A 42,914-nucleotide genomic window follows, 5' to 3' on the forward strand; every position below is an offset into this window, starting at 1 on the left:
AATTTCTTATTTTGCGCTATGCATCACTTATTATTTATTTAGTGTGATTTGTTTTTAAAATGAAAAAATCCCTAAATCCTATATAAAAGATTTAGGGAGGAGGTGTGAAAGCGATTTTTTAAAGCTTAATCGTACTGAATTGTTACTGTTGCCATCGCACGAACAGTACCCGCAGTTACATTGGTGGCAGTTTGATAATAACGGGCAGTCAGCGGTATATTGAATTGTATGGTTTGATTGGAGTTAACCGAACCTACGTTTAATCTATCACCTTTTCCTATAATCTTTTTATCCGATAAAGGAGCTTCATTCTTATATGAGGAAAGTAATTGTACTCCCACGCCACGTGCTTTAGTCGAGTTGGGTGCTGTATTCGCCATCACTTGATTGTTATTGCCATCTTGTTGATAGTCAAAACTCAAACTAATCTGATTTTTTTCTTCGTAGCCCGTTGGATTTTGTCCACCATTACATAAAATATTTAGATCAAAAGATTGTTCACCTTGAGTAGAGCCAACACCTGTAAAACTGGCTTTAGTGACGGTTGGTAGCTGAACAACCTTATTAATATCTCCTTGAAGCTCGCAAGAGGAAGATGCGATAGTAATTGCATTGCCTAAAACTGTACTTGTAAGGAAAGGACGATTAGCATAACCCTGAACGTAATAACTACTATATTGGCCTGGCACTAAAGCACCCGAACCTGTTTGCGCAGCTATTTTAACAATTTCAACCACAAAATAGCCTGGAGCTAAATTGTATCTTGTTCCATATCTCAGTCCACCACGTGTATAAGGATAGTAACCAGAGAAATTACTTGCGTTTTCAGCCTCGCGGTACAAACGAATACCGATACCTGGAATATTGGTCGTGTAGATACTGTTACCTAATGGACTGAGTGGATAAGCCTGATTCAGCTCTGCAATAAGTCGATCACTAGAGTCACAGCGATCTGCACGAGTACCTTTGTCTGTAATGGCAAAAGTTGCTTTACGTAAAATTTTACCCACTTCATCACTGGGGCGAACTACAACTCGTCCAACTGACATTTGGACATCATTTGGACTGTAGTTGTATAAGCGACAAGCAGCATTCGCTTCACCATACGCACCAAGACCCGCTGTAAACAGAGCACTGCTTAAAAGTATTTTTTTCATTTACATACGGCCTCGGTCATGATCATGCTTTGCTGATCGTTAGAAAGTTGTGCGGTGACATCATAGCTGAAGTGGCATTGCTCATTGGCTTCATTGCCCCATTTCACATACAAATTACCTTGTGGTTCCTGAGTTCGTAAATAGACCATGCTGCCTTGTGCCACGATTCCAATCGCTTCATCTTGAGCATTGAATACTTGTGCTGCAAATGGCAGGTTTTCACCCGTTTCAGTCTTGGTGTCGATATAAATGGCATAACCTTTTTTAGTAGAGAAATCTACTTTGGCAATTGCACCTGCATAAGGCGCAATACGCTGACTGGTTTCCTCAAGCTCCACATTGGTCGACATGTTTTGCGGATCTAAGGTAATGTCATTTAGACGATAAGGTGTCACATACGGAATAACTGCATAACCAGACTGATTAATACTCAGCCCCGCTGTATTATTTACTTTAGCGCCTGCTGCATCTGGTGCATAAACCAATACCATAGTTTGGCCTTGTTCTGGGCCGAACAGCACACCTTGATCATGCGCTACGATATTACCGCTGACACTGAGCATCGTTTGTTGATAGGTATCTGCAATGCTATAAGAACCGCCCACAGTCGCAAAGTTGGTTCGATAGCGTGCATTTACGTTAAGGCTAGGGTTGTTTCGGTCTTCATGAGAAAACGATGAGCCATAGCTAAAACGATCGCCAACCATGCCACTCATACCAACAGTTCGGTTGGTTTGAGATTGGGTAGCATTGACGATAACAGAATTCTTTCTAAAATTAATCGGGAAAGAAAGCGTCATCAAATATTCAGTATCACGGGTCTGATTGTTACTGCCATATTCAATTTGACGATTGGTTGCAGAAAGCCCGTAAGTTAACCCATGATAGCTATTGCTATAGCCGACCTGATATTGACGACTGGTTTCGTTACGGTTCCAGTAATCATTCCACGAACCCACTGCATAGATATTTCCCCAACCCTCAGGTAAACCTTGGTTTAAGGTAATTTGGAATTCACTACGTTGTTTGCCAACGGCATAGGTATTGATCCCTTTATCTTCCAGATCACGTACCAGTAGGGCATCACGTAATTTATAAAAGTTTTCGGTCGAGTAGCGGTAAGCGGCCAAGGTCAGGTTGGTATTGGTCGGTGAAATGAGTTTGCTATAACTTAGACGGAAACTCTGACCTGTTTGTGAACCTTGTTTTTCAAAGTCTGCTTCTGAATGAGTAAGGTCAAACGATACCGCGCCGATTGGAGTCGCAAAGGCTGAGCCTAGTAATACAGCCGCATATTTTTCAGCTAACTGTGCACCCGCATAGCCCGTAATATAGTTATTAATACCAATCTGATATTTACCTTGTGTGACCCACGGATCAAGATCAATTTCCTTGTCGCGGAACTGACCGGCTGTCAGCGAGTAACGGCTGAGCCCGGGACGTAACATTTGTACGACCGAAGCGTAGGGAACACCAAACTTCTGTACTTCACCATTTGATTCAATGACAGAGACTTCAAGCTCACCGCCAAATCCTGTTGGATAAAGATCATTAATCTCAAAATTACCTGGTGCAACCGTCGTTTGATAAATCAGTTGGCCTTGCTGACGAATTTCAACTTTGGCATTGGTTTTTGCATTACCACGGATACGGGGCGCATAACCCAGCATACTGTTTGGCAACATACGATCATCACTGGAAAAATCCAGACCACGATAGCCAAATGAATCAAATAGTTCACCATTGGTAAAGCTATCACCAGCCGTTAATACACCACGATATGCAGGGAAGGCTCTTTGTAAGTAAGTACTGGTCGCATCATAAGTGGATTTTTTTTGTTTTTTTGAATCTAGCTGATTTTGTACGCCGTCTTGCCATTGCCACTGACCATTGTGACGCAATTGCCAACCCGCGATATTCATTCCCGCAGTGAGTGCCATGAAGGCATTGGTGGTTTCTTGATTATTGTCATTTAAACGGTTAAAGATTTTGTAGGCACTACCGCTATAAGATAAAAAGCCTGCATTCACACCACGATCCCAAATACTTGGATCAACGTATCCTTGTGCATTTTTCTGTAATGCAACTTGAGGAATGGAAATATCAATTCGCAAACGGGAGGTATCAAAATCGTAGTAGGCGTCTTCAATCCATTCTTCGATTTTATGACAGGCATTGGGACTAGCAGCGGAAATCCGACTCGCAAGAACGTCCTGTTTCACGCCATATTCAAGTAATGAGTTTGCGGTAAAACAGGTAAATGCATTCTGATTTTGTTCTGTAGCACGAAACACAATACGGCGTTTGCCAAACCATTGACCGTTAATATAAACATCGATGTTATATTCCCCTGGTAAAACAGGATTGCCATATTTAAAGCGGGATATATCAATTTTTTGTGCATCACCAATCAGGAAGCTTGAGTCAAACTCTGCTTCCACAGCAGGCGCTTTTACTGAATCTTCCGCATGAACTAACATGGGAACCGTCATGGTCACTATCCCTGACGCAAGCGTATAGCAAATATGTCGCTTCAATAAGCGATATGATGTGTGCTTTTTTAACATAAGAGGTTCGCCTATTTCACATAGGTGCTTTAAATATTGAGCTTATATTTAAGGGTTACTGTAAGTTGATAGGCTGCTCGACGCGGCCACCATAGTCATTAACATTTACAAAGCTCATTTTTGCGGTATTTGTTGTTTTTAGTTGCACTTGATCTTCAGAGAAAGGACTGAGCATGAGGCCCTGAGGTAAAAGATCAACGCGCTTGTTGCCGTCAAATTGATAGATTGCTGTCATTGTAATGTGGAATGGCGTTGGATTTTTAATGACCAACTTTTGTCCAGATTTACGCCATTGCAATTTTTCTGCAGCTGTATTCGCATCAGCTTTAATACTGGCAGGGCGATAGAAAAATTTAATACGCGAACGAATTGCAAGCTGTAAAAAGTTATCTGGAATGGTTTCCTCACCTTTAGCAGTCGGTCTTGGTGGAATGTCCAGCACATTTAACCAGAGCACAGTTTCCTGTTTTTGATTCAGCTGCTTTGCATTCGGCAGTGCTGTAATACGCAATGACTGACTTTTGGCTGCTTCTACTCGAGAAATAGGCGGTGTAATCATAAAAGGTACTTTTGATTGATCTGGTGTACTTTTAGGATCGCCCTCGTCAATCCAGGCCTGAACGAGCGCTGGTTTGTTGCCATTGTTACTGAGCTGTAATGTTACTTCACGCGCATCTGAAGGATAGATTACACGTGTACCGTGTAGCACGATCTCTGCATGAGAAAGTGGTGTTACGATTGCAGAAGAAAGCGCTAAACCAAGCAAAAAATTACGACTGTTCAATGACATTTGAGTCTTCTCAATAAGGTTCATAGGAAAAGTGCGGTAAAAAGGTTTCTGTGCGAACACAGAAACCTAAGTATCAATAGATTATTGATAAATAATTGTATATTGAACTGAAGTTGTTACTTCACCAGCAGTAGAAGCGCCAGTTGCATAGTATTCTGCATAGTAGTTAAGGTCAGCAGCACCGCCTTCAACAACGTCAACCCACTGTGAGTTTGCTTGAGCGCCATTGCTACCAGCAGCAAGTACTGGAATTACTTGGTTGTTGCTACCTAAAAGTTGAACGTCAACATTTTTTGCGCCAGAAGCAGCTTGGTTTAATAAGCGACCTGTATTGAAGTCAACAGTTGCACCTGGTTCGAAGTAAGTTGCAACTTTACCTTCTGAACAGTTTGCCAAGTTGATTTGGAATGGTGTACGGCCAGCAACATCACCAGAGTTTGCAAGTGTTTGTTTTGAAACAGTAGGAAGAGCAACTGTAAAGTCTTTGCCAGCAGGAGTGATAATGTCACAAGTTTTATCTGTAACTAAACCATTGATTGTAATTGTACCGTCTGCAGCTTGAGCTTGAGCAATACCGACAACCGAAAGTGCAGCGATTAAAGCAAGTTTTTTCATAATAATTTCTCGAATACATCAGCTTAAAAATGGAATTACATTACTTTTCCCGATGGATTCTTCCCAGAAAAGTAATGCGACGAATATATCATTTTTATTAAAAACCGCAACTTACGTCACATTTTTGATTTTATTTTAAGCGAAATTTCCGATTTAAAATAAATTATTGATATGTATTATATTTTATTGATTTATATAGTGTTTAAACCAACTTTTTTAGTTGGTTTATTTAATTTGGCTTATGATTTATTGTTTTTTTCATTAATAAAAATGACCAAACTGTTTAACTTTTTTGAATAATAGGTATGAGAGAAAGTGTGTATTTTTTAACAAATGGTAAAAAATAAATTAAGAAGTGCTTAAGTATGATAGCAGAATTTCTTGTTGTTAACAAAAACATCAAACTTTTTTTAAGAATTTTTTAAGATTGAAACCTTAGTTTTTTAGTCATGATTAGATGAAAAAAACACCGAAAGGAGCTTTCAATGAACATGCTTTATACCCACAAACCTAACTACTATTTCTTTGCACATAAGTTTGTTTTATTCCTAGAAAGCCATTTGAAGAGTCACCCATTGGAAGAGCAAACCAGCTTTAATCTACAAACAATCTATGATTTGTTTAGCCATGACCGCGCTTCAAGTACAACAAATCTGGAAGGTATTTTAAATATTGCTGATGAATATGTGCTTGAAACAGATGAAGGGCAGCAGTCATTGATTCGTTCGTATCATGTCCATTTAGACAATCACGTACTAACACTGGAATTTAATCCTAAAGCAGTTGCAAGTCTGAAATCAGGTCAGACGATTGTGAATCCAAAGGCTGCTTAAACTGAATCTTAAAAAGACCAAGGCTTATTGAGACATTTAGCGAGAATTCATATCGCTAAATGTCTTTGACTTAGCTGATTTAAAGCTGTCTATTCGCTATGATAGTGTCATGTGTTCAATGATTAGATTGGCTTAATGGGTAAAGATTTTAAATCAGAAACGTATACTGCTGATGAAAATATGGCAGATACAATGACATGGTTAATGCATCATCAAGACGCTTTCGATTCATTGCATTTTGATGTGCATACACAGGAACTTTCAGTTTCACATGCAGCAGGCGTGGATATTATTCGAGTCGGAATGTATCTAACTGCCAAGTATGGCATTCTGGTGACATCAATCTAATTTTTCATCTAAAAAAAAGCCTTGTCATTTGACAAGGCTTTTTCATTTATGCACTCATGGCATCGACCGAAAGTTCTGCAACAGTCGGTTTTGGTTTTTCTGCGGTTAAACCTAATTTAGCAAATAAGATCTGATCTTTGCCTTCACCAGCATTTGGTGTGGTTAATAATTTGTCACCAGAGAATAGCGAGTTTGCACCAGCCATAAATGCAAGCGCCTGATCAGAATCACTGAGTGACTCACGACCTGCCGAAAGGCGGATATAACTATGTGGCATGATGATACGTGCGACAGCAATAGTGCGGATCCACTCTGTGACATCCAGTTTTTCGACATCAGCAAGTGGTGTACCTTCAATAGGAACCAGCATGTTGATTGGCACTGATTCAGGATGTACAGGCATGGTTGCAAGTTCATGTAATAGGCCAATACGGTCATTACGGCTTTCACCCAGACCGACGATACCGCCACTACATACTTTCATCCCTGCTTGACGAACGTGATCTAAAGTATCCAGACGATCATCAAAAGTACGGGTGCTAATAATATGAGAATAGTATTCGCGAGAAGTATCCAGATTGTGGTTGTAATAATCGAGGCCCGCATCTTTTAAACGCTCGGCTTGCGACTGATTCAACATACCTAAAGTCATACAGGTTTCAAGACCTAACGCTTTCACTTCACGTACCATTTCAAGCACATAAGGCATGTCACGTTCATGCGGATTACGCCAAGCGGCGCCCATGCAGAAACGAGAAGAGCCAGACTCTTTTGCAGACTGTGCTTCACGAATGACTTTATCAACAGCGATACGTTTTTCAGCTTCTAGTTTTGAATCGTAATGCGCCGATTGCGAACAATATTTACAATCTTCAGGACATTTACCCGTTTTAATTGAAAGAAGGGTACTGACCTGAATCGAATTTGCTTGGAAATGTTGGCGGTGTACGCTTTGCGCTTTAAATACTAAGTCTAAAAAAGGTTGATCATATAGAGCTTGGATTTCATCACGAGTCCAGTCATTACGTAAGGTCATTGTTATATCCATGATGATTGATGACAAACATTGAGACTAATCATACAGAAATCGTGCCAAAGCCAAAGGGCAAAAAACATCATTTTTCTATTTGGAGTACATCGACCTGTTGCAATTGCTGCTGAATTGCCCAGTCAATATGTACATTGACAATCTCGTCGTGCCACATTTTTGCATCTTGCAAGTGCGTGACAATTTCAGCTGAGTATGGAGCATTTCCCAGACCGATTGCAATATTACGTTTGAAGGATTGATATCCAGTACGGCGGATCGGGCTGCCCTCAGTATTGGCAAGGAAAGTAGCTTCATCCCAGCGCCAGATATCGAGCAAGCTAATATTATCCAGACCATGTCTCGGATCAAAATCTGGAATAGATGCAGTTTTGGCAAAGCTATTCCACGGGCAAATCAGTTGACAGTCATCACAACCGAAAATACGGTTACCAATTCCTGCACGTAATTCTTCCGGAATAATTCCTTTATATTCAATGGTGAGGTAAGCGATACATTTTCTGGCATCGAGCATGTAGGGTTCTACAATCGCTTGGGTAGGACAAATGTCGATACAGGCAGTACATGAGCCACAATGTGCAGTCGCTGGTTCATCAAAAGGCAGTTCTAGTGAGGTAAATAGTTCACCTAAAACAAAGAAAGATCCTGACTTTTTATGAATCAATAAGGTATGTTTGCCTGTCCATCCCATTCCGGCACTTTCAGCAAGCGATTTTTCAAAAATAGGCGCAGAGTCAGCAAACGGACGTGATTCAAAATCACCGACTTTTTCCCTGATCCGCGTGGCTAAAGTTTTAAGTCGCCCACGCATGACTTTATGGTAATCACGTCCGCGAGCATAACGCGCAATAATGGCTGAATTTGGTTCAAAAGGGATATAACGGGGCTTCGGTGATGCCACAAGATAGTTCATACGCACACAAATAATGCTTTTTGTGCCTGGCACGAGCAGGGTCGGATCTGCACGCTTTTCCAGATTTTCCTCTAAATAGTGCATGTCTGCATGGTAACCACGTTCTAAATATTCTTTAAAACGAGGCATTTGATCTTGAGCATCTGGTTTGGCAATGACACAATCAGAAAAACCCAGATCTAAAGCTTGTTGTTTAATCCAAGCCTTAAGTGCTTGTGGATCGAGCTGCTGTAGTTCAATCTTTTGAGATTGTGTCTGAGATGAAGAGGTTGAAGCCATAAACCAAGAATGAGGGAGAGAACATGCAAGGTGTAGTTTACCATAGCCAGAGTATCCAAGCATGGGAACAGCGTTGGTTTGCTCAGCAAAATTCGTCATTAGGGCTTATGCAGCAAGCAGCTTGGGCAATCTCACAGCAGTTAATTGTGCAATTTAAGTCAAAGAAAATTCAAAAGATCGCAGTTTGGTGCGGGCAAGGCAATAACGCTGGAGACGGTTACTATATTGCTGCCTATCTAAAGCAGCAGGGAATAAAAGTGACGATCTTTGCTGCTGAACTTGGTCAATCTGACGATTTAAAACAAGCAGCAGCTTATGCACAAAAGCATCAAGTTGATATTCAAAGCGTAGATTATGTATTGTCTGAAAATGCTGTCCATCAAGAAATCCCGACCTTTGACTGTCATATTGATGCCTTATTTGGAATTGGCTTGAATCGGGAGCTCGACCAACATTGGCAAAATATCATTCAGCTCGTCAATGTACAAACGGGCTTAAAAATCTCTATCGATATTCCTAGCGGTTTGCAGGCCGATACAGGACAAGCGTTACCCGTTGCTGTACAAGCGGATCAGACTTTTACAATTTTGGGTTATAAGGCTGGGCTATTCACAGGTCAAGGCAAGCAATATGTCGGAAAATTACATCTTCTTAGTCTCATTCCAACAGATACAGAATTAGAACCGCTAGCTTATTTATCTCCTGAAAAATTCATCTTGCCAAAGCGACAAGCTTTTGGACATAAAGGCAGCTATGGACATGTGCTGGTTGTTGGTGGGCATGTGGATATGGGCGGCGCCGTCATCATGTCTGCTGAGGCGGCTTTTCATGCTGGGGCGGGCAAAGTCAGCATTGTCTGTCATGCAAAACATCATCAGGCTATTTTGGCGCGTTCGCCCAATATTATGGTGCGCGACATTAATAGCTTGGATCAAGAAAAGATTGTGCAGTTACTTAAACAGGTGGATGCTGTATGTTTTGGCATGGGCTTAGGGCGGGATCAATGGGCTGAACATATTTATCAGCAATGGTTTGAACTACTGAATCAAAATACTCATTTAGAAGTGGTGCTAGATGCAGATGGACTCTGGTTTTTGGCAAAATATCCGCAACAATTAAATAATCATGTGTATGCAACACCGCATTCAGGTGAGGCGGCGACCTTACTTGGTTGTAGCGCAAAGGCAATTGAACAAGACCGAATTGTAGCCATTCAGCAGCTGCAACAAAAGTACGACGGACAATGGGTGCTTAAAGGCGCAGGCAGTCTCATTTTAGAGAAAGAATTATTTATCTGTACCCAAGGCAATGCTGGCATGGGCACAGGTGGGATGGGGGATGTACTGGCAGGCATGATTGCCAGTTTAAAAGCACAGTTTCATCAGCAAATTGCTTTGCACGAGATCGTGACCTTACATGCACAGGCAGGTGATTTGCTGGCTGAAAATGGTATGCGAGGTTTACAGGCGCATGACATGGGGAAAATGATTTATCAGGTGGTGAATCAGAACGATTAACGGCGTCTGGTGCTGGCACGGCTACGGCCTCGTGCCATGCCACCTAATGCATTGAGCACAGCCATTTTACTCATACTCCCAGAAGCATGCGCATGGCAAATGGCTGCGGCAAGGGCATCGGCTGCATCTGATTGTGGTTTGATACTCAGATTGAGTAAACGCATCACCATCATTTGGACTTGTTCTTTATCTGCTGCACCGTAACCGACCACAGACTGTTTAATTTGTCGTGCGGTATATTCAGCCACTTGTAAATCCAGATTCACCAGAGCGGCAATTGCAGCACCGCGTGCCTGTCCCAGTTTCAATGCCGAATCGGGATTTTGTGCCATAAAGACTTGTTCTACAGCCGCTTCAGTCGGGCCATGAAATTTAACAATCCGTTCAACCCCTGCAAAGATACGTTTTAAACGCTCTGGCATTTCCTGAGTTTCGGTACGAATGGTTCCTGCATCGACAAAACGTAGTTTATTGCCATCTTTTTCGATAATTCCATAACCTGTTAAGCGTGAACCAGGATCAATACCAATAATTAATGACATGTCGAACTATAAAAATGAAAGATTGTTGATATTGTTACATAGCAGGCTTTTCGATGCATAATATTTTTGTAGGATTTTGAATTATAAGAAAATAGCAGATTTATTAAACAAACTCACTTTTACCTGTGCAATTTTTTAAATTTTGGCTCATTTTTACAGATCAATCATTTAAGTAAATTGCGGGGGTATTTTGAACGATTTGTGTTTAATTTGAGCATTAGGCCGTAAATTACGTGATTTTTATAAAAAAAATTTGCATTGTGGGGGAGATGGGCGTATAAAGCATCTCATTGATCGAAGATGTTGATCAATATGTTGTTGCGGGATGGAGCAGTCTGGTAGCTCGTCGGGCTCATAACCCGAAGGTCGTTGGTTCAAATCCAGCTCCCGCTACCACTTTTAAAGTTAATCGAATATTAGCTCTGTGATTATTGAGTTGTTGTTATCTGAAAGATTAGACAGCAATTAAGTTAGCTGAAATAACCCTAAAGAAAGCTAAAAATTATTAGATTCTAGAATTGTAGTTTACCTCTCTCCATATATCTAGCGTTATAGTAAATCCAAATCGATCACTTGAGCTCAGGAATGAGTGATTTTGTGTTGAAAATTATTAATGAATGGCGTGTAGCCAAAGCCAGTAATGGCAATGAAATTTGTGTGCAAATTATCCCGATGAAACGTCAACAGAATACGTTGAATGGTTTTAAATGGGTAGAAGTTGGAAAGAAGATCCAGCTAGAATCAGGTCAGGAAATTGACTTTAATCTAGATGGTAAAAGTTTCTATACCGATGTTAATCAGCTTTATCGATTAATATAGATAGTTTACGCACTTGAAGTATCTATTTGTTAAAGATAGATTGAGTTAGATCAATATTAAAAATTTGATTTAACTCATAAATGAACAAAGTTTAAAGGTTTAAAAGTATGTCTGATACAGTTACTGGTACTGTTAAGTGGTTTAACGAAACTAAAGGTTTTGGTTTCATTCAAGCTGACTCTGGTCAAGATGTTTTTGCACATTTCAGCGAAATCCAAAGCAATGGTTTCAAAGTATTAAACGAAGGCCAACGCGTTTCGTTTGTACTTGGTCAAGGTAAAAAAGGACCACAAGCAACAACGATTAAAGTTATCTAATAAGATTGCTTGAAAATGAAGCTCACTTTATGTGGGCTTTTTTTATACCTAGAAAATTGTCATTGATTGCCACTCACACATTTTGGTCAATCTATAAATCTTTACTTAGGGGCTACTGCCGAAACAGCATAAAAATTTAGTCACTCGTTATTCTGCCTTTGAAGCAGATGAGGTGAAGGGGTTTATTTCGATAGAATGAAAGTAAGCCACATAAGTTTGCTTAAACCTGAGTGAGTTCATTTTCTGATAGGAAAATGCTTGAGTGGTTCAAGGCTAAATTTGAAATGAAAAACCATTTTTTGGGTGAAATCATCATGCAAAAAATAACTCAAATGTAAAAAATTAAGATATTTTTTCTATGCACTACATTGATCTATTTGAGCTATTCACTATTTTACAGGTAAATTTTTGATGTAATTTTTTGATTTAAAAGTAAATCCTGTTTTGGAACTATGCGATTTATTAAAATGCAATATTGCTCACTTAGCAGATAAAACTTTTTATACTTCTATTAATCTACTATCTCGTTTGGCTTAAAGTTTGGTATGCTTGCAGTATCTATCAAATAAAGATAGATTAAGTTAAATCATGATTAGAAAATTTTGATTTAATTTATAAATGAACAAATTTTAAAAGGTTTAAAAGTATGTCTGATACAGTTACCGGTACTGTTAAGTGGTTTAACGAAACTAAAGGTTTTGGTTTCATTCAAGCTGATTCTGGTGAAGATGTTTTTGCACACTTCAGCGAAATCCAAAGCAAAGGTTTTAAAGTATTACAAGAAGGCCAACGCGTTTCTTTCGTACTTGGTCAAGGTAAGAAAGGACCACAAGCAACCCTTATCACTGTTATCTAATTTTTAGACCAGTAAAAAGAAAGCTCACCTCATGTGGGCTTTTTTTGTGGCAAAAGGATTTTAGTGAACGGTTTAACATATAGATCACGTAGTGGTTACTCTTGTAATTAACCTAAAAGCCTGTGAAATAATATGTTAAAAATTTATATCATTATCTGAGCTGATGAATTTTAAATTAAACCTGAATAATAATTAATTGAAAATTATTGGAAAAATCATAAGAGTAGCAAGAGGTGATTGGAGTTGCGATCTACAAATAAGGACATCTGTATACGATCAAGAAATATTCATTGCGCCTAAAAAGTAAACTCGTGTATAGTAAATTACAACTAGAAGAATAACGCTGTTGATTCAGTAAATCTTGCATTTCATAGTTTAGATAAACCTTCCGTTTTATCAGATCTAATCTCAGAGTTTATGATTCCAAGTTACTTGCTGCTAAGCATCCCCAAATTTATTAAATAGGTTAAATATATGTCTAATACTGTGACTGGTACAGTGAAATGGTTCAACGAAACTAAAGGTTTTGGCTTCATTCATGCTGATTCTGGACAGGACGTTTTTGCTCACTTCAGTGAAATCCAAAGCAACGGGTTTAAAGTTCTCCATGAAGGCCAACGTGTAACATTTACAATTACTGATGGCAAAAAAGGACCACAGGCAACGGGTATTACCGTTGTTCCTTAGGACTAAGAAATAATTGAAAAAAGCTCACCTTAGTGGGCTTTTTTTGTATCGTTGCTTTTGCATTTCTTTAAATTAAATATTTAATTATTTTGAGTGAAGCGACTATTTTTGTCATAAATCAACTTTTTTGTGCAAAATTTGTGCTAGCCATATCTACGACTTTTTGCTAATTTTATTTTGTTAATTTGTTAGGCAAATTAATAAGTGCAGTACATTTAATGAGCGGTAAAGTTATGGAAAACTTGGAGTCATATGCTCAAGGGTTTGAGCATGAAGTTCATGTACATTGTAAAAGATCTTTAGGCACGTTGTTATTTAGTTTTGTGGTATTACTTGCAACCAGCCTATAGAGAGAAAAGCACCTTCGGGTGCTTTTTTAATGTCCAGACAAGCTGACTTGCTTAGTTTTTCCCAGCTATTTTGTCAGCCATATTTTTTATAATTTTTTCTTATGCTTCATTTCACGCCGAATAGCTAACCAGCGATAAAATTTAAGGTTTTAACGATTCACCTAAAATTATACTTATTAAATACCTATCAATATTATTGAAAGATTCTGGTTTTATTAATCATTATTTTGTGGCTAAGCTTGTCTCATTATTCAGTAAGAAAATTTATTTTTAGGTGAATTCCAAATGTCTAACGGTATAAAAAAACCAGCCCATTTAGATGATGTTGTCTTTAAAGAAAGTAAGGCATATCAAAATTCGAATGAGTGGAGTTGGGTGAATCCTAAGCATGGGAAATTTGAGCATCCAGCCAATTATTATGAAAGTGCTTTGGAAGATTGGCATACCTTTGATGCACTCAATTCGGATCAGGTGTGTGATGTCGTGGTCATTGGCGGTGGGTTACTGGGCGCTTCCGCGGCTTTGCATTTATCTGAACAGGGTGTAGATACGATTCTGGTTGAGAAAAATCGCATTGGTTCTTCTGCCTCAGGTCGAAATGGTGGACAGCTCACACCTGGGCTTGCACGTTGGGAAGCTGAGGAAATGATTAAGCGTTTTAGTTATGAAGATGCTAAAAAGCTTTGGCATTTTACCTCTACTGAAGCGATGTCCTTAATTGACCAAATCAGTGAAAAATATGATGTTGAATTGGCACGTAAGCGTGGGCACATTACCGCTGCTGTGCATGAAGGACATCTCATCGCACTGACGCAAGGCGCAGATGCGAGAAAGTATTTAGGTGAAAACAATACCAAGGTTATGGGCGAATATGAGCTTAAGGGATTAATTAAATCTGACCTTTATAAAGGTGGACTGGTTGATGATTTAGGTGGTCATATTCATCCATTGGCTTTAAATCGTGCTTTGGTACATGGCTTTTGTAAAAATGGTGGCCAAGTGTTTGAGCAGACAGAGGTATTGTCTATTTCTGAACAGGCGGATGGTATCTATGTCAAAAACAAGACAGGCACCATTAAAGCACGTAAAAGTGTCGTTATTGCCGTGCATCACAATACTTTTAAATTGCTGCCTGAAAAGAAGCAGACAGCGATTCCATTCCATACCTACATTGCGGTAACTGCACCTTTAGAAGTTCCTTTAACTGAATTATTGCCACAGGATCATCCTGTCTATGATACGCAGTTGCAGATTGACTATTATCGTGGCGTTTCGAAAAACCGTTTATTGTTCGGTGGACAAGGAACAGGTACAAGCTGGAGTGTAGGTCGTATTAACCAATATTTGCTCGGTCGGGCAAATAAAGTATTTCCACAGTTAAAAAATGTGGAAATGGATTTCTGTTGGAGCGGGGTCAGTGATCTGACCATGAACGGCGCAACGGATAACCGAAAGTTTGGAGAAAAATATCCAATATATGCGGTACATGGCTGGAGTGGTCATGGTGTGGCACAAACGGTTCGTATCGGAAAGGCGATTGCAGATGATTTTTCTGGTTTAAATACAGATTATGCAATGTTAACCAAGATCCAGCACAGTGATATTTTATTTGGTCGTCTACTGGCGCCGCTTGCGATTCCAATGTCAAAAGGTTGGTATGGTGTTACTGGTATGCTGAATCCTGGAAAAATGGTCTCTTTCTAAATATTGAGTTCTCTTGTCTCCAAAAAGTGCCTCTTATGTCGAGGCACTTTTTATATTGGGGAGATGCTGGCGAAATGGAGCATGGCTGTATAAAAATCTATTGATGAATCTGGCTATATTTTATTCTTTAGTAAAATAGGTTGAGTGTGCTAGGCTTAATAAAAAAAGAGATCAGCTCATGGATATCATACAAGTCAAAGATTTTTCCGCACTCACTGGCTATACAGAAGCAATTCTGGCAATGGACGAGTGGATTAACACGCGACCTTATTTTTATATTATCAAAGAGCATTATTTGGTCGACGAAGCGATTCGATTAGAGTATGTGATTATTCAATAGTCATGATTTAAGTATTGAATACATTTGGATCATATAAATAGAAAAATAGTCTCTTGTTTCAAATCATTGACATAAAAAGTTAAGTTATTTTGTTATCTTTGCTTTTTCACTTTATCAGAATTCAAACTATGAAAAAGATCTTACTTTTAGGTGTGGTTCTTACTTCACTTGCAGCGTGTTCAGCAACACCTAATAAAGACACAACTCCACCAAAAATTGGTATGCCTAACCCAGCAAGTAAATACTGTGTAGACCAAGGTGGACAGTTGGAAATCCGTAATGAAGCCAATGGTCAGGTCGGTTATTGTAAATTACCAAATGGTCAAGTGGTTGAAGAATGGGAACTTTTCCGTGCAAGTCAACCTAAATGTATCGCTGACGAAGCCGCTAAATTGGTTGGACAGTCTGGCTTAACAGAAGCGCAAATCAAGCAAAAAACTAAATCTGAAATTGTACGTAGTGTAGGTCCAAATCAGCCAGTGACCATGGACTATCGTGAGAATCGTGTGACTGTAACGATCGATCCTCAGTCTAAGAAGATTACTCAAGCAACTTGTGGCTAATCTTTAAAAAATATATAAGCTCCCAATTAGATTTGCTTTAGTTGGGAGTTTTTTTATACAAGCTATTCTATAAGACTTGATAAATTTTAAAATGTACCCATCATTAAGGGTATTGAGTTTATTTTATTTGTTGTGTCAGGATTGATTGTTCAATATTGCACAAGGTTTTAATTTTAGAGATTTGACATGAATCTACTTCTTATCGTGGTATTTGGCACAATTGCCGAGGTTTTAGTCTGGATTGGCGTGGGTGACCTCGTTGGAAGTATGTGGTATGTCTTTTTCTGGTTCATTATCGCATTCTTTATTGGTTTAAACCTGCTGCGTTCAAGTGCTTCAACGATTATGCCGCAATTACAGCAAATGCAGATGACAGGTCAGTTGGGTGGAGATCCAGCTGTGACCAAGAAGCTGGCGCTTGCGATGGCAGGTTTCTTACTGATGATTCCTGGTCTAATTTCGGATGTGTTGGCGGTGTTGGTGTTGATTCCATCCGTTCAAACGGCGTTCCGCAATGCCTTGATGAAGACCATGGCAAAACGTCAGCAAGCCATGATGGATAAGATGATGGGCGGTATGGGCAACATGGGCGGTGGTGCTGGAGGGCAGAACCCGTTTGCTGATCTGATGCGCCAGATGCAAGATATGCAAAATCAACAACAAGGTGGTGGTCAGTATCGTGACTCAACCATTATTGATGGTGAAGCACGTGAAGTAAAACCTGATCAGAAGAAAATCGAATTTAAAGATGTGAATTGATTAGATTCATAATTTGCAAAAAAAGCACACCTTATTGAGTGTGCTTTTTTATGTTTGATTTTTTTTGATGGAATGATCGGGGTGTGATTCGGAATTCGTGGAAGTCTCTGTTTCTTTAGGTTGTGGTTGATATTGGCTAGGTTGTAGGGTAGTGACTTCGTTTTCTGACTGTTTGTACTTGCGACTACGGTTGGCGCGTTCGCGAAATCCACCTTTATTAATCAATTGGGCCATCATCTATTCCACAATTTGCAAAACGTTATTTTAACAAATAACATGAAAGATCAAAATAATATTAAGAACTTAATGATTTTCTTAAAATTAAGATTCTAATCAAATTGTCATAAAAATTTGTTAATTTGAATGCATAGGTCAGAAAACGTGATTGAATTATGGTTTTTTTTCTCATAGGATAAAAGTGTGACATATGAGTATTTGTTGTAAAAAGAAAATAAAAAAATAAAGAGAGGAGGTATTAATGATGTTATATCAATATCATTGTGCATGTTGTGACAAGGTCGTCGCATCAACAGATAAAGAGTGCCCTTATTGCGGTTCTCAGCATATTCGCAGCCCTTATGGCTTGTGGATGTTTTGTGTTGCTGCCTGCCTAGCAGTGGTGGTGGTCATTAAACTTGCACATTTATATAGTCAGCATCATCAAGAAGATCAACCAGTTCAAAGCAATTCGCTGCTGGAGATGTTCAAACAGGATAATACCAATTCGAATAAATAATGATTATTGGGGTTATAAAAAAGCTCGCAATTGCGAGCTTTTTTATTGAAGAGCAGTGGATTAGAGTCCAGCTGCATCTTTCAGGATATCTACTTTATCTGTTTTTTCCCAAGTAAAGGCAGAGTCAGAACCTTCACGGCCAAAGTGACCATAAGCTGCTGTTTGCTTATACATTGGTTGAATCAGATTCAGCATACGGGTAATGCCGTATGGACGTAAGTCAAAGTGTTCACGTACAAGTTGAACAATTAACTCGTCTGATACTTTACCAGTGTTAAAAGTGTTGATTGAAATTGAAGTTGGTTCAGCAACACCGATTGCATAACTCACCTGAATTTCACATTTATCTGCTAAACCCGCTGCAACAATATTTTTCGCAACATAACGGCCTGCATAAGCAGCCGAACGGTCAACTTTCGATGGATCTTTACCAGAGAAAGCACCACCACCGTGACGAGCCATACCGCCGTAAGTATCTACAATAATTTTACGACCTGTTAAACCACAGTCACCTACAGGACCGCCAATGACGAACATACCTGTTGGGTTGATATGGAATTTAGTACCTGCATGGAACATTTCAGCAGGAATGATCGGTTTAACGATTTCTTCAATGACAGCTTCTTTTAACTGAATTTGAGAAATTTCAGGATCATGTTGAGTTGATAAAACAACAGCATCTAAACGAACCGGTTTGCCATTTTCATAAGCAAACGTTACCTGGCTTTTCGCATCTGGGCGTAACCACGGTAAAGCACCTGAACGGCGTAATTCTGCTTGACGCTCCATTAAACGGTGAGCGTAAGAGATTGGAGCAGGCATCAACACATCAGTTTCACGGCTTGCGTAACCGAACATGAGACCTTGGTCACCTGCACCTTGATCTTCTGGCTTTTGGCGATCAACACCTTGTGCAATCTCAGGAGACTGCTTACCGATCATGTTGATCACGGCACAAGTTGAACCATCGAAACCTAAGTCAGAATGGTGATAACCAATTCCATTTACGGTTTGACGTACAATCGCTTCAAAGTCCACATTTGCTGTCGTTGTGATTTCACCAGCAAGAACAACCACACCTGTTTTTACTAATGTTTCACAAGCGACACGCGCATACGGGTCTTCTCTTAGGATTGCATCTAAAATTGCATCGCTAACTTGGTCAGCCATTTTATCTGGATGACCTTCGCTTACAGATTCTGAAGTAAAAACAGCATACTCGCGCATGAACGTCCTATCATTGGTATTTTCAAAAAGACAGAGTATGTTACATCGACTTGGCGCATAGGACTAGCACAAGCTGACTAAAAAGCGTGAATTTATTTCATTTTCATGATGTTTTTATTGATATGAGTATCAGGGAAATTGATATTTAGGGTTTTTTATATGAATAAATCTGTAATTTGTCGCTTAAATTTTTTACTTGATATTGCTGGTACTGCCTATCGTATGAACATTTACACACTTAATGCTAAATGATTGCGTGAAAAACAAGAAATATCGTCTATTGGACTTTACCCATTGGCGTTTTTTTAAGACAATAGTGGCAGTTTTTGAAAGATGGTTTCTCATCTTCTCTCATCTTATTTGATTTAATCGGATTCTGACTTATGACAACCCCTTTAAATGAACGTCGTATTGCAAATGCAATTCGTGTCTTGGCAATGGATGCTGTGCAACAAGCAAACTCAGGGCATCCAGGTGCACCAATGGGGATGGCAGATATCGCTGACGTGGTTTGGCGTGAATTTTTAAATCATAACCCAAGCAACCCGCAATGGGCGAACCGTGACCGCTTCGTATTGTCAAATGGTCATGGCTCTATGTTGCAATATGCCTTATTGCATTTGACTGGTTATGATTTATCTATTGAAGATTTAAAACAGTTCCGTCAATTACATTCTAAAACACCAGGTCACCCTGAATATGGTTATGCACCTGGTATTGAAACAACAACTGGTCCATTAGGCCAGGGGATTGCCAATGCAGTCGGTTTCGCACTTGCTGAAAAAACTTTGGCTGCACAGTTCAACAAAGACGATTTAAACGTTGTTGATCACTTCACTTACTGCTTCCTTGGCGATGGCTGCTTAATGGAAGGTATTTCTCACGAAGTATGTTCACTTGCGGGGACTTTAGGTCTTGGTAAGTTGATCGCATACTACGATGACAACGGTATCTCGATTGATGGTGAAGTGGAAGGTTGGTTCAGTGATGATACTGAACAACGTTTCAATGCATACGGTTGGCAAGTTCTTCATGTAGATGGTCATGATGCTGCTGCAATTCGCCAAGCAACTCTTGAAGCAAAAGCTGAAACCAATAAACCAACAATCATTATCTGTAAAACGATTATTGGTTTAGGTTCACCAAACAAACAAGGTAAAGAAGATTGCCACGGCGCACCATTGGGTAAAGACGAAATCGTTTTAACCCGTGAAGCATTAGGCTGGAAAGAAGATTCATTTGTTATTCCTGAAGATGTATATGCAGCTTGGGATGCAAAAGCAAAAGGTCAAACATCTGAAGCAGCATGGAATGAATTGTTTGCTCAATACCAAGCAAAATATCCAACTGAAGCAGCAGAATTATTACGCCGTATCAATGGTGATTTGCCAGCTGAGTTTGCAGCACAAGCAGATGCTTTCATTGCTGAAACCAATGCTAAAGCTGAAACCATTGCGACACGTAAAGCAAGCCAAAATACATTACAAGCATTTGGTCCATTACTTCCTGAATTATTAGGTGGTTCTGCTGACTTGGCGGGTTCTAACTTAACACTTTGGAAAGGTTGCCAAGGCGTACAGGAAAACCCAGCGGGTAACTACGTGTATTACGGCGTTCGTGAATTCGGTATGACTGCAATTGCGAATGGTGTGGCTTTACACGGTGGTTTCGTACCTTACGTTGCAACATTCTTGATGTTTATGGAATATGCGCGTAATGCAGTACGTATGTCTGCATTGATGAAGCAACGTGTGATTCATGTTTATACGCATGATTCGATCGGTTTGGGTGAAGATGGTCCTACACATCAACCAATTGAACAAATTGCATCATTACGCGGTACGCCAAACTTAAATACATGGCGCCCATGTGACACAGTTGAAGCAGCGGTTTCTTGGAAATCTGCACTTCAACGTAAAGATGGTCCATCAGCGTTAATCTTCTCTCGTCAAAACTTGCCATTCCAAGCACGTAATGAAGCTCAAATTCAAAACGTTGCGAAAGGTGGTTATGTACTTGCTGAAGAAAAAGGTGAGTTAAAAGCAATCATCATCGCGACTGGTTCAGAAGTTTCATTGGCAATGGAAGCATATGCACAACTTGAAGGTGTGCGTGTTGTGTCTATGCCATGTGCTGAAGAGTTTATGAAGCAAGATGCTGCATATCGTGAAGCGGTATTGCCTGCACATATCCGTGCACGCGTAGCAGTTGAAGCGGCTCATGTGGATTACTGGTGGAAGTTTGTTGGTTTAGACGGCAAAGTGATCGGTATGACCACTTACGGCGAATCTGCGCCAGCAAAAGACTTGTTCCAATTCTTCGGTATTACCACTGAAGCGGTTGTTGCTGCGGTTAAAGAATTGACTGCTTAATTGAATTAAGTAGTAAAAAGCGCTCTGAATAGGGCGCTTTTTCTTTAATTTAAGAAAACTAGTTATGTATTAAAATAATATATAACAGTCACTTATAAGTAAAATAAAACTAGGTTGCAATTCTGATTGCTTGCAATTTAAAATCAAGTGCAACAAGAGTGCAACAGAATTTCAATGAGTTTATATGGCCACATACCAAAAAAGAAACGGTAGAATTACAGCTACCGTTCGGATTAAACCACATCCACCAAAATCAAAAACACATGACACTATGCGAGAGGCAAAAAAGTGGGCACAAGAATTAGAGGTGAAATTAAAGAATGAAAAAGCTGAAATTTTTGATCATGTGATCTGGAAAGATGTGTTGTTAGAGTATAGAGATACTGTTTCAATCAATAAAAAAGGCGCGGATAAGGAAATCAGAAAAATTAATTATCTGCTCAAAAACATGTATGTAGATTTACCCCTGCTAGAAGTTAATAAGGAGTTTTTAATAGATTGGCGGGAAAAAAGACTTAAGAGTGTTAAGGGGGCAACTGTTAGAAGGGACTTGATTCTGCTTTCCGCCATCTTCACATGGTGTATTGATATTAAGCGCTGGATGGGGACGAATCCTATACGTGATATAAAATTACCAAAAGAATCGCCGCATCGAGAAAGGGTAATTAGTGACGAGGAGGTTGAAATTATATTGCCTTTTCTATCCACTGAAATGAAATTTATATTTCTTATTGCTTTAGAAACAGGTATGCGGCTTTCAGAAATTTGTAATTTAAAGTGGGAGAGAATTCACCTACAAAAAAATTATCTTGTTTTAGATGCCACAAAGAATGGACGTGCTAGAGAGGTTCCATTAAGTAACAAGGCTGTGAATATATTTAAGGAAATTGGGCCATTAAAACAAGGCAACGTTTTTGAAATTAGCAATGATGATGCTACAACTGAGTTTATGAAAAGCAGGGTTGCAGCGGGGCTAACAGGATTTAAATTCCATGATAGCCGCCATACAGCAGCTACAAGGATTGCTCTTAAAATCCCATTACTGGATTTATGTAAGATGTTTGGTTGGACCAATCCCCGCCGAGCAATGATTTACTACAATCCAACATCTAGTGAGATTGCAGAGCGGCTTTCACAGCAGTAAGAGAGTAACGCCCACGGATATCTTTAAGCCTGTGCTCTTTCTCAAGCTTTTTAAATGTGTGATATGACAAACCTGGGATACGTTCACACAACTGTTTAATATTTAGCAGCTCATCACCTTGGGCTGCTAAAACCTCTGCCACAGCATCTTTGCAAGCTGCTTTCATCATTTGAGCCAGATCAGCAGCAGGCATCGAAACAAATTTAACCTCAGTCATATTTCATCCCTCCGCATCCGCTTTTGCTTCTTCATATTCTTCATCAAAAATTCTATTTAGAAATTCATTGATGAATGGTGAGCCAATCCGCTCTTGTTCTGTTTCTTCACCACAGCATAGAGTATGAAGATCATCTTCATTTAATTTTGATAGCTCAGTTTCAGCCAGCATTAACTCATTGCTATCTAAAGTCATCAGCCATTGATTTAACAATTCAACTTTTACACCGTATGGCTCATGACGGTTGACCATACCGTTGTCATGCCAAATTTCAGTAGCCGCTTTAAGAATATTTGGGAAACATTCAGCTATTCGCTGGCTAATAAACGTTTCAAGTTCATCGGGTAATACAAGCAGGTGGTCCGGATATTCTTCTGGGCTTGATCTATCAGAAAGCTCACAAATATCACGAATGATTAATACGATCTTGTCTTTTAGCTTACTCATGATTTCCACCTCTGGCTACTTCTACAACTTCATCTTTTGTTCCAGTGATAAAGATTCGCTTGCCATCTTTATATGACCAAGCTCCAAACAATTTTGTTGATGGAAGATGGATCGTGTGATGCTCATCTATTGCCATGAAGTCGCCATCTTCAATGTGATTAGCAATTAAATGAAGATCCTTTAATTGGGTAGCGAAATTTTCTGGTTCTTCAGTATCTTGCCACCAAATCTCAATTTGATCTTTAGGAACAACCACACAGTCTTTTAGCTTTTCTGCATTTGATCTACTGCTGTAAAGCCATCCTAACCAAGCGTCTGTAGTCGATTGGCGTTTAAATAAAACACCGTGGACGGAAGTTGTTTCAGAAACGTCATAGTGATTTCGAATTGCCCACTTAATAAATGATTGACGTTCTTCATAAAAATCATTTTTATCTATCTCAGTGTTCATCGTCACCACCTAATTTAATTGAGCCTTCTTCTGGATACTCAGTGTAATAAGCATAGAAGCCTGTACCACTATGTCCGTTTTCCCACCAAAGAATTGTCATTTCAGTAGATAGTTGATTTTTAATATCTTCTGTTAATTCCTCATCATCGAAGTTGTAATCTGGTGCACCATATTGAAATGCTTCAAGTAAAGCTTCACAGGTGAGGGAGATACCATGATTTGCATGAGGTTTAATTTCCCCATTAAATGCTAAGTACATTTCTCGCCAAGTATGAACAATTTTGACATCAATATGGTCCTTGCCAATTTCAGACTTGATAGCGTTTAATGCTTTCAACATCATTACTTCAGTTGGCTCCTTTGGCAAAAGGGCATAAGCAGAATCTAAAAAACTAGTAGACCACTTATGGAAAAGCATAAATGCACAATAATTTGCTACATCAATTGGATCGCCTTTATTGAGGTGACGGTATAATTCACCCCTGCATTTAGCCTCCCAATCTGAACTTTTCCAGTCGTCGTTGAAGCCATATTTTTCTTGGGCTTTGACTAACTTCACTTTCATTTGGTCAGCAAAATTATTAATTAGAGCATTTGAATCAGCACTTAAATCTGGGTTTTGATATTTCTCTAATTGAGATTTTAACTCCTCAATTTTGTGTTGCTGACATATAAAGGCGGTTAGGCCACCATTACACCCATCAGCATAATGCTCAAACTCGTTACTACCAGAGGTATTTACATATAAGCCAGCGGCATCCCATTCGCACATTTCGAGTAAATGTTTAAATTCAGGAAGCTCTTCAAACTTTTGTCTTAAATATAATTGTTGGTTTAGATTAGTCATTGTTTTTCTCCAAAAAAGTTGTGTTAAGCCACCAATTTGGATTCAATTTTATATACTCGGCGTGTTCATCCGATGTACCTTGCCATTCCTCAATTGTCACGGCATCAGCAATAGCCTGACCAACTGTTGGAAATTGTTGCTTGGCTTCTTTTTTCAGCCTAAAAGCTATTTGCTTTGCTAATTTGTGGCTTGGTACTGGATGTAAAATAGCGGCTGAATCTGGTTCTTCAGGAATATTAACGGCCCATAGTTTTGGATTTTGTTGAATTGGGTTTTCAGCAAAAAACTTAAGAACATCTTCCTCAGTTTGGGCAATAACAGACTTATCATCGACATAACACTCAACACAATCGTTAAGGGCTTTTATATATTTAATTGCCATCTCTGCATTGTCATAACGCTTCAATGGCTTCGAAAACCATTCTTCAGTGATTTTCAATTCTTCGGCATGTGCTTTCTTTGTACCATTCCAAACAGTCGGATAAATCCAATTTGCACCATCATTAAATTCTGAATGATCATTTTCAAATCTTGGATTGAAAATAAATGAGTTTCGAAGGCGGTGAGCAGCTTTGAATGCTAATTCAGCTGATGCTGCGGCCATTTGTACGGTATCCTCATCATCCTCGGGGTGAGGACCAACTACCACACAATAGAGTTCTGAATCTGGATCATTACTTCTAGGCATCAAAACGGCTTTAGCATGTCTAAAGTCACTGAACAAAAAATCAATATTTGCACCTTTATTCACGCCAGTAGGACTAATGACAGGATTGCAAATTGATCCTAATTCAGCGCAAATATCTTCCACTTTTGATAAGTACTCACTGTCAAAACGTACAAAGCCTTGATAACCGGTATTTGCTGGAATTACTTTTTCCCAGTCGGGATAAGTAACTTTTAAGAAAACTTTAAATGCCTCATATGCGTTATGGTGATGAGGAATTTCAATTAATCCAGTTTGCGACTCAGTGTCGTATGTGATTTGGCAATGCTTCAATCCCGAGCTAAAAGCAGTTTTTTTAACAAAACTCTCTGCATAAGCTTTTGGAATAATAAATAAAACATTATCTGGCACATTTTCTAATTTTGCGTAAAACAGAATACGACCATCAGTGCCTACAATATGCTGTTTTACAATTGCTACAGAGTCTAGGTTTCGTGTATCCCATTCATCTTCATCTTTTGAAGCAATACAAGCTGCACGTAGTAGGGCGATTGGAACTAAAATTTGATATTTCATGCTTTATTGCTCCAGTCGACTGATCTATTACTAAAAACTTTCCAAATTTCTTCATATGTATGACTAGCTGATTCAACATCTGCACAATCAATTCTAATTTGAAATTTCTCGTAATTAACTTGAACCGAATTCCAAGGTTTTAGCTCAACTCCATTGAGCATTATGGTGTGAGGTTTACAGCGGAAAAGAAATTTCTTTTCAAAAAAATCTAAGGTAGCCACCTTTACATTTAAATCCTCCCATTCAGGAATAGATTTAATAGGTGATATTTGAATTTTAGATCCATTACTCCATGCTTTTTTTGCTGCTTCACCATCCAAAAGAATATAATCTGCATTGATGTTTGGATTAAAACTTTGAGTACTTTCAACAGCATGTTTATTTTCAGGTTCTGGTAGCTTAATACCTTCACGGACCCAATGGATATTTGCATAGTCAGTACTAAACTGATATTCAGTTTCCATCCATTTTGTCCGTCCCATCCATGCGTACCAAATACCGTTTTCAAGTTTGTAAAACCATTCCATAAAATAAAGATGGGCACCTTCAGGAATCTCGATCCAAGTAGGCTTAATCCCAACATCTGTTGTTTTGATGTATTGATATGAATTTTCTGGATCAAGAAACTCATGGTCGGTAGTCTTCGGTTTTTGGATAGGTCTTAAATTCGCCTCAAGATACTCATCAGAGTTACCATTTTTTTGCCATGCAAAAGCATATTGTCCATATGCATCCATGCCATCATCTGTCCAATACCGCCATCCATCACTTAGCTTTACAAACTTATCACCATCATCAGGCATTACATGGGTTGCATCATTTACATCATTCCGATTTAAAATAACCATGTCCTTTAGATGATCTAGAGTTACCCATTCATATCCATCTGAACTTATGGCATTTTCGCATGAAAAAACACGACCATTGTCCTGAACAAACAGGAATTCATCACCTTCAATGATTGAAGTCGTGCTTGTGACATAGAAGCCTAATTGTGAAAAATATTTCAAAACTTCGGCTTTGCCATGAGTGCGTAGGTCTACTTTTAGGCTATGAAACCTAAAAATACCTGGTTTCTGTTTTTCGCTAATTCTTAAATCAACCATTGCTTATCCCTCACTTCATCAAGCCATGGGCTTTAAGTTTTTTGCGCAATGTACCGCGATTGAGGCCCAAAATTTCAGCCGCTTTAGTCTGGTTGCCGCGGGTATGGGTAAGGGTTAATTCAAGTAGTGGTTTTTCAACAATCTCCATTACGACGTTATACGCATTATCTTTTCCAGTTTCTAATACGTGGTTAAGATGTTCAATTGTCAGTACTGGTGACTGAAGGTTAAGTTTTGAAGACATTTATTTTTTCCAATATTTATCAATGAGTGTTTAGGAGAGGGCGCCAATTTTTAGGCTTGGCCCCAACCCTCATGAGTTTTTTTGTTCTTGCATGCGGCTACAATCGTCGACTCATAAAAAGTGCCTTTGAATCTTGTATACGCTGCATTTAAAACTGACGGATCTTTTGCATCACAAATGGCTTTTAGAGCAGCATTAAAGAGTTCTTGCTCTGTACGTTTAGGCTTTTGTTCAGTTGGGGGTTGTTGGGTTGACTGCCCAACAGTTTTCACTTCGTTTACAGGTGGTTGTTGCTCGGTCTGGCTGTTTGAAGTTTCAGTATTATTGTTACCGTAGTAATGCTCATAAGCCTTCTGCTGATAACCTTCTGCATTCCAATAGCCTGCATGAATATCGCCAGCAAAGCCTAAGAGACTTAAAGCCTTTACGGTTGCATTGGTTTTTGACTTTTTAATTGCATCTTCGTCATGAATAATGCCAGTGCTCGCCTTATACATTGCTTTAGAACCAGCGGTTTGCTCAACAAAGTACTTTTGACCGTCCTTCATGTACCAAAGCACGATGATTATCCAATGGCTGATAGTGACATCATCCAGTTTCTGGAAACCATGATCTTTGATTTCTACACCCCAGCCTTGACCTATAGGCCCGAAGGTTTCAGTTGCACGTTGGATCAACCAATAAGCTTTAGGTGAAGTACCTTTATATGGCTTACCTTTGATTTCCGTGGTTTGTGTTGGATCAGTAACACAAACAGAATGCCAAAGTGCCATGTTCGGATTATTTTGATTGTTTGCATTTCCCATGATTCAATCCTCCTTACCCTAAAAGCTTGCGTTTTTTAGGCGGTAGATTTTGGAAGAAACCATTACGATCTAAATAAGCAGCACGTTTTGCGGCTTGCTTCGCTTGGCGCGCCTTATAAAGATGAGACGTGACTTTTTCTGAAAGTAGGGTTTTAACTAATAGCCCATTTCTCTCAACATAGAAATCAAAACCATTGAGATATGTTCCCCAGGTTATGTAATTGCTAAGACCAGCGGGTAATTTAGAATTCTCATTCTTCAGAAGGACATATACCGTCGGGTTATCAAAACCCATTCGATAACGTTCGTTGCCATCACCATCGAGATTCAGAAATTCACAAAAGTACTTTGCAGATTTCTCTTTAAATCGTTGGGTATCATAAGTTTTCATTGAAAAGCGAAATTTAAGGCAACCGCCAAAAATATCTGCAATCGAAATAGGGCAGTTCTTTTCAATAAACGTCCAATCAGTTGTTTCAACTTCAGCGTATTCAATACCTATCCCTTTACTCAAAGATTCTAAAACTTGAGCAGGACTAAGATTTTGACTAAATGCTTCAATTGATGAACGTATTTGATCGTGTGCAGTAGAAGACATTAGCGTGCCTCCACTAACTTGTTAGCCTCAATAAAGTTTTTCAAAGCTTCACTGATATTTTTGTGGTCCTGAAAATTGGTAAAGTCATCAACTTTTGTGCCATTTGGATTAAGTATTTGACCAATATCAAACCAAGTGATATCAACGGCTGTATACTCAGTGCCTGGTGAACCGTAATCACTAGGATAAGATTCAAACTTGAAATCTAAAGGCACAAGGTAGCCATCGAGATTAATTAATCCTGTACCTGTATTTTTTGAAGTAATTGAAAGTTGAGTAACTCCATATGTTGAAGCGCGCACATCAGGTATAGCGTTATTCTGTGGAGGTGGATTTATATCAATAGGCTGTGAAACTGCAATTGATATACCAAAGAGGACAATAAAAAAAATAATTGCCGTGACTAATACTACATTTGGGAAACTAAATGAAATATTGTCTTGAGAAAGCTTTTGTTCCATAATGCTCTCGTTCCATAATTTTCTTGCGTAAAGCAATGAAAGTTGACCTTAGAAAGCCCTGAATCCGCCAAGATTAGCAGGGCTTTTTTTGTGCTTTAAATTAAGGGTTAGGCTTCAAATGTACCGATCAAAACTTGTTGATCTGGAAGGAGCTCAATCACTTTTTGTTTAAATTCTTGGATAATTTCATTAACCAGAATTTCTTCTTTAATGATTTGCACGGCAAAGATAGGCTCGCCACTACTACTATTGACGATTACGCGAAGCTCAAGAGTTTTTTCTTCTAGACCAACATATGCTGTATCGACAATTTTAAATTTTTCAGGTAATTGGCCTTTTTTCGCTTTGGCTGCGATATCTGTTTGTGCTGTACGAATTTCACGAGTATTTTCAACTTCTGCATCGTTTGAAACGTTGATATCCACCTTCATATTGCGTACTGCAACAATGGCATCTTTAAGAGGAATTTCTTTTTCTTCAGCATCGTAGGCCTTTAAAACACTTGCCCAATCTTCTAGGAAAGTAGCAAAGCGTTTTTGATCCAACTTACTATCTTTGAGTTGATTGAGTTTTTTCCATACAACAGTAGGGTCAAGTTTCAAAATTGCTTTGTGGTCACAATGGCCCTGATCAAAGCCTTTTTCACTGTAGTTCAAAACAGCAATTGCTTGAACATCATCACGGGATACGAATACTGGTACTGGACCAGTAGTAGGTGAATCAGTGATGTATTGCACAAAATCTGCAAAGATTGGAGTTGAAAAACGCCCACGAATTCGATTACGACCTTCTTGGTTTGCTTCTGTATCGATAACTTTGAAGTTTTCATGTACTGCAACTAAATCACCACGGTTTAAAGTGTGAACAGGTGTGCAATTTTCAACTACGGCTTGTACTTCTGAATTTACTACTGACATGAGTTTTTTCTATCCTATTTGATGGAGGGGGAAGGTTTTATGAAGATGCCTTATGCATCTTCTTCAAAAAGTTGTTTTGTATGATTTGCAAATAGAGATACATCACCGTCTTTATTGACATGCATAGATGTTTTTGCGCCGTGATTTTCAATTTTATTGCCATCTGGCAAAGGGGTGTTTGATGTTAATTTGTGCTCAATTGTGACGCTGTCTGCACCGACACCTTTTGAGAATTTGATCTTGACGTTAATTTCGCCTTTGCCGTTATTATCAACGGCTGCTGATGCAACTTCACTGATTGCATAGCCTAGTTGCTGAGCAAAGACACCGCCGTCAATGTCATCGATAAATTGGTTATGATCGGTTGATTTCATTTTCAGTCACCTAACTTTAGGTTTTTGTTGTTGGTGAAATGATCATATTACAAGTAATTCTTGTATTCAATAATTATTTAAAGAAAATCTTGTATTATTTTTCAATAGACACAAAAAAGCCTGCATTATGCAGGCTTTAGGATTGCAAAAATTTACATAACTAGTAGCTGGCTTATTAAATCTTGATCTGTCTTAGAACTAATTGCACCAACAACTTTCCCAGTGATATAGCAAGTTTCATCTAAAGGCATATATCGAGGCACCCATTCAGGGTTTAATGCTTTTAAAAGAAAAGAGCCATTATCATTTGCGGTTAAACGTTTAAATGTAGAACCTTGGGCACACCAGGCAATTACATCATCTCCAATTGAAGTTGGGAGATCAGGGTTAACAAAGATAATATCCTTCGGTTTATATTCATCCTTCATGCTTTCCCCATTAACCTCAAGGGCATAGCCATTAGGACCAACGTTAAACATACAAAGAATTTTAGGATATTGATCTAACACTTCAATTTGACGATCATTCCAGTGTCCAGCGGCTACCCAATCAATTAAAGGTACATATCTAGCTCGGTTAAAAGACTTCAATTCATCTTCTTCACCAAATAAATAAGCCTTTGTACATTCGAGAACTGTAGTAAGTGCGTCGAGATTCTTACCACGTGGAGAGGTTTGACCCGACTCCCATTGTTGGACTGCTTGAGGAGAAATCTCAAGCAGATGTGCCAACTCTGTTTGGTCCAAACCTTTAGCATCACGCTTTTTAGCGATCCGCTTACCCATTTCAAGCTTGTTCATGTTTGTGCACACAAGAAAATCTTGTACTAAATATAAAGCAATTCTTGAAAAAAGTCATTGCAAGTAAATCTTGTATTCTTTAAAGTAATACTTGTAATGAGCGAGTAGGGCTTTTCCAAATATGAATAACATTCTTAAAAAAACTGATGATGTAACTAGTGAGAGTATCGTTAAAGATGCAATTCAAAAAGCTGGCGGTGTAAGTGCCGTTGCCCGTTTAGTTACCAAAAAATCAGGGAAGAACTATTCATATCAAGCCGTTCAGTCTTGGATTTCACAAGACCGTATACCGCCTAAGTATATTCCAATCATCTCAGATGTGACTGGAATAGCTAAAAGTACATTAGACCCGATTGTATTCCAAGGGCAATAAAAAGCAAATCAGCTTTTATGGAATTCAATTATTAGAAAGGGAACGGTTTAACGATATGAATCAAGTAGCTATCAATCAGATAAATCTAAATACATGTTCGAGTCTTGAATTGCTCAAGATTATTAATCAGGTACGCCTAGAGTTTGGTGAACCTACGATTAGGCCAAATGACTTTCATGCGCGCATTCATGATGAGCTGGAAGGTGAGCACTACGAAACTTTCGTTGTGAATAACCCTAATAGAACTGTAACGGTAGCAGCAAATTTAAATCATGACCAAAGCATGCTGATTTCAATGCGTGAGTCAAAGGGCGTGCGAAGAAAGGTCCTAGAAATTTTGAAAGGGCAGCAGATCCAACCGGTTCGAATTCCACAAACCTATGCAGAGGCATTACAGCTGGCAGCGGATCAAGCACATCAATTAGAACTTGCTGCGCCGAAAGTCAATTTCTATGACACGGTTGTGGAAAAGGCCACCTTAATGAATGCAACGCAAGTTGCACAAAAACTAGGTTTATCGGCAGTAAAGCTAAACAAGGTTCTAGATGAACTTGGGGTTTACAGCAAGGCAGTTCTGCGAGGCCGTGTCTTCAGACAATGGTTCATTGATAAGAATCTAGGAATTATGCGTCAAACAGAGGTTGGCTATTCACAGCCGATGTTCACAACAAAAGGAGAGGCTTGGATTGTAGAAGAAATCACAACTAAAGGCTTGGTTTAACCGCCCCCTGCGCCAACAGGAAGCGGTCAAAAAAATCTATTCATTTAACTTCGAGGTAAAAATGAACTCAATTACTCTATCAGAACATAGCTGTGCAGACAAATGCACGGAATTTAAAAATAAAGGGGAACAATGCGGTCATTGCTTGATTCAGCATGTTGAAAAGCAAGAATTCGCATTAGGTGTTGCTCCAGATACGGCATATGTAAAAGATGCTGTTAAACAAATGCAGCAAAAGCTTCTAAGTACCGTTGGTGGAATTAACCAGGCGCTTAAAATACTTAATGACAATCCCGATGATTTTTCGTGGTTCTCGATTCAAAAGCAATATTATTATGACTCTAAAACTCATGATGATTTAATTTCAATTGATGATCTAAGAGATGCCTGTCACGGATATTTCATTGAGTTCTTTGGTGGCCTTACCGCTATCCAATACATTCTTGATACCGCACCCAAGGGGGCTACACATTTTGATCGTTATTTCGAAAAGATCAATTTCTTAGATAAGACACTTTCTTTATGGGTAGATGGTGCGTGGGCTCTGCAAGAGTTACGTATGCTTGGCTTCAAAAGAGCAATTTCTACCAGTGTTTCTCTGGATGATTTAAGAAATGTATTAGATCAATACAAACCCGAAATTATCCCGACTTTTGATGATTCTGGTGTCCAGAACTTCTCATATCTTCAACTTACTCAAGCCACAATTGCACAGATTGAGTTTTTCAATACTCAAAAATATGTAGCAGCTCAGAACGGTGCTCAACAAGAAGCTGATGCTTTTGATAATCAGGCTGATGGTGCCTATTTACTATGGTTCAGTATGACTAAGGATTGTCGTACTAAAGCGGATAATGAGCGTATTCAGGCTTTGGTGGGTGCTAAAGCATGAAAACTAATAAAAATAATCGTCCAGAAATCTCAAGTATTTTTCATTTCCATAAAACCGCAATTGCACTGCTATTAGAAATGCAGCAAGAGGCAATTCAAGCTTCGTCACCAGAAACACATGTTTGGCGTGAAGATTGGAAAGCGCGATTGGCTTTTGAGCAACAAATCAAAGATGAAATTTGCGACCAAATTGAATCATCACTGTTTAATTCTAATTTAATCAGTTTCCACGGGGAAAATATCTTTGTAGTAGTTGCTGATGAAGCACGGGCAGGTGTTGCATGAGTGCTCGTCCAATTGATATGAACGCGTTGGAAGTAAACGCGATTTTAAACAATTCAAATCTTCAAATCAGAAGAAAAGTTAAGCCGAAAAGTGGCGGTCAAATTATTGGCTGGGGTGGCAAACATATTGCTATGGAAGAAATCCCTTGTGATGAACCAGATACCCAGCACGTTAGAACAGTGCTTTGCCCTTATGGTCAAGTAGGGGATCGTCTTTTTGTCCGTGAAGCATTCGGAACCAAAATCCAGAATCTAGGTGGTACCCCACACGAAAAGCTGGTCTACAAAGCCTCAGAACCGACTGCTGTCTACTGTATGGACTGTACTGGCAAAGCGCAGGCAATCAAATGGAAGCCTGCGCCCAAAATGCCGCGACATCATTCGCGCTTACTTCTTGAAATCCAAGAAATAAGTGTAGTTCCCAAAAATCCTAAACAAATTGACAAATACCCAAATCAGTTTATGTGGGCGATCAAATTTGCTGTAGTTGAAGGCGGTGTGGCATGAGTCAGATTATATACAGAGCAGAGGATTACATTCTAAAAGCGTGTTCAAACAGTATTTATCGCATCGAGAAAGTAATAAAAGGTAAAAAGACCACAAAAATTCGTATAAGTAATCAGAAAACTAAATCTGAATCGACAATTTCATTGTCAGCCATTGAGCGCAAAGCTACATGGGAAGAAGTCAGACTTAAACGCCGAGTTTTAGAAGTTGATCAAATCGATCCTGCTATCACATTTACAGGAAAAATGACCTTTGGTGATGCTTCTATGTGTATTCAAGTAGATAGACCGAGTTTTAAAAGTTGGTCAGAAGAGGAAGCACATTGGAATTCTCAGTTACATATTCAGGTATTTAATACGGTTCTAACCGAGCTAAGTAATTTGGGCTATTCGATAAAGCAGCAAACCAATATTTTTACCAGTCCAGATCATAAATATTGTCGAAAAGGTGATTTAAGACTTGATGTTGAAGTAGAAAACGGCTGTGTGGTTTTCCATTTTTACCAAAATGTTAATGCACCTAACCGTCCAGATCATGGTGGCAGATACGAACATAACCAACAGAAGTTAATGCCTTATTTAATGTTGCTGGAAATGAAGCGTACTCGCAATCGAATCAAAAAATTGTTCATGGAGTGCTACGGTTTTACTTTTGAAGAAGATTTTAAAAGAAAAAGTCGTTTTGAAATCGTTGGGCCAGAAGGTTTGACAGCACTTGAGTGGATTGAAGAGGACTATAAAGCAGATGGCATCACATTAGAAAAATTGGAAGCATCTTCATATGGGTATACCTCGGAATATAACAATCAAAGTGCCGACAAGAAACGATTGGTCCAAGGATTACAAGTTTGGTTTTATGAAAGAAAAAAACGGCTAAATGTTGGCAAGGTTTATTATCGTTCAAACAGTATGTGGTGGGTCGTAACTGGAAAATATGGCTATGCAATTGAAAGCAGCAATAGTCTATATGTTGAAAAGCCACATGATGTTCGAATTAAGGCTAATCAGAAAACGCGTAGAAATATCCTAAGCCAAGTAATTTTTGATGCTAAAAACAAAGGCAATTTAGCGTTTGCAGAAAAAATACAAGCGCTTTTTGACAGCGAATTTAATGACAAAGGCTTGTTTATCACGAGGGAGCAGGCGCGCAAGTATTTTACTCAAATTGGCCTAAATTTCGGTCATATCACTCTGGCTCGGATCAGAAAGTTACATGCGCTTTTAGATGAACGTTTAAAGGCAAGCGGCATTTTTGATAAATCATTACGTTGCCACAAGAACATTTCTTTCCAATTCACTGATGAAGGTGGTATGGCCCATGCCTTAATTAAATGTGATGCAAATTATTTTACTGGACGTCAAGCAGTAGAGTTTGAGGAAAATGGTTTTATTGGATTTGCGGGTTGGTCCGATGAATATGCGCTAAAACCAATGCTAGAGGCGTTTGTGGAATGGTGTGACTTAACTAAAAAGGAGGTTGCGGCATGAAAGAACGTCCAATTTTATTCAATACAGAAATGGTGCGGGCGATTTTGGAAGGTCGTAAGACTCAAACTCGTCGCTTAGTTAAGCCTCAACCAACTGTTTGTGATGAAGATCGTGGTGGACATTGGTGGCCTAGTAATGCTGTGCAATCAATGGTTCACGTTGAAAAAGAGCTCCAAGACTACAAGGGTCTTTGGCGTGGGTTAATAGAAACTTGTAACCCTTTTGGTGAAGTTGGTGATCAGCTATGGGTTCGGGAAACGTGGTATCAGAAAGGTACAGTAGGACGTTCATATCCTGATGATGATGAATATCAATTCTTCGGACATAAGCAAGCCGCGTATGTAGCTGATGGCGAAGCACCAAATGATTGGACAGTGAAAAAACGACCTTCAATTCATATGCCGCGTTGGGCATCTCGTATTCAGCTTGAAATTACAAACATCCGCATTGAACGCCTTAAGGATATTTCTGAAGCAGATGCAATTGCTGAAGGTATGACCTTTACAGATTATGGTCAAAATCACTTTGGAAATCCGAATCCAGGTTGGTTATGGAAGCAATCTTCAAACCATGATCAATGCTTAATGACAGCAAGACATGCATTTGGGAATTTGTGGGAATCCATAAACGGGAAAGGCTCATGGGATGAAAACCCTTGGGTTTGGGTAGTTGAATTTAATTTGATTCAAGGTGGTGCTGTATGAGCCAATTTACATTAGAAGAATGGTTGTCACTGGTCGCTGATCTTAAAACATCTCAAACAGAATTTAATGTTGGCACTGCAAGTCCGATTTTTCACGTTCAGGAAGAAAAAAAGGTTTATGGGCTAAATTCTGAATATTCCGATAAAGAGTGCTGGATTGATGGTGAGGAAGGTACAGAGTTTGATAGTGCTCAACATTACTATGATGAACTTGATGCAGAAGATAAACATGCACTGAATGGATTAGCTTTGGCAAATCATAGTGAACTTTTTTGTGATCTTGATGAAAGAGAAAAGAATGAAGCGCTTGAAGCCTTTTCCAATGCCAATGATCTACATTTATACAAAACCCGCTTTAAAACTGAATGGTTTGATGTTGGCGTTTTCTTAACTCGAAAAGAAGCAGACTGGTTTATCAAACGTAAATCACACGATTACGGAAAATTGAGAGTTTACGTCAAGTCACTTTATTGGGCACCACAGCACAAACGATTAATTCAAGCCATTTTAAATGGTGAGATTAAGTATGTCGTTAAAGGTGGTGCTGTATGAAAGTATTTATCTTAACAGTTACCGAATCTGATTATGAATGGTCAAACACGGAAGTATCAGGTGTGTTTGGTGAAAGTGAATTTGAGCGTTTCATTCAATTAATCAAAGACAAGTTGCCCCAACATCAAAAGTTAATTTTCAATGATACCCATTTTCTTTTTGAGAAGTTAAAACACGATTTTTGCAAAATTACCAAAGCTCTTAACTGCAAGGACAATAAGTCGTGGGAGTTAGACTTCTATCAATACTTTAAATCAGATGCAGCAAAGCAAAAGTTTTCAGATTCAGATTCATTTGAAATTGAATGTCATTGGTTAGGTGAGACATGAATCAAATTTTATTTGGTTATTTCAGCCAAATTATGAAGCAATTAAATGATCAGGAAACAACGGTGAAGAAGTGTATCAGCACACCAGCATATCCAGATTATGAACCGCTGCAAAAAGAAAGATTGAAACATTTTAAGAAAGAGGTGGCTTAATGCATTATTACGAGAAAAAAATCGGTGATTACCATCGTAAAGCAGGTCGCCTTAATATCCTTCAACACGGTGTTTATAACTTGCTTATGGACGCATGTTATGACCGTGAGGCATTCCCAACAGAAGAGCAGGCAATTGATTGGGTTTGGGCAGAATCTGATGAAGAAATTGCAGCAGTTAAATTTATCTTGAAAAAATTCTTCAATAAAAATGAGGAAGGTGTGTATATCCAAAACCACATTCAAGAGGATTTGATTGCATATAAGGCATATATAGCAAAACAGTCAGAGAATGGTAAGAAAGGTGGTCGACCTAACGGTTCTAAAAATAAAAACAAATCAGGTGGTAACTCTGGTGAATCTCAGGAAGGGGAACAACTAACTGAACAAACCCAAGATAACCCAACAGAAAGCGAAATAAACCCACCGCTTACCCAAGATAACCCAGATGAAAGCCAACAAAAGCCTAAACCAATAACCATCGAACCATCAAACCAAGAACCATCTAACCAAGATAGTGATGGTAATAACGCGGGCGTAGAAAATTCATCGTTGCCACCGATTCAATTTGCAACCTACCAGGTACAGGACAGAGGTTTTTATTCACTTCTTGAGCTAGCCAATCAGTACCCACAATTCCAGATGGACTTCTTTGATTTGGCTATCCCTAGACACGACGGAATATCTTCAACTGACTTCCAAACATTGCTACAGGGCTATTGTGATTTCTTTGCAGCTAAGAACGAACAAAACACACCAAGTATTTGGTTCGTAAAATGGCTTACATGGATTCAGAACAATATCCAAGATGTGATTAAGCGTCGTGAGAAGCAGGAAAAAGCCAGTCAACCGACAATCACTGATCAACCTACCAAAAGCTATTTTGAGCGCATCGTTGATGAAGAACAACCTGGATCATCCGCGGGCATGGTGGATGTAACCCCTTCAAAAAAGTTGTTGGCTAATTTGGAGTATGGGCATGCATAAAATCACGATAACTGAAATTCGCACCTTGATAATGGACCTACGTGTACTTTACGCAGCGCAATTTAATAAGAATTTCCCTACAACGGGTGAAATGGCAGTTCCTATGGCGTTTGTTGAATCAAAGGCAATGGAATGCTTGTGTGATGTTTCTAAAGAGCAGTTTGAACGTGCACGTACACGATTAATGAAATCGGGTAATAAATTCATGCCTTCGTTCTCTGATTTCCGTGACTGGTGTATTGGTGAAACATGGATGTCGGCAGATGAAGCATGGGCCAGAGCTTGCAGATTCACGGCTGATAAGAGTGTACCTATTACTCAAATTACCAAAGTCGCTTTGGATGAAGTGCAATCATTTATCAATGATGGATATATGAAACCTGCACGGGAGCAATTTATTAATACCTACAATGCATTTGTGGCTAAGGCACAGCATGTCGGTCGAACACAAGAAATGTATGTGCCACCAAAACAATTGGAACATAAGAAAAAGGAACATATTGCTGTATCTAATGATGAAGCTGTACAGCGCCTTAACGCATTGAAGAAGAAGCTAAATATCAACAACCGTGAGGTCCCAAAGCCGCAGGAACTTAAACCCAAATCTAATTTGGGATGTCCAGCAGCTGAAGAACCATGGCCTGATCCATTTGATCAACCCAGTGAATATTTAGAAGCTTGTGAGCGTGATGGTCTGAATGTCCCTAAAACCGTTATTAAGCATATTGGTGGCACAGCATGAATCAGACATTAGCTCTAACAAAAGAGCAGGTAGAAGCGAAAACAACGCAATTTAAAAAGGGTAATAGAGTACACGTAGATTTTGTGAGTGATTCTAGAACTGAGTTTTCAGGTATCCATATTAAAGGTGATGCGGTAGTTGATCGTCACGAAGATGGTTATGTCTACGGACAATTGGAACTAGGCACCCCATTTATGTGTCCTGAAAAGTTTGTTCAGCTAACTTCACAGGAAATTATCAAACAATTACGTGAAGAATTTGAGAACTGGATTAAGAGCCAAGATTTCTATTCATCAATACTCATTTATCAGCATGGGCCAGAGTTATTTATTTATGACTCCATTGATGGCTATAAAAATCTGGTGATCCGTGTTGCCTTTGAACTATGGAAGGTTTTGCACTCATGTCGTGAACAACTCAAAACTTTAAAAGTGGAGGGTGCTTGCCATGGGTAAAAGTCGCAATTTATGGGAACAATGGTCTAAAGGTAAAGTCGATTTCTTTGCAATGAATCCTCATGCAGAAGGTAAAACGAACCGCCAAGCGAGAGTTCGCCGTGCCTTAGATAAGAAGGTTATTTTGCCATGCGCGGTCACAACCCAAGAGGTAAAAGGTGATTTGATGCATCAGGGCAGCACAGGCGGCTTTGTGATTACTGGTGATGGTTTTATTACAGTGAAATTACCCTATGGCATCAGCGCTAATGATATTTGGCGTGCCACTATTGATGAGAGCACGGGCAAACAGCGAAATAGTCTTTCGTTAGGTGCCAAGAAGTTTAAACGTCGCGTACATGAAATTTATGCGCCTATCTTCAAGGCCATGAAGTGGAAAGCAATATCACAGCAATGTGAGATTAGATTGGTTATTCAGCCACCACGAAAAGATCGTAGTTATAGCGCAAGCACTTATCCACGCTTCGATATAGATAACTATCCAAAATTATTAATTGACTCTTTAAAAGGTGCCGAGCTGCTTTTTAAGGATGACAACATTTTTGTTAAAGAAAAAATTGAATTTGCTGAACCTATTGAAAACGGTTGTGTCTGGTTGTCATGTGTCTTTATCAGCGAAACAAATTGGCTGGATAGAAAAGTAGACTTTGACTGGCTAGCTGGGAGAGTTGCGTAATGGCTAAAAGAACAGATTTAGAAAAACGCGTAATGATTGGACGCAAACTCGCGTTAGCAAGAGAACGTACTGGATTAAGACAAGATGAAGTAGCGATTGAGTTGTTCGGTGTTGCACAAAAGAACCGTATTTCAGAAATGGAAAACGGCAAAACTTTACCAGATGCAGAATTATTGCAGGTGATGTGCAGTCTTTACCATTGCTCGGTTGATTGGGTGTTGGGTTTTACGATCAACCCTGAATTAAACGAAACGGAATCAGTGGCAGGGATACTATTTAATGGTCTTGGTGATTTGCTTGCTGAGAATTTAAATGCCGTGACATCTCAAATGGCTTTGTTATGTGCAAAACACATTGCTTCTTTCCCACCAGCATTACAGGTAAGACTATTAGAACAATCAAAGGCAGTCGCCAAAAAGTTTATGAATTTGGATCGTGATCAACAGGAAAAGCTTCAACCTGAAATGATTGAACTTATGCAAACGATCAAAGAGTGTGACAAGGACCGCGCAATTCAATTCACCAATCTAGCCAAAGGTTTAGAAGATATTACTGACCGTGATGAGGATGACATACAGGAAAAATTAATTCAGGACCTGAAAAGCCAGCGTAAAACCCGCTTCACTCAAACAACACTTCTGACCGAAGATAAAATTGAAGCACAACGTGACTTTTTCTCTGGTGATGCATTGGGTACCTAAATATGGCAGTTCAATCATATTCACAGGAAATATGGGATCGACTCAAAGCGGTTTATGAGTCATCCCCAAAGATCACATGGCAAAAATTAGTTGACCAAGTGGGTGAGGAGCTAGGCTGTGATATGCCTTCTCCTTCCGTTGTGCGCCGTAAAGCAATCGCTGAGAAATGGAAAAAGTGCACGAAAAATCTAGTCAAAAAATCTGCCCGTGAACTGAATCAAGAAATTAAAAAATTGACTAGCAAAAAGACTAGTCATGACGATTCACAAACTTCTGATAATGAAGGAGATAGTACTAGTCAAAATAATGTCAAAAAGCCGTCAAATATTGCAGAAGTCTGGGGTCAAAAATCAAAGTCAGAAAATGATTTTAGTAAGGCTGATTTTAACCGCTTAACTTCAGCTCAAATCATTAAGGAAAACCGCTATAGGTTGGCTAATTTGGGTGAACTTGCTGGCGATACAATTACAAGCGTTATTCATATCCGAGATGAAGTCTTAAAACTAGATGTAAGTAATCTAGATCCTGAAGATAAAGAGGCTATTAACATCATCAATGGCTTGAAATTCAAAATGGGCCTGATCAGCCAGATTGTGGACCTGAATGTAAAGCAAAGTATCACCTTAGCCAACATTGCCAAATCCGAAGCCTTGTTCTGGGGCTTTGAATTGGAAGAACTCAAAGATCAGTCGGAAGTACAGTCTAAACGTTCGGCTGTAATCGCTGATGCCGAGGAAAAACTAAGACTTGCCAAAGAGAAAATGGCCGCAGATAAAAAAGCTGCTTTTGCTCGTAAGGTGGCAATGATTGAAGCCGGTGATCCTGAACAAGAGGAGTTTGAAAATGTGTAATTTCCAAGTTGGTGAGACCGTAGCTGTAAAAATAATGGCAGACCAAAACCTTACAAACCTCATTGTGTACACAAGTGCATATATGCAGGAATACTACAATCTTCATTATAAGCAACATTCATGTTACAAGCGCTGCAAGATCAAAAAAGTAAAAAGGCTTTGGTACTTTTATTTCAAACGTATGTATTTGCTTGATGATGGCTGGTGGTACAGCACAGAGCAATTAACGCCAATCGTTAGAGTTAAGGCAATTATTAATAATGAAGAACAAGAGGCCATAGCATGACACAAGCAAAATTAACTCATCGTGAATTATGTGAAGTGGGTTCTTCAATCGTTATGTGGAGCAGTGAAATGTTAGAAAAATTTATTAAGTATTGCCAAGCAAAGAATGAAAATTGCAGTGAGAACTATCTCACCCATGTTTTTAATAATTCCCAAGATTTGAACATTGTTCAATTTTTGAATGAAGAAGTTAAGTTGAAGACTTCAGCACTAAAGGAGAGAAATAGCGAAATTGAAAAACTGGAATTAAAAATCAGTGAGGATTCCAGAATCTTGCATAACGTTATTGATATTGAGCGTAAGAAGAATGATGCCCTACAAAAGCGGGTAGATGATTCAATCTTTATTTTAAGCACGATTGATACACCTGATGAGGCATACAAATTAATAGATTCACTATTAAGAACCTTAAAAGGGACCACAAATGAGTTAGAACAAGCGCTTAATAAAGAGGTTTCCCATGGCTAATGTTGTTTATGAATATGAAGGTAGATTTAGCTGGTTTGTAGAGGAAGAACCGTTGGGCGGCTTTGCTCTATTTATGAATTACAACTTCCAATACGAATTTACCAACCTTGACGCTGCAAAGAATTGGATAGATGAGTGTGAGTCAGAATGAGTGTTATAGCCGTTTGTGATTGGTGCAAAAGACCAGATACATGTGATTTTGTAGCTGGCCTTTGCTTATGTTATCCATGCCAAGATTCACATGAAGATATATTTGGCGACGACATTAATGATGAAGATTATTATGGTGACGATGATGAGCCAATCTAAAAACCAATTTAATGTAGGTGATAAGGTCCTTTATCTAGGCTTATGGGGCACTGATTTTAATAAGGTCGATGAGGTAGTAGGCATTGTTTGGGATGAACTACTCCAGCGAAATAAATATCTAATTAACGAGTCAGAATCAGGTGAGGTACTAACGCAATACGGCGATAACTACAGACTGGCGGAGCCAGATGAAATCGCCGTGGGACATCGACTACGATCAAACAACGGGCAGAATATTTGTGCATTCTCTACTTTAGAGAGTATGAAATCAGAACCGTTGCTACAATATCTCGATAGATGTGAGCAAGTAGTCAAACGCTGGCCTAAGTGGAAGGTTGAAAGTATGAGAGATGCTTTAGGAATAGTTAAAAATAGTTGATTATATTTTTCCATATTAAAGATAATGATTATTTAAAGAATATGACGTTATTAAAAAACACTCTTTGAG

General features: G+C 39.0%; 56 protein-coding genes and 1 tRNA gene. 35 read left to right on the forward strand and 22 right to left on the reverse strand.

Annotated features, from left to right (window positions below; translation table 11 throughout):
- Window positions 1–125: 125 nt before the first annotated feature.
- The 4 genes from AWW72_RS15780 to AWW72_RS15795 form a co-directional block, all read right to left on the reverse strand.
- Complete coding sequence (locus AWW72_RS15780) at window positions 126–1,157, reverse strand: fimbrial protein (RefSeq protein ID WP_062847954.1); 1,032 nt, start codon at window positions 1,155–1,157, stop codon at window positions 126–128.
- A complete protein-coding gene (locus tag AWW72_RS15785; protein WP_062847955.1) occupies window positions 1,154–3,724 on the reverse strand; it encodes a fimbria/pilus outer membrane usher protein in 2,571 nt (856 codons plus the stop codon). Before AWW72_RS15785 ends, AWW72_RS15780 begins: the two co-directional genes overlap by 4 nt.
- A 55-nt stretch (window positions 3,725–3,779) precedes the next feature.
- The gene (locus tag AWW72_RS15790; protein ID WP_062847956.1) at window positions 3,780–4,514 is read right to left on the reverse strand and encodes a fimbrial biogenesis chaperone; all 735 of its coding nucleotides are present in this window, start codon (window positions 4,512–4,514) and stop codon (window positions 3,780–3,782) included.
- Between the two features lie 81 nt (window positions 4,515–4,595).
- Window positions 4,596–5,129, reverse strand: a complete 534-nt coding sequence (locus tag AWW72_RS15795; protein ID WP_047432766.1) for a fimbrial protein — start codon at window positions 5,127–5,129, stop codon at window positions 4,596–4,598.
- A 485-nt stretch (window positions 5,130–5,614) separates the two neighbouring features.
- Between AWW72_RS15795 and AWW72_RS15800 the strand changes: the two genes are divergently transcribed.
- Both AWW72_RS15800 and AWW72_RS15805 read left to right on the forward strand, forming a co-directional pair.
- On the forward strand, window positions 5,615–5,962 hold the full coding sequence (locus AWW72_RS15800; RefSeq protein ID WP_047432768.1) for a hypothetical protein: 348 nt from the start codon (window positions 5,615–5,617) through the stop codon (window positions 5,960–5,962).
- A gap of 135 nt (window positions 5,963–6,097) precedes the next feature.
- On the forward strand, window positions 6,098–6,310 hold the full coding sequence (locus AWW72_RS15805; RefSeq protein WP_062847957.1) for a hypothetical protein: 213 nt from the start codon (window positions 6,098–6,100) through the stop codon (window positions 6,308–6,310).
- A 46-nt stretch (window positions 6,311–6,356) separates the two neighbouring features.
- Here AWW72_RS15805 and bioB read toward each other — a convergent pair whose 3' ends face one another.
- Window positions 6,357–7,346: a biotin synthase BioB gene (bioB, locus tag AWW72_RS15810; protein ID WP_004771790.1), complete on the reverse strand. Its 990-nt coding sequence runs from the start codon at window positions 7,344–7,346 to the stop codon at window positions 6,357–6,359.
- Window positions 7,347–7,425: 79 nt separating this feature from the next.
- Window positions 7,426–8,550, reverse strand: a complete 1,125-nt coding sequence (gene queG, locus AWW72_RS15815) for a tRNA epoxyqueuosine(34) reductase QueG (RefSeq protein WP_062847958.1) — start codon at window positions 8,548–8,550, stop codon at window positions 7,426–7,428.
- A 23-nt stretch (window positions 8,551–8,573) separates the two neighbouring features.
- Between queG and AWW72_RS15820 the strand changes: the two genes are divergently transcribed.
- Window positions 8,574–10,067 (forward strand): NAD(P)H-hydrate dehydratase, encoded by a 1,494-nt coding sequence (locus tag AWW72_RS15820; RefSeq protein ID WP_062847959.1) that lies wholly within the window; start codon window positions 8,574–8,576, stop codon window positions 10,065–10,067.
- On the opposite strand, the gene ruvC is transcribed toward AWW72_RS15820, so the two are convergent.
- Window positions 10,064–10,609 carry a crossover junction endodeoxyribonuclease RuvC gene (ruvC, locus tag AWW72_RS15825; protein WP_004771796.1) on the reverse strand — a complete coding sequence of 182 codons (546 nt, stop codon included), beginning with the start codon at window positions 10,607–10,609 and terminating at the stop codon, window positions 10,064–10,066. The genes AWW72_RS15820 and ruvC overlap by 4 nt on opposite strands.
- Before the next feature lie 319 nt (window positions 10,610–10,928).
- Here ruvC and AWW72_RS15830 point away from each other — a divergent pair.
- From AWW72_RS15830 to AWW72_RS15865, 9 genes are all read left to right on the forward strand, one after another.
- Window positions 10,929–11,005, forward strand: a tRNA-Met gene (locus AWW72_RS15830).
- 189 nt (window positions 11,006–11,194) lie between these two features.
- Window positions 11,195–11,428, forward strand: a complete 234-nt coding sequence (locus AWW72_RS15835; RefSeq protein WP_004771797.1) for a hypothetical protein — start codon at window positions 11,195–11,197, stop codon at window positions 11,426–11,428.
- A gap of 107 nt (window positions 11,429–11,535) precedes the next feature.
- Window positions 11,536–11,745, forward strand: a complete 210-nt coding sequence (locus AWW72_RS15840; RefSeq protein WP_004661816.1) for a cold-shock protein — start codon at window positions 11,536–11,538, stop codon at window positions 11,743–11,745.
- Between the two features lie 646 nt (window positions 11,746–12,391).
- Window positions 12,392–12,601, forward strand: coding sequence for a cold-shock protein (locus AWW72_RS15845; protein ID WP_004771798.1), 210 nt, complete (start codon window positions 12,392–12,394; stop codon window positions 12,599–12,601).
- A 474-nt stretch (window positions 12,602–13,075) separates the two neighbouring features.
- Window positions 13,076–13,288, forward strand: coding sequence for a cold-shock protein (locus AWW72_RS15850; protein ID WP_004771800.1), 213 nt, complete (start codon window positions 13,076–13,078; stop codon window positions 13,286–13,288).
- Between the two features lie 635 nt (window positions 13,289–13,923).
- Window positions 13,924–15,342, forward strand: a complete 1,419-nt coding sequence (locus AWW72_RS15855) for an NAD(P)/FAD-dependent oxidoreductase (protein ID WP_062847960.1) — start codon at window positions 13,924–13,926, stop codon at window positions 15,340–15,342.
- Window positions 15,343–15,520: 178 nt separating this feature from the next.
- Window positions 15,521–15,682 carry a hypothetical protein gene (locus AWW72_RS19490; protein WP_004771802.1) on the forward strand — a complete coding sequence of 54 codons (162 nt, stop codon included), beginning with the start codon at window positions 15,521–15,523 and terminating at the stop codon, window positions 15,680–15,682.
- A gap of 128 nt (window positions 15,683–15,810) precedes the next feature.
- Entirely contained in the window at window positions 15,811–16,245 is a 435-nt protein-coding gene (locus AWW72_RS15860; protein WP_004771803.1) for a putative hemolysin, read from the forward strand.
- A gap of 186 nt (window positions 16,246–16,431) precedes the next feature.
- Complete coding sequence (locus tag AWW72_RS15865; protein ID WP_062847961.1) at window positions 16,432–17,004, forward strand: FxsA family protein; 573 nt, start codon at window positions 16,432–16,434, stop codon at window positions 17,002–17,004.
- Window positions 17,005–17,052: 48 nt separating this feature from the next.
- Here AWW72_RS15865 and AWW72_RS19685 read toward each other — a convergent pair whose 3' ends face one another.
- A complete protein-coding gene (locus tag AWW72_RS19685) occupies window positions 17,053–17,238 on the reverse strand; it encodes a hypothetical protein (protein WP_062847962.1) in 186 nt (61 codons plus the stop codon).
- A gap of 244 nt (window positions 17,239–17,482) precedes the next feature.
- Between AWW72_RS19685 and AWW72_RS15875 the strand changes: the two genes are divergently transcribed.
- Entirely contained in the window at window positions 17,483–17,740 is a 258-nt protein-coding gene (locus tag AWW72_RS15875; protein WP_004771808.1) for a hypothetical protein, read from the forward strand.
- Between the two features lie 60 nt (window positions 17,741–17,800).
- Here AWW72_RS15875 and metK read toward each other — a convergent pair whose 3' ends face one another.
- Window positions 17,801–18,967 (reverse strand): methionine adenosyltransferase, encoded by a 1,167-nt coding sequence (metK, locus tag AWW72_RS15880; RefSeq protein ID WP_062847963.1) that lies wholly within the window; start codon window positions 18,965–18,967, stop codon window positions 17,801–17,803.
- Window positions 18,968–19,350: 383 nt separating this feature from the next.
- On the opposite strand from metK, the gene tkt reads away from it, so the two are divergent.
- Both tkt and AWW72_RS15890 read left to right on the forward strand, forming a co-directional pair.
- On the forward strand, window positions 19,351–21,339 hold the full coding sequence (gene tkt / locus AWW72_RS15885; protein ID WP_062847964.1) for a transketolase: 1,989 nt from the start codon (window positions 19,351–19,353) through the stop codon (window positions 21,337–21,339).
- 184 nt (window positions 21,340–21,523) lie between these two features.
- The gene (locus AWW72_RS15890) at window positions 21,524–22,483 is read left to right on the forward strand and encodes a tyrosine-type recombinase/integrase (protein ID WP_062847965.1); all 960 of its coding nucleotides are present in this window, start codon (window positions 21,524–21,526) and stop codon (window positions 22,481–22,483) included.
- On the opposite strand, the gene AWW72_RS15895 is transcribed toward AWW72_RS15890, so the two are convergent.
- The 13 genes from AWW72_RS15895 to AWW72_RS15955 all read right to left on the reverse strand — a co-directional run bounded on the left by AWW72_RS15895 (window position 22,449) and on the right by AWW72_RS15955 (window position 30,994).
- Window positions 22,449–22,700, reverse strand: a complete 252-nt coding sequence (locus tag AWW72_RS15895; RefSeq protein ID WP_062847966.1) for a hypothetical protein — start codon at window positions 22,698–22,700, stop codon at window positions 22,449–22,451. The two genes, AWW72_RS15890 and AWW72_RS15895, sit on opposite strands and share 35 nt — an antisense overlap.
- A 3-nt stretch (window positions 22,701–22,703) precedes the next feature.
- The gene (locus AWW72_RS15900; RefSeq protein ID WP_062847967.1) at window positions 22,704–23,147 is read right to left on the reverse strand and encodes a hypothetical protein; all 444 of its coding nucleotides are present in this window, start codon (window positions 23,145–23,147) and stop codon (window positions 22,704–22,706) included.
- Window positions 23,140–23,598 carry a hypothetical protein gene (locus AWW72_RS15905; RefSeq protein WP_062847968.1) on the reverse strand — a complete coding sequence of 153 codons (459 nt, stop codon included), beginning with the start codon at window positions 23,596–23,598 and terminating at the stop codon, window positions 23,140–23,142. The genes AWW72_RS15900 and AWW72_RS15905 overlap by 8 nt, the downstream gene beginning before the upstream one ends.
- On the reverse strand, window positions 23,588–24,445 hold the full coding sequence (locus AWW72_RS15910) for a hypothetical protein (RefSeq protein ID WP_062847969.1): 858 nt from the start codon (window positions 24,443–24,445) through the stop codon (window positions 23,588–23,590). Before AWW72_RS15910 ends, AWW72_RS15905 begins: the two co-directional genes overlap by 11 nt.
- Window positions 24,438–25,688: a hypothetical protein gene (locus AWW72_RS19690; protein WP_062847970.1), complete on the reverse strand. Its 1,251-nt coding sequence runs from the start codon at window positions 25,686–25,688 to the stop codon at window positions 24,438–24,440. Before AWW72_RS19690 ends, AWW72_RS15910 begins: the two co-directional genes overlap by 8 nt.
- Window positions 25,685–26,794: a hypothetical protein gene (locus AWW72_RS15920; protein ID WP_062847971.1), complete on the reverse strand. Its 1,110-nt coding sequence runs from the start codon at window positions 26,792–26,794 to the stop codon at window positions 25,685–25,687. The genes AWW72_RS19690 and AWW72_RS15920 overlap by 4 nt, the downstream gene beginning before the upstream one ends.
- 10 nt (window positions 26,795–26,804) lie before the next feature.
- The gene (locus AWW72_RS15925; RefSeq protein ID WP_062847972.1) at window positions 26,805–27,038 is read right to left on the reverse strand and encodes a helix-turn-helix domain-containing protein; all 234 of its coding nucleotides are present in this window, start codon (window positions 27,036–27,038) and stop codon (window positions 26,805–26,807) included.
- A gap of 50 nt (window positions 27,039–27,088) precedes the next feature.
- Window positions 27,089–27,844 carry a hypothetical protein gene (locus AWW72_RS15930; protein ID WP_062847973.1) on the reverse strand — a complete coding sequence of 252 codons (756 nt, stop codon included), beginning with the start codon at window positions 27,842–27,844 and terminating at the stop codon, window positions 27,089–27,091.
- Between the two features lie 13 nt (window positions 27,845–27,857).
- Window positions 27,858–28,442, reverse strand: a complete 585-nt coding sequence (locus AWW72_RS15935; protein WP_062847974.1) for a hypothetical protein — start codon at window positions 28,440–28,442, stop codon at window positions 27,858–27,860.
- A complete protein-coding gene (locus tag AWW72_RS15940; RefSeq protein WP_062847975.1) occupies window positions 28,442–28,903 on the reverse strand; it encodes a hypothetical protein in 462 nt (153 codons plus the stop codon). Before AWW72_RS15940 ends, AWW72_RS15935 begins: the two co-directional genes overlap by 1 nt.
- A gap of 107 nt (window positions 28,904–29,010) precedes the next feature.
- Window positions 29,011–29,820, reverse strand: coding sequence for a DUF2303 family protein (locus AWW72_RS15945; RefSeq protein WP_032868824.1), 810 nt, complete (start codon window positions 29,818–29,820; stop codon window positions 29,011–29,013).
- A gap of 50 nt (window positions 29,821–29,870) precedes the next feature.
- The gene (locus AWW72_RS15950; protein ID WP_062847976.1) at window positions 29,871–30,194 is read right to left on the reverse strand and encodes a YfdP family phage-associated protein; all 324 of its coding nucleotides are present in this window, start codon (window positions 30,192–30,194) and stop codon (window positions 29,871–29,873) included.
- A gap of 152 nt (window positions 30,195–30,346) precedes the next feature.
- Window positions 30,347–30,994, reverse strand: a complete 648-nt coding sequence (locus AWW72_RS15955) for a LexA family protein (protein ID WP_062847977.1) — start codon at window positions 30,992–30,994, stop codon at window positions 30,347–30,349.
- 121 nt (window positions 30,995–31,115) lie between these two features.
- Between AWW72_RS15955 and AWW72_RS15960 the strand changes: the two genes are divergently transcribed.
- The 20 genes from AWW72_RS15960 to AWW72_RS16045 all read left to right on the forward strand — a co-directional run bounded on the left by AWW72_RS15960 (window position 31,116) and on the right by AWW72_RS16045 (window position 42,845).
- Window positions 31,116–31,367 carry a helix-turn-helix domain-containing protein gene (locus AWW72_RS15960; RefSeq protein ID WP_062847978.1) on the forward strand — a complete coding sequence of 84 codons (252 nt, stop codon included), beginning with the start codon at window positions 31,116–31,118 and terminating at the stop codon, window positions 31,365–31,367.
- 55 nt (window positions 31,368–31,422) lie between these two features.
- Window positions 31,423–32,088, forward strand: coding sequence for a phage antirepressor KilAC domain-containing protein (locus AWW72_RS15965; protein ID WP_062847979.1), 666 nt, complete (start codon window positions 31,423–31,425; stop codon window positions 32,086–32,088).
- A 61-nt stretch (window positions 32,089–32,149) separates the two neighbouring features.
- A complete protein-coding gene (locus AWW72_RS15970; RefSeq protein WP_062847980.1) occupies window positions 32,150–32,980 on the forward strand; it encodes a hypothetical protein in 831 nt (276 codons plus the stop codon).
- Window positions 32,977–33,264, forward strand: coding sequence for a hypothetical protein (locus AWW72_RS15975; RefSeq protein WP_062847981.1), 288 nt, complete (start codon window positions 32,977–32,979; stop codon window positions 33,262–33,264). The genes AWW72_RS15970 and AWW72_RS15975 overlap by 4 nt, the downstream gene beginning before the upstream one ends.
- Window positions 33,261–33,770 (forward strand): hypothetical protein, encoded by a 510-nt coding sequence (locus AWW72_RS15980; protein ID WP_062847982.1) that lies wholly within the window; start codon window positions 33,261–33,263, stop codon window positions 33,768–33,770. Before AWW72_RS15975 ends, AWW72_RS15980 begins: the two co-directional genes overlap by 4 nt.
- On the forward strand, window positions 33,767–35,257 hold the full coding sequence (locus AWW72_RS15985; RefSeq protein ID WP_062847983.1) for a hypothetical protein: 1,491 nt from the start codon (window positions 33,767–33,769) through the stop codon (window positions 35,255–35,257). The genes AWW72_RS15980 and AWW72_RS15985 overlap by 4 nt, the downstream gene beginning before the upstream one ends.
- Complete coding sequence (locus AWW72_RS15990; RefSeq protein ID WP_062847984.1) at window positions 35,254–35,961, forward strand: ASCH domain-containing protein; 708 nt, start codon at window positions 35,254–35,256, stop codon at window positions 35,959–35,961. The genes AWW72_RS15985 and AWW72_RS15990 overlap by 4 nt, the downstream gene beginning before the upstream one ends.
- Window positions 35,958–36,512, forward strand: coding sequence for a hypothetical protein (locus AWW72_RS15995; protein WP_062847985.1), 555 nt, complete (start codon window positions 35,958–35,960; stop codon window positions 36,510–36,512). The genes AWW72_RS15990 and AWW72_RS15995 overlap by 4 nt, the downstream gene beginning before the upstream one ends.
- Window positions 36,509–36,841: a hypothetical protein gene (locus tag AWW72_RS16000; RefSeq protein ID WP_062847986.1), complete on the forward strand. Its 333-nt coding sequence runs from the start codon at window positions 36,509–36,511 to the stop codon at window positions 36,839–36,841. The genes AWW72_RS15995 and AWW72_RS16000 overlap by 4 nt, the downstream gene beginning before the upstream one ends.
- Window positions 36,838–36,993 (forward strand): hypothetical protein, encoded by a 156-nt coding sequence (locus AWW72_RS19345; RefSeq protein ID WP_155858565.1) that lies wholly within the window; start codon window positions 36,838–36,840, stop codon window positions 36,991–36,993. Before AWW72_RS16000 ends, AWW72_RS19345 begins: the two co-directional genes overlap by 4 nt.
- Window positions 36,993–37,979 (forward strand): YdaU family protein, encoded by a 987-nt coding sequence (locus AWW72_RS16005; protein WP_062847987.1) that lies wholly within the window; start codon window positions 36,993–36,995, stop codon window positions 37,977–37,979. Before AWW72_RS19345 ends, AWW72_RS16005 begins: the two co-directional genes overlap by 1 nt.
- Window positions 37,972–38,721 carry a hypothetical protein gene (locus AWW72_RS16010; RefSeq protein ID WP_062847988.1) on the forward strand — a complete coding sequence of 250 codons (750 nt, stop codon included), beginning with the start codon at window positions 37,972–37,974 and terminating at the stop codon, window positions 38,719–38,721. Before AWW72_RS16005 ends, AWW72_RS16010 begins: the two co-directional genes overlap by 8 nt.
- Window positions 38,718–39,176, forward strand: coding sequence for a hypothetical protein (locus AWW72_RS19695; RefSeq protein WP_062847989.1), 459 nt, complete (start codon window positions 38,718–38,720; stop codon window positions 39,174–39,176). Before AWW72_RS16010 ends, AWW72_RS19695 begins: the two co-directional genes overlap by 4 nt.
- Window positions 39,169–39,852, forward strand: a complete 684-nt coding sequence (locus AWW72_RS16020; protein WP_062847990.1) for a RusA family crossover junction endodeoxyribonuclease — start codon at window positions 39,169–39,171, stop codon at window positions 39,850–39,852. Before AWW72_RS19695 ends, AWW72_RS16020 begins: the two co-directional genes overlap by 8 nt.
- Window positions 39,852–40,553: a helix-turn-helix domain-containing protein gene (locus AWW72_RS16025; RefSeq protein WP_032868843.1), complete on the forward strand. Its 702-nt coding sequence runs from the start codon at window positions 39,852–39,854 to the stop codon at window positions 40,551–40,553. The genes AWW72_RS16020 and AWW72_RS16025 overlap by 1 nt, the downstream gene beginning before the upstream one ends.
- A gap of 2 nt (window positions 40,554–40,555) precedes the next feature.
- Window positions 40,556–41,404, forward strand: a complete 849-nt coding sequence (locus tag AWW72_RS16030) for a hypothetical protein (RefSeq protein WP_062847991.1) — start codon at window positions 40,556–40,558, stop codon at window positions 41,402–41,404.
- Window positions 41,397–41,690, forward strand: a complete 294-nt coding sequence (locus tag AWW72_RS16035) for a hypothetical protein (RefSeq protein WP_062847992.1) — start codon at window positions 41,397–41,399, stop codon at window positions 41,688–41,690. Before AWW72_RS16030 ends, AWW72_RS16035 begins: the two co-directional genes overlap by 8 nt.
- Window positions 41,687–42,157: a hypothetical protein gene (locus AWW72_RS16040; protein ID WP_062847993.1), complete on the forward strand. Its 471-nt coding sequence runs from the start codon at window positions 41,687–41,689 to the stop codon at window positions 42,155–42,157. Before AWW72_RS16035 ends, AWW72_RS16040 begins: the two co-directional genes overlap by 4 nt.
- Window positions 42,150–42,308, forward strand: coding sequence for a hypothetical protein (locus AWW72_RS19355; protein WP_153561900.1), 159 nt, complete (start codon window positions 42,150–42,152; stop codon window positions 42,306–42,308). Before AWW72_RS16040 ends, AWW72_RS19355 begins: the two co-directional genes overlap by 8 nt.
- 117 nt (window positions 42,309–42,425) lie before the next feature.
- Window positions 42,426–42,845, forward strand: coding sequence for a hypothetical protein (locus AWW72_RS16045; RefSeq protein WP_032868846.1), 420 nt, complete (start codon window positions 42,426–42,428; stop codon window positions 42,843–42,845).
- The last annotated feature ends 69 nt before the right edge of the window (window positions 42,846–42,914 follow it).

It is taken from the genome of Acinetobacter sp. NRRL B-65365 (assembly GCF_001605865.1).
Classification (GTDB): Bacteria; Pseudomonadota; Gammaproteobacteria; order Pseudomonadales; family Moraxellaceae; genus Acinetobacter; species Acinetobacter vivianii.

What these genes read in the sequence shown, in the direction of transcription:
- AWW72_RS15975 (WP_062847981.1), top strand. Translation starts at nt 32,977, where the DNA reads ATGAAAACTAATAAAAATAATCGTCCAGAAATCTCAAGTATTTTTCAT.
- AWW72_RS15865 (WP_062847961.1), top strand. Translation starts at nt 16,432, where the DNA reads ATGAATCTACTTCTTATCGTGGTATTTGGCACAATTGCCGAGGTTTTA.
- AWW72_RS15780 (WP_062847954.1), bottom strand. Translation starts at nt 1,157, where the DNA reads ATGAAAAAAATACTTTTAAGCAGTGCTCTGTTTACAGCGGGTCTTGGT.
- AWW72_RS16030 (WP_062847991.1), top strand. Translation starts at nt 40,556, where the DNA reads ATGGCAGTTCAATCATATTCACAGGAAATATGGGATCGACTCAAAGCG.
- AWW72_RS15965 (WP_062847979.1), top strand. Translation starts at nt 31,423, where the DNA reads ATGAATCAAGTAGCTATCAATCAGATAAATCTAAATACATGTTCGAGT.
- AWW72_RS19355 (WP_153561900.1), top strand. Translation starts at nt 42,150, where the DNA reads ATGGCTAATGTTGTTTATGAATATGAAGGTAGATTTAGCTGGTTTGTA.
- AWW72_RS15850 (WP_004771800.1), top strand. Translation starts at nt 13,076, where the DNA reads ATGTCTAATACTGTGACTGGTACAGTGAAATGGTTCAACGAAACTAAA.
- AWW72_RS15860 (WP_004771803.1), top strand. Translation starts at nt 15,811, where the DNA reads ATGAAAAAGATCTTACTTTTAGGTGTGGTTCTTACTTCACTTGCAGCG.
- AWW72_RS15805 (WP_062847957.1), top strand. Translation starts at nt 6,098, where the DNA reads ATGGGTAAAGATTTTAAATCAGAAACGTATACTGCTGATGAAAATATG.
- AWW72_RS15990 (WP_062847984.1), top strand. Translation starts at nt 35,254, where the DNA reads ATGAAAGAACGTCCAATTTTATTCAATACAGAAATGGTGCGGGCGATT.
- AWW72_RS19345 (WP_155858565.1), top strand. Translation starts at nt 36,838, where the DNA reads ATGAATCAAATTTTATTTGGTTATTTCAGCCAAATTATGAAGCAATTA.
- AWW72_RS15935 (WP_062847974.1), bottom strand. Translation starts at nt 28,442, where the DNA reads ATGTCTTCTACTGCACACGATCAAATACGTTCATCAATTGAAGCATTT.
- AWW72_RS19490 (WP_004771802.1), top strand. Translation starts at nt 15,521, where the DNA reads ATGGATATCATACAAGTCAAAGATTTTTCCGCACTCACTGGCTATACA.
- AWW72_RS16010 (WP_062847988.1), top strand. Translation starts at nt 37,972, where the DNA reads ATGCATAAAATCACGATAACTGAAATTCGCACCTTGATAATGGACCTA.
- AWW72_RS16025 (WP_032868843.1), top strand. Translation starts at nt 39,852, where the DNA reads ATGGCTAAAAGAACAGATTTAGAAAAACGCGTAATGATTGGACGCAAA.
- AWW72_RS15835 (WP_004771797.1), top strand. Translation starts at nt 11,195, where the DNA reads ATGAGTGATTTTGTGTTGAAAATTATTAATGAATGGCGTGTAGCCAAA.
- AWW72_RS16005 (WP_062847987.1), top strand. Translation starts at nt 36,993, where the DNA reads ATGCATTATTACGAGAAAAAAATCGGTGATTACCATCGTAAAGCAGGT.
- AWW72_RS16045 (WP_032868846.1), top strand. Translation starts at nt 42,426, where the DNA reads ATGATGAAGATTATTATGGTGACGATGATGAGCCAATCTAAAAACCAA.
- AWW72_RS15960 (WP_062847978.1), top strand. Translation starts at nt 31,116, where the DNA reads ATGAATAACATTCTTAAAAAAACTGATGATGTAACTAGTGAGAGTATC.
- AWW72_RS15940 (WP_062847975.1), bottom strand. Translation starts at nt 28,903, where the DNA reads ATGGAACAAAAGCTTTCTCAAGACAATATTTCATTTAGTTTCCCAAAT.
- AWW72_RS15845 (WP_004771798.1), top strand. Translation starts at nt 12,392, where the DNA reads ATGTCTGATACAGTTACCGGTACTGTTAAGTGGTTTAACGAAACTAAA.
- AWW72_RS15955 (WP_062847977.1), bottom strand. Translation starts at nt 30,994, where the DNA reads ATGAACAAGCTTGAAATGGGTAAGCGGATCGCTAAAAAGCGTGATGCT.
- queG (WP_062847958.1), bottom strand. Translation starts at nt 8,550, where the DNA reads ATGGCTTCAACCTCTTCATCTCAGACACAATCTCAAAAGATTGAACTA.
- AWW72_RS16000 (WP_062847986.1), top strand. Translation starts at nt 36,509, where the DNA reads ATGAAAGTATTTATCTTAACAGTTACCGAATCTGATTATGAATGGTCA.
- AWW72_RS15875 (WP_004771808.1), top strand. Translation starts at nt 17,483, where the DNA reads ATGATGTTATATCAATATCATTGTGCATGTTGTGACAAGGTCGTCGCA.
- AWW72_RS15890 (WP_062847965.1), top strand. Translation starts at nt 21,524, where the DNA reads ATGGCCACATACCAAAAAAGAAACGGTAGAATTACAGCTACCGTTCGG.
- AWW72_RS15840 (WP_004661816.1), top strand. Translation starts at nt 11,536, where the DNA reads ATGTCTGATACAGTTACTGGTACTGTTAAGTGGTTTAACGAAACTAAA.
- tkt (WP_062847964.1), top strand. Translation starts at nt 19,351, where the DNA reads ATGACAACCCCTTTAAATGAACGTCGTATTGCAAATGCAATTCGTGTC.
- AWW72_RS15905 (WP_062847968.1), bottom strand. Translation starts at nt 23,598, where the DNA reads ATGAACACTGAGATAGATAAAAATGATTTTTATGAAGAACGTCAATCA.
- AWW72_RS15995 (WP_062847985.1), top strand. Translation starts at nt 35,958, where the DNA reads ATGAGCCAATTTACATTAGAAGAATGGTTGTCACTGGTCGCTGATCTT.
- AWW72_RS15895 (WP_062847966.1), bottom strand. Translation starts at nt 22,700, where the DNA reads ATGACTGAGGTTAAATTTGTTTCGATGCCTGCTGCTGATCTGGCTCAA.
- AWW72_RS15910 (WP_062847969.1), bottom strand. Translation starts at nt 24,445, where the DNA reads ATGACTAATCTAAACCAACAATTATATTTAAGACAAAAGTTTGAAGAG.
- AWW72_RS15820 (WP_062847959.1), top strand. Translation starts at nt 8,574, where the DNA reads ATGCAAGGTGTAGTTTACCATAGCCAGAGTATCCAAGCATGGGAACAG.
- AWW72_RS15930 (WP_062847973.1), bottom strand. Translation starts at nt 27,844, where the DNA reads ATGGGAAATGCAAACAATCAAAATAATCCGAACATGGCACTTTGGCAT.
- metK (WP_062847963.1), bottom strand. Translation starts at nt 18,967, where the DNA reads ATGCGCGAGTATGCTGTTTTTACTTCAGAATCTGTAAGCGAAGGTCAT.
- AWW72_RS15920 (WP_062847971.1), bottom strand. Translation starts at nt 26,794, where the DNA reads ATGGTTGATTTAAGAATTAGCGAAAAACAGAAACCAGGTATTTTTAGG.
- AWW72_RS15785 (WP_062847955.1), bottom strand. Translation starts at nt 3,724, where the DNA reads ATGTTAAAAAAGCACACATCATATCGCTTATTGAAGCGACATATTTGC.
- AWW72_RS16035 (WP_062847992.1), top strand. Translation starts at nt 41,397, where the DNA reads ATGTGTAATTTCCAAGTTGGTGAGACCGTAGCTGTAAAAATAATGGCA.
- AWW72_RS19685 (WP_062847962.1), bottom strand. Translation starts at nt 17,238, where the DNA reads ATGGCCCAATTGATTAATAAAGGTGGATTTCGCGAACGCGCCAACCGT.
- AWW72_RS15945 (WP_032868824.1), bottom strand. Translation starts at nt 29,820, where the DNA reads ATGTCAGTAGTAAATTCAGAAGTACAAGCCGTAGTTGAAAATTGCACA.
- AWW72_RS15795 (WP_047432766.1), bottom strand. Translation starts at nt 5,129, where the DNA reads ATGAAAAAACTTGCTTTAATCGCTGCACTTTCGGTTGTCGGTATTGCT.
- AWW72_RS19695 (WP_062847989.1), top strand. Translation starts at nt 38,718, where the DNA reads ATGAATCAGACATTAGCTCTAACAAAAGAGCAGGTAGAAGCGAAAACA.
- AWW72_RS16040 (WP_062847993.1), top strand. Translation starts at nt 41,687, where the DNA reads ATGACACAAGCAAAATTAACTCATCGTGAATTATGTGAAGTGGGTTCT.
- AWW72_RS16020 (WP_062847990.1), top strand. Translation starts at nt 39,169, where the DNA reads ATGGGTAAAAGTCGCAATTTATGGGAACAATGGTCTAAAGGTAAAGTC.
- AWW72_RS15900 (WP_062847967.1), bottom strand. Translation starts at nt 23,147, where the DNA reads ATGAGTAAGCTAAAAGACAAGATCGTATTAATCATTCGTGATATTTGT.
- AWW72_RS15980 (WP_062847982.1), top strand. Translation starts at nt 33,261, where the DNA reads ATGAGTGCTCGTCCAATTGATATGAACGCGTTGGAAGTAAACGCGATT.
- bioB (WP_004771790.1), bottom strand. Translation starts at nt 7,346, where the DNA reads ATGACCTTACGTAATGACTGGACTCGTGATGAAATCCAAGCTCTATAT.
- AWW72_RS15790 (WP_062847956.1), bottom strand. Translation starts at nt 4,514, where the DNA reads ATGTCATTGAACAGTCGTAATTTTTTGCTTGGTTTAGCGCTTTCTTCT.
- ruvC (WP_004771796.1), bottom strand. Translation starts at nt 10,609, where the DNA reads ATGTCATTAATTATTGGTATTGATCCTGGTTCACGCTTAACAGGTTAT.
- AWW72_RS15950 (WP_062847976.1), bottom strand. Translation starts at nt 30,194, where the DNA reads ATGAAATCAACCGATCATAACCAATTTATCGATGACATTGACGGCGGT.
- AWW72_RS15800 (WP_047432768.1), top strand. Translation starts at nt 5,615, where the DNA reads ATGAACATGCTTTATACCCACAAACCTAACTACTATTTCTTTGCACAT.
- AWW72_RS19690 (WP_062847970.1), bottom strand. Translation starts at nt 25,688, where the DNA reads ATGAAATATCAAATTTTAGTTCCAATCGCCCTACTACGTGCAGCTTGT.
- AWW72_RS15970 (WP_062847980.1), top strand. Translation starts at nt 32,150, where the DNA reads ATGAACTCAATTACTCTATCAGAACATAGCTGTGCAGACAAATGCACG.
- AWW72_RS15925 (WP_062847972.1), bottom strand. Translation starts at nt 27,038, where the DNA reads ATGTCTTCAAAACTTAACCTTCAGTCACCAGTACTGACAATTGAACAT.
- AWW72_RS15985 (WP_062847983.1), top strand. Translation starts at nt 33,767, where the DNA reads ATGAGTCAGATTATATACAGAGCAGAGGATTACATTCTAAAAGCGTGT.
- AWW72_RS15855 (WP_062847960.1), top strand. Translation starts at nt 13,924, where the DNA reads ATGTCTAACGGTATAAAAAAACCAGCCCATTTAGATGATGTTGTCTTT.